The sequence below is a fragment of the Aggregatilinea sp. genome, from assembly GCF_036822615.1.
GTDB lineage: Bacteria > Chloroflexota > Anaerolineae > Aggregatilineales > Aggregatilineaceae > Aggregatilinea.
Map to the genome: position 1 here is coordinate 44135 of NZ_DAISHJ010000013.1, position 40696 is coordinate 84830.

General features: G+C 63.5%; 39 protein-coding genes and 2 tRNA genes. 29 read left to right on the forward strand and 12 right to left on the reverse strand.

Features of this window, described 5'->3' with window-relative positions; translation table 11 throughout:
- The first annotated feature begins 229 nt into the window (after positions 1 to 229).
- A tRNA-Arg gene (locus V7116_RS06630) sits at positions 230 to 302 on the forward strand.
- 79 nt (positions 303 to 381) lie between these two features.
- Here the strand turns inward: V7116_RS06630 and V7116_RS06635 are convergent.
- Entirely contained in the window at positions 382 to 1047 is a 666-nt protein-coding gene (locus V7116_RS06635) for a DUF47 domain-containing protein (protein WP_324391108.1), read from the reverse strand.
- A 230-nt stretch (positions 1048 to 1277) separates the two neighbouring features.
- Between V7116_RS06635 and V7116_RS06640 the strand changes: the two genes are divergently transcribed.
- The 8 genes from V7116_RS06640 to V7116_RS06675 all read left to right on the forward strand — a co-directional run bounded on the left by V7116_RS06640 (position 1278) and on the right by V7116_RS06675 (position 8485).
- Positions 1278 to 1964, forward strand: coding sequence for a hypothetical protein (locus V7116_RS06640; protein WP_324391109.1), 687 nt, complete (start codon positions 1278 to 1280; stop codon positions 1962 to 1964).
- Between the two features lie 18 nt (positions 1965 to 1982).
- On the forward strand, positions 1983 to 2273 hold the full coding sequence (locus V7116_RS06645; protein ID WP_324391110.1) for a hypothetical protein: 291 nt from the start codon (positions 1983 to 1985) through the stop codon (positions 2271 to 2273).
- 250 nt (positions 2274 to 2523) lie between these two features.
- Positions 2524 to 3591, forward strand: a complete 1068-nt coding sequence (locus V7116_RS06650; protein ID WP_324391111.1) for a bifunctional phosphoglucose/phosphomannose isomerase — start codon at positions 2524 to 2526, stop codon at positions 3589 to 3591.
- Positions 3592 to 3706: 115 nt separating this feature from the next.
- Positions 3707 to 4804, forward strand: coding sequence for a pyridoxal-phosphate-dependent aminotransferase family protein (locus V7116_RS06655; RefSeq protein WP_324391112.1), 1098 nt, complete (start codon positions 3707 to 3709; stop codon positions 4802 to 4804).
- Positions 4805 to 4811: 7 nt separating this feature from the next.
- Entirely contained in the window at positions 4812 to 5783 is a 972-nt protein-coding gene (locus V7116_RS06660) for a hydroxyacid dehydrogenase (RefSeq protein WP_324391113.1), read from the forward strand.
- Positions 5784 to 6097: 314 nt separating this feature from the next.
- Positions 6098 to 7315, forward strand: a complete 1218-nt coding sequence (locus tag V7116_RS06665; RefSeq protein WP_324391114.1) for an N-acetylmuramoyl-L-alanine amidase — start codon at positions 6098 to 6100, stop codon at positions 7313 to 7315.
- A 65-nt stretch (positions 7316 to 7380) separates the two neighbouring features.
- Positions 7381 to 7710 (forward strand): glutaredoxin family protein, encoded by a 330-nt coding sequence (locus tag V7116_RS06670; protein WP_324391115.1) that lies wholly within the window; start codon positions 7381 to 7383, stop codon positions 7708 to 7710.
- A gap of 25 nt (positions 7711 to 7735) precedes the next feature.
- Positions 7736 to 8485, forward strand: coding sequence for a M23 family metallopeptidase (locus V7116_RS06675; RefSeq protein WP_324391116.1), 750 nt, complete (start codon positions 7736 to 7738; stop codon positions 8483 to 8485).
- A gap of 135 nt (positions 8486 to 8620) precedes the next feature.
- On the opposite strand, the gene V7116_RS06680 is transcribed toward V7116_RS06675, so the two are convergent.
- Positions 8621 to 8899 (reverse strand): type II toxin-antitoxin system RelE family toxin, encoded by a 279-nt coding sequence (locus V7116_RS06680; protein WP_324391117.1) that lies wholly within the window; start codon positions 8897 to 8899, stop codon positions 8621 to 8623.
- Positions 8892 to 9179, reverse strand: a complete 288-nt coding sequence (locus V7116_RS06685) for a type II toxin-antitoxin system Phd/YefM family antitoxin (protein ID WP_324391118.1) — start codon at positions 9177 to 9179, stop codon at positions 8892 to 8894. The genes V7116_RS06680 and V7116_RS06685 overlap by 8 nt, the downstream gene beginning before the upstream one ends.
- 128 nt (positions 9180 to 9307) lie before the next feature.
- Between V7116_RS06685 and V7116_RS06690 the strand changes: the two genes are divergently transcribed.
- The 6 genes from V7116_RS06690 to holB all read left to right on the forward strand — a co-directional run bounded on the left by V7116_RS06690 (position 9308) and on the right by holB (position 15265).
- Positions 9308 to 9400, forward strand: a tRNA-Ser gene (locus tag V7116_RS06690).
- Between the two features lie 73 nt (positions 9401 to 9473).
- Positions 9474 to 10115 carry an HD domain-containing protein gene (locus V7116_RS06695; RefSeq protein WP_324391119.1) on the forward strand — a complete coding sequence of 214 codons (642 nt, stop codon included), beginning with the start codon at positions 9474 to 9476 and terminating at the stop codon, positions 10113 to 10115.
- 172 nt (positions 10116 to 10287) lie between these two features.
- Positions 10288 to 12732: a hypothetical protein gene (locus V7116_RS06700; RefSeq protein ID WP_324391120.1), complete on the forward strand. Its 2445-nt coding sequence runs from the start codon at positions 10288 to 10290 to the stop codon at positions 12730 to 12732.
- 14 nt (positions 12733 to 12746) lie between these two features.
- Positions 12747 to 12875, forward strand: coding sequence for a hypothetical protein (locus V7116_RS06705; protein WP_324391121.1), 129 nt, complete (start codon positions 12747 to 12749; stop codon positions 12873 to 12875).
- A gap of 43 nt (positions 12876 to 12918) precedes the next feature.
- A complete protein-coding gene (locus V7116_RS06710) occupies positions 12919 to 14256 on the forward strand; it encodes a M23 family metallopeptidase (RefSeq protein ID WP_324391122.1) in 1338 nt (445 codons plus the stop codon).
- Between the two features lies 1 nt (position 14257).
- Complete coding sequence (gene holB, locus V7116_RS06715; protein ID WP_324391123.1) at positions 14258 to 15265, forward strand: DNA polymerase III subunit delta'; 1008 nt, start codon at positions 14258 to 14260, stop codon at positions 15263 to 15265.
- Here holB and V7116_RS06720 read toward each other — a convergent pair.
- The 5 genes from V7116_RS06720 to V7116_RS06740 all read right to left on the reverse strand — a co-directional run bounded on the left by V7116_RS06720 (position 15262) and on the right by V7116_RS06740 (position 22224).
- Positions 15262 to 15774: a GNAT family N-acetyltransferase gene (locus tag V7116_RS06720; RefSeq protein ID WP_324391124.1), complete on the reverse strand. Its 513-nt coding sequence runs from the start codon at positions 15772 to 15774 to the stop codon at positions 15262 to 15264. The two genes, holB and V7116_RS06720, sit on opposite strands and share 4 nt — an antisense overlap.
- A gap of 1128 nt (positions 15775 to 16902) precedes the next feature.
- A complete protein-coding gene (gene dnaA, locus V7116_RS06725) occupies positions 16903 to 18483 on the reverse strand; it encodes a chromosomal replication initiator protein DnaA (protein ID WP_324391125.1) in 1581 nt (526 codons plus the stop codon).
- Between the two features lie 652 nt (positions 18484 to 19135).
- Positions 19136 to 19759, reverse strand: coding sequence for a hypothetical protein (locus V7116_RS06730; protein ID WP_324391126.1), 624 nt, complete (start codon positions 19757 to 19759; stop codon positions 19136 to 19138).
- A gap of 235 nt (positions 19760 to 19994) precedes the next feature.
- Positions 19995 to 21158: a pyridoxal phosphate-dependent aminotransferase gene (locus V7116_RS06735; protein WP_324391127.1), complete on the reverse strand. Its 1164-nt coding sequence runs from the start codon at positions 21156 to 21158 to the stop codon at positions 19995 to 19997.
- A gap of 472 nt (positions 21159 to 21630) precedes the next feature.
- Positions 21631 to 22224, reverse strand: a complete 594-nt coding sequence (locus V7116_RS06740) for a M48 family metallopeptidase (RefSeq protein WP_324391128.1) — start codon at positions 22222 to 22224, stop codon at positions 21631 to 21633.
- 151 nt (positions 22225 to 22375) lie between these two features.
- Here V7116_RS06740 and V7116_RS06745 point away from each other — a divergent pair, with 151 nt between their 5' ends.
- From V7116_RS06745 to V7116_RS06755, 3 genes are all read left to right on the forward strand, one after another.
- Positions 22376 to 22918 carry a PadR family transcriptional regulator gene (locus V7116_RS06745; protein ID WP_324391129.1) on the forward strand — a complete coding sequence of 181 codons (543 nt, stop codon included), beginning with the start codon at positions 22376 to 22378 and terminating at the stop codon, positions 22916 to 22918.
- Positions 22919 to 22921: 3 nt separating this feature from the next.
- On the forward strand, positions 22922 to 24193 hold the full coding sequence (gene modA, locus V7116_RS06750) for a molybdate ABC transporter substrate-binding protein (RefSeq protein ID WP_324391130.1): 1272 nt from the start codon (positions 22922 to 22924) through the stop codon (positions 24191 to 24193).
- A gap of 185 nt (positions 24194 to 24378) precedes the next feature.
- Complete coding sequence (locus V7116_RS06755) at positions 24379 to 25242, forward strand: ABC transporter permease (RefSeq protein ID WP_324391131.1); 864 nt, start codon at positions 24379 to 24381, stop codon at positions 25240 to 25242.
- A 162-nt stretch (positions 25243 to 25404) separates the two neighbouring features.
- Here V7116_RS06755 and V7116_RS06760 read toward each other — a convergent pair whose 3' ends face one another.
- The gene (locus V7116_RS06760; RefSeq protein ID WP_324391132.1) at positions 25405 to 26676 is read right to left on the reverse strand and encodes a bacterial transcriptional activator domain-containing protein; all 1272 of its coding nucleotides are present in this window, start codon (positions 26674 to 26676) and stop codon (positions 25405 to 25407) included.
- A 369-nt stretch (positions 26677 to 27045) separates the two neighbouring features.
- Between V7116_RS06760 and V7116_RS06765 the strand changes: the two genes are divergently transcribed.
- The 4 genes from V7116_RS06765 to V7116_RS06780 all read left to right on the forward strand — a co-directional run bounded on the left by V7116_RS06765 (position 27046) and on the right by V7116_RS06780 (position 31336).
- Positions 27046 to 27897, forward strand: coding sequence for a hypothetical protein (locus tag V7116_RS06765; protein WP_324391133.1), 852 nt, complete (start codon positions 27046 to 27048; stop codon positions 27895 to 27897).
- A 102-nt stretch (positions 27898 to 27999) separates the two neighbouring features.
- On the forward strand, positions 28000 to 29142 hold the full coding sequence (gene dnaN, locus V7116_RS06770; protein ID WP_324391134.1) for a DNA polymerase III subunit beta: 1143 nt from the start codon (positions 28000 to 28002) through the stop codon (positions 29140 to 29142).
- A gap of 77 nt (positions 29143 to 29219) precedes the next feature.
- Positions 29220 to 29834 carry a class I SAM-dependent methyltransferase gene (locus V7116_RS06775; RefSeq protein WP_324391135.1) on the forward strand — a complete coding sequence of 205 codons (615 nt, stop codon included), beginning with the start codon at positions 29220 to 29222 and terminating at the stop codon, positions 29832 to 29834.
- Between the two features lie 164 nt (positions 29835 to 29998).
- Positions 29999 to 31336, forward strand: coding sequence for an MFS transporter (locus V7116_RS06780; protein WP_324391136.1), 1338 nt, complete (start codon positions 29999 to 30001; stop codon positions 31334 to 31336).
- A gap of 112 nt (positions 31337 to 31448) precedes the next feature.
- On the opposite strand, the gene V7116_RS06785 is transcribed toward V7116_RS06780, so the two are convergent.
- Entirely contained in the window at positions 31449 to 31682 is a 234-nt protein-coding gene (locus V7116_RS06785) for a hypothetical protein (RefSeq protein WP_324391137.1), read from the reverse strand.
- Positions 31683 to 32025: 343 nt separating this feature from the next.
- Here V7116_RS06785 and metG point away from each other — a divergent pair, with 343 nt between their 5' ends.
- The 7 genes from metG (at position 32026) to V7116_RS06820 (ending at position 38553) form a co-directional block, all read left to right on the forward strand.
- Positions 32026 to 33825: a methionine--tRNA ligase gene (metG, locus tag V7116_RS06790; protein ID WP_324391138.1), complete on the forward strand. Its 1800-nt coding sequence runs from the start codon at positions 32026 to 32028 to the stop codon at positions 33823 to 33825.
- Between the two features lie 167 nt (positions 33826 to 33992).
- Positions 33993 to 35357 carry an ArnT family glycosyltransferase gene (locus V7116_RS06795; protein WP_324391139.1) on the forward strand — a complete coding sequence of 455 codons (1365 nt, stop codon included), beginning with the start codon at positions 33993 to 33995 and terminating at the stop codon, positions 35355 to 35357.
- A 23-nt stretch (positions 35358 to 35380) separates the two neighbouring features.
- On the forward strand, positions 35381 to 35758 hold the full coding sequence (locus V7116_RS06800; RefSeq protein WP_324391140.1) for a nuclear transport factor 2 family protein: 378 nt from the start codon (positions 35381 to 35383) through the stop codon (positions 35756 to 35758).
- 213 nt (positions 35759 to 35971) lie between these two features.
- Positions 35972 to 36202, forward strand: coding sequence for a hypothetical protein (locus tag V7116_RS06805; protein WP_324391141.1), 231 nt, complete (start codon positions 35972 to 35974; stop codon positions 36200 to 36202).
- Between the two features lies 1 nt (position 36203).
- Positions 36204 to 37988: a carbamoyltransferase family protein gene (locus tag V7116_RS06810; protein ID WP_324391142.1), complete on the forward strand. Its 1785-nt coding sequence runs from the start codon at positions 36204 to 36206 to the stop codon at positions 37986 to 37988.
- 15 nt (positions 37989 to 38003) lie between these two features.
- Positions 38004 to 38219 carry a DUF5989 family protein gene (locus V7116_RS06815; RefSeq protein WP_324391143.1) on the forward strand — a complete coding sequence of 72 codons (216 nt, stop codon included), beginning with the start codon at positions 38004 to 38006 and terminating at the stop codon, positions 38217 to 38219.
- A gap of 13 nt (positions 38220 to 38232) precedes the next feature.
- A complete protein-coding gene (locus V7116_RS06820) occupies positions 38233 to 38553 on the forward strand; it encodes a hypothetical protein (protein ID WP_324391144.1) in 321 nt (106 codons plus the stop codon).
- A gap of 82 nt (positions 38554 to 38635) precedes the next feature.
- Here the strand turns inward: V7116_RS06820 and V7116_RS06825 are convergent, their stop codons facing one another.
- Positions 38636 to 38980: a hypothetical protein gene (locus V7116_RS06825; RefSeq protein WP_324391145.1), complete on the reverse strand. Its 345-nt coding sequence runs from the start codon at positions 38978 to 38980 to the stop codon at positions 38636 to 38638.
- Positions 38981 to 39098: 118 nt separating this feature from the next.
- Positions 39099 to 40313: a M28 family peptidase gene (locus tag V7116_RS06830; RefSeq protein WP_324391146.1), complete on the reverse strand. Its 1215-nt coding sequence runs from the start codon at positions 40311 to 40313 to the stop codon at positions 39099 to 39101.
- Positions 40314 to 40696 lie beyond the last annotated feature (383 nt).

The following is a 40696-nucleotide window of genomic DNA, read 5'->3' on the forward strand; positions in this document are numbered from 1 at the left end:
TCAGTGTACGATAATTTATGGTTTCCGGCTTTTTCACCTCGCGTCGCTGGCGCTGCTGCGCGGCTCGCGCAAGGACGCCCTGCGCTACCGCCTGCAAGCCCTGCGCCACGATCCGGTCGTGACGCTGAAGCGCGGCGCGGGCAACCTGCTGCGCCGTATGGGGCTCCGGCAGTAACGGATCGGCGGATGCTGGAAAAGCCTCTGGGCGCGTGGTAAACTACCGTCACGCACCCCCGTAGCTCAGAGGATAGAGCGCAGGTTTCCTAAACCTGGCGTCGACGGTTCAAATCCGTCCGGGGGTACAGATCGAGTCAAAAAACGGCAGCGCGCGCTGCCGTTTTCGTTTGGTTAAAGGCGTTTAATGGGGAGACTCAACGCGCGCTAAAAGAATTTAACGACAATATCGTCCACGATGTTCGCCGCGTCCCCAATGCGCTCCGCCGCGTGGAACAGGTGGCGGTAGATCTCGCGCAGCTTGAGCATCGTTACCACGCTGTCGAGATCCTTGGGCTTCTTGAACAGATCGGCCAGCGCCGTCGCATAGAGCGTCTCCATGTCGTTGTTGACGCTGCGGGCGCGGATGGCGTGCGAGCTGGCGACGTTCGGGTGCTGCGTCAGGCGGTCGATCGCCAGTTTGATCTCCTCCGAGCCGCGACTGAGCAGCGACGCCATCTCGGTCAGGAAGCTGTTCGGCGTGACGTTCAGAATATCCATCTCGTTGATGGTAAACCACGTATCGTCCAAAATATCGTCGATGGCACGCGAGAGGGAATAGATGTCCTCGCGGTCGATGGGTGTCACGAACGTCCGGTTCAGTTCGTCCACCAGGATGCGCCGGATCTCGTCTGCGGCCTTTTCAAGCTGCTGCACCCGCTGCGCGTTCTTCTTGTTCGGCTTGTTCATGTAATCCATCAACGCCCCGGCAGCCTCGACATTCAGCACGCACTGCTCCTGAATGCGGACGATGAACCGGTCCGGGCTGCGCGTGAAACGCTCCCGTACGCGTTGGGGAAAACTGCGAACCGCCGTAAGTACGACGTTAATCATGCAAAGTTATCCTCTTTTGTATCAAACCGTCAGGCGGGTGGGCGGGAAGGTAAAATTATTTTAACCGATCTGGCAAAATTTGACTATCACCGTTCCGCCACCGCTTTTCCACCGGGGTTGATCCGCGCCGCGCGGCAGGATAAGCTCGTGCGGTGGAGTCGGGCGGCGCGGCCCGTGCGCGATCGATGGGGGAAGGTAAGCGTGATTCAATCCTTTAATGCGGTGATCCCATGTTCGTTTACGGCGTAATCGCGCTGCTGGTCGGGGCGGCGCTGCTGACCGGCGTCTTCGGGCTGGCCGTGCGGCTGCACCGCCGCCACGCGCTGCCGTACGCGCTGCTGTCGGTCGGCATCCTGACCGGGATGGGCGCGCTGATCGTGCAGACCGTGCTCATTCGCGGGCTGGATCGCGGGCTGATGGGCGTGCTGTCCATCGGCGCGCTGGCGATCGGCCTCAGCGTGGGCGTGACGCACGAGATCGCGCGGCTGTTCGGCTACCAGTACCTCGCGCGCAGCACGGTCACCAAACCGCAGGCGATGATGATCGGGCTGGGACACGGGCTGGTGCAGCCGGTCTACAACGGGCTGGTGGCGATCGGCATGGGGCTGTCGATGATCGGCGGCGGCGGCGACCGTCCCGACGACCCGGCGAGCCTGCTTTCCGGCGCGGGCGCGGACGCGCTCAACAGCTTTTTGCCGATCTTCATGCACATGGCGCTGGGCTGGATCGTGCTTCAGGTGTTTCTGCGCGGCGAGATCGGCTGGCTGTTCGCGGCGATCTTCCTGCACAGCGTGGTCGAGATGATGGCGGCGCTCATCGGAACGGACGCGAGCTGGCTGCTGGCGGCGTGGTGGCTGCTGGTGGCGCTGACCAGCGCAATCATTCTGGCCCGGCTGCGCCCGCCCGCGCCCGGTTAAGAACGAAGGAGAGAGGCCATGCCGCTGTTCATGCCGACCGAAGCGCAGTGGCGCACGCTGCACAAGCTCTACGACGCCGGGCTGCGCGGCATCCCCGGCAGCGCCTCCGGCTACCCCACCGCCGGGACGTGGAACGTGATCGAATCGCTGCGTGCGCTCGATCCGCCGCTGATCACGGAAGCGTACGACACGCGCAAAGGCTTCGGCAGCCGCCCGATCATCGTAATCACGCTGGCGGGCATCCGTTTCTACGAAAAACACCAGCGCCTGTACAACGCGCTCTACCCACCGGCCCGCAGCACCCCGTAACGTTCGAGCCACCGGAACGGCGGCTATCCCACACAGGCAAACGGGCCTATGCTCCCAGTTCGTGCAATTTATCACAATAGCATCCGCCGAATTAGGCAGATCGACTTCGGCCCGAGGTGCGAAAACGCGCCGGGAGGCCAACATCGTGCATTGTTTCCTGGCAGGATCGGCGGAATGCGTTAGGATTACCGTGGATTTGTGATGGGCGCACCGGCCTTACAGGGGCGCTATAAGCATTCGGATGGAAGCCATGAACCTCGATGATATGAACCTCCTCCGCGACATTGACAAAGACGATATGCTGTTTCACGTCAACAATTTTGCGAACCAGCTCGAACAGGCATGGACGCTGGCCGCGACACTACCGCTGCCTGAGTCGCACCGCCAGCCGCGCCAGATCGTCGTATGCGGAATGGGCGGATCGGCCATCGGTGGCGACCTGACCGCCGCGCTGATCGCCGGGACGAGCCCCGTGCCGTTTTCGGTCGTGCGCGGCTATGACCTGCCCGCGTACATCAACGGGCCGGAAACGCTCGTCATCGCCAGCAGCTTTTCGGGCGGGACGGAAGAAACGCTCGCGGCAGTCGAACAGGCCGTGGAACGCGGCGCGACGCTGCTCGCCATCACCACGGGCGGCAAGCTGGCTGCACACGCCGAAAAGCACGGCTATCCGCTGTGGCAGTTCGACTACAAGAGCCAGCCGCGCGCGGCGCTGGGCTGGAGCTTCGGCATGTTGATGGGCCTCGTGTACCGCCTGGGCTACGCGCCCACGCTGGACACGGACCTGCACGAAGGCATCGCCCTGCTGCGCGAGTTCCAGCCGGAATACGCGCCGGAAAATCCCGCCGCCACCAACCCGGCCAAGCGCGGCGCGGGGCAGTTGATGGGCCGCATCCCGATGTTCATCGGCAGCGGCGCGTTCGAGCCGGTCGCGCGGCGCTGGAAGGGACAGCTCAACGAAAACGCGAAGGTGTGGGGCTGTTGGGAACCCATGCCGGAAATGAACCACAATGCCGTGGTCGGCATCGAGCATCCCGACGACCTGATGCGCCACGTGTGCACGGTCTTCATCTCGTCGCCGCAGTTCGATCACCCGCGCGTGGCGCTGCGCAACCAGCTCACCTACACCCTGTTTTTGGAACACGGCATCATGACCGACCGCTTCCAGCCGCAGGGATCGTCGCTGCTGGCGCAGATGCTGCACGCGATCCAGTACGGCGACTACCTGAGCTACTACGCCGCGATCGGCACCAAAACCGACCCGACGACTATCGCGCCCATCGTCGAGCTGAAAAGCTTGATGGCCGAGCGCGCCTGATCCTGCACCTTAACACCGTTATCGTTCAGAAAAACACCGGCGGGAGCCAGCCTCCTGCCGGTTTTTGGGCGCTGCCTGTTCCTATCCGCCGCTGTTAGATGGAGGGCTATCCCGAATGTCCGAGAACCAACCCGATCACGTTCGTCTTTTTATTCCCGGCCCGGTCGAAGTTCGGAAAGAGATTCTCGAAGCGCAGTCGCAGTGGATGATCGGCCACCGCTCGACCGACTTCGCCGATCTCTACGCACGCATGCAGGGCAAACTCCAGCAGACGTTTTACACGCAGAATCCGGTCTATATTTACACCTCGTCGGGCAGCGGTATCTGGGAATCGGCATCACGCTGTACGGTGCGCGAGGGCGCGAAGATCCTGCACCTGACCTGCGGCGCGTTCAGCGAGCGCTGGGCAGACGTCAGCCGGACAAACGGCAAGGACGTGGACGTGATCGCGGTCGAGTGGGGCCAGGCGGTCAAGCCGGAGCAGCTTGAAGACGCGCTGAAGCACGGCCAGTACGATGCCGTGGCGTGCGTGATGAACGAGACCAGCACCGGTGTGCGCAATCCCGTCGAGGACTACGCGCGCATCATGGAAAATTACCCGGACACGCTGTTCCTGGTGGACGTGGTGAGCATTTACTGCGGCGCGAAAGTGGACGTGGACGCCTGGGGCATCGACGTCTGCCTGACCAGCACGCAAAAGGCGTTCGCGCTGCCGCCGGGCATGGCCTTCGGCGCGGTGTCGCCCGCCGTGCTGGAACGCGCGAAGGAAGTCAAGAACCGCGGCTATTACTTCGACGTGCTGGAAATCGACAAGCACCACCGCAAGAACAATACGCCCGCGACGCCGCCGGTTTCGCTGATGTTTGCCGCCGACAAGCAGCTTGACGACATCCTGGCCGAAGGGCTGGACGCGCGTTTCGCCCGCACCGCGCACATGGCCGAAATGACGCGCGACTGGGCCGCCCGCGCCGGGTTCGAGATGTACTCCGAAGACGGCTACCATTCACCGACCGTTTCCAACGTGGCAAACAACCGTGGGATCGACATCGCGGCGCTGAACAAGTTCCTGCGCTCGCGCGGGATGGCGATTTCGAACGGCTACGGCAAGCTCAAGGGTCAGGCGCTGCGCATCGCGCACATGGGTGACACGCAGCCCGCCGACCTCGAAGAACTTTTCGCCGCGATGGACGAGTATTTGCAACAACAAGGGTAGGCCGTCGATGACTCAGATCGTTCTCGTACCGGACAGTCTGGAAGACAAGGGACTGCAAGTTCTGTATAACACCGAGGGCGTCGAAGTCAACGCGCCGGGCAAAATGACCCGCGAGCAGACGTTGGCCGCCGTGCCGAACGCGAACGCCCTGATCGTGCGCAGCGATACGAAGGTCGATAGTGAACTGCTCGACCACGCGCCCAACCTGCGCTTCGTGGTGCGGGCGGGCGTCGGCGTGGACAACATCGACCTGGACGAATGCACGCGCCGCCGGGTCGTCGTCATGAACGCGCCGGACGGCAACACAATCAGCACCGCCGAACTGACCTTCGCGCTGATCCTGGCGCTGGCGCGGCACATCCCCGCCGCCGACGCGTCGATGCGCGCCGGGAAATGGGACCGCAAAAAGTTCATGGGCACGCAGCTCGCGGGCAAAACGCTGGGCATCATCGGCTTCGGGCGCGTGGGCCGCGCCGTGGCCGAGCGGGCGCAGGCGTTCGGCATGACCGAAGTTGCTTACGACCCGTTCGTGCCGGAGCGCGTCGCGCGGCACCTGGGCCTGTCGATCGTGCCGCGCCTGGATGACCTGTTCGCCGAGGCGGACATCATCACGCTGCACGCGCTGGTCACCGACGAGACGCGCGGCCTGATCAACGCCGAAAACATCGCCAAGATGAAAGACGGCGTGCGGATCATCAACGCGGCGCGCGGCAAGCTGATCAACGCGGCGGATCTGGCCGAGGCGCTCAAGAGCGGCAAGGTCGCGGGCGCGGCGCTGGACGTGTACGACACGGAACCGCCCACGGCGGATAACCCGCTGCTGGGCCTGCCGACCGTGATCTACACGCCGCACCTGGGAGCCAGCACGGTCGAGGCGCAGGAAGCCGTCGCAGAGCAGGCCGCGCAGCAGATCGTGAACGCGCTGTTCAACGATCGCTTCGACAACGTGCGCAACCGCGGCGTGTTCGATACGCTGTAGGACCGGCGGCGACAAACAACCGCGACCTCACCCCCGGCCCCTCTCCAACTTGATTGGAGAGGGGAGAAAAACATGTTTTCGACGGACTGTCGAGGGGCGATGCAAGCATCGCCCCTATTGGATCGGGCGAAAACAGGTCCATGCTTGCCACTGAAACGTTTATGGCAACTTCTAGCAAACCCTGTCTCACGCGAGAGACGGCAGAGGGCGGGTCGATGAGGCTCGCCCTTTTTCGTGCCAGTTTCCGTTTCCGTCCGAGTGCGGTAAGATGGACGCATCCCAATTCACTCAAGAAGCGGTGCAGCCGCACACCCATGAGCGACAACTTCGACCTGTTTCGCAACCCACCGGATGAGCCGGAAGAACCCAAGACGCCGCCCCGGCCACCGCGAGCCATCGCGCCCAGAGACGCTTACGACGAGGCAAAACCGCCGTCCGCGCGAGACGCCGCCCGCAACCGGCGCGCCATGCAGGCGGACGGGTTCCGCGTCCAGACGTTCAACAACGGTGAGCTGGTCCAGCCGGAAGCGCCGACCAGATCGGAGGAGCCGGTTGACCTCGATGACGAGGACGACGGCGACGAGATCGAGGTCTTCGACGACGATCCCGAACTGCTGGACGACGAAGACGACCTGGACGAGGATGAGGGCGAGGACGACGGCGACGAGATCGACGCGGCGCTGGCAGCGCGGCGCGGCGAGCGCTCGAAACGCCGCCGCCAGCCCGTGCTCAGCAGGCCGCGCATGATCATCAGCACGTTTAGCTCACTGCTGACGGTCGCGGTGGCCGCCGTGCTCGTCTCGACGCTGTTTTCGTTGTGGACCAGCCCCACGTTCTTTTCGGACGAGTTCCGCGCCGGGCTGAACCGGGTCCAGGCCACGCAGCGCCTGATCAACATCCAGCCCACGCCGCTGCCGACCAGCGCGCACGCCGTCAAGATCGGGATCGTGGCGGGGCACAGCGGCAAGCCCCAGGATCCCAGCCAGAACCTCGACCCCGGGGCGGTGTGTGACGACGGCCTGACCGAGCTGAGCGTCAACCAGGCGGTCGCGGGGCGAGTGCTGGCCGCGCTGCAGCGCGACGGTTATTCGGTCGAGCTGATGGGCGAGTTCGACGACAAGCTGGAAAATTACCGCGCCGACGTGCTGCTTTCGATTCACAGCAACGACTGCCAGGATTACGGCCCCGAAGCGACGGGCTACATCGTGGCGTCAGCGGCATCACGCGGGACGACGCGCGGCGAAGACGAGCGCTTGCTGAACTGCATGATCGAGCAGTACGGCGCGACGACCGGGCTGCCGCGTCACTTCGGCGTCACGGTGGACATGACCGAATATCACACCTTCAGCGAGGTGTCCGCCGATACGCCCGTGGCGATCATCGAACTGGGCTTTTTGCGCAACGACCGCGCTATGCTCACCCAGCAGCAGGATCTGCTGGCACAGGGCATCGCCAACGGCATTCGCTGCTTCTTGCGGCCCGACATTTACACGACGGTCACTGAAGTTACCCCCGACGCGCCCGCGCAGTAGCCGCGATCCGCGCCGTTCTTTACTGTGATTCCGGTACTCATTCGCAGGGTGGAGACGCCAACCAGATGGACTACGAGATCGTGATGTACAGCCGTTTTTCGCCGTGCCCCTACGTCCGCCGGGCCAAGCGGGTGTTCGAGCGCGAGAATATCCCCTACCGTGAAATGCTGATCGACCAGGATCCGGTCGCCAAGCAGCGCGTGCTGGACTGGACCGGCTTCCTGTCCGTGCCCACCATCATCGTGGCGCGCCCCGGCGAGGACCTGCCCTACGAAGATCCCGCGCCGCTGGCGGCGGGCGAAAGTCCGCGCAACGTGGATCGGGGCAGCATGATCACCGAACCGGGCGAGATCCCGCTGGAAAACTGGCTGCGCAAGCACGGGTTCCTGAAATAGCGCCGGGCGCACCCCAACCGCACTGATGCTGAAACGATTTCTGACCCGCCTGTGGCGGCTAGCCTGGTGGCAAAAAGGCATTCTGGCAGGACTTGGCGCGCTCGCGGTGCTGGCCACCGGATACGTGGCGCTGAAGCTCTACGGCAACACGCAGAGCAACAGCGGCGTGTACATCGGGGAATGGTTCAATAACCCCGGCGATCGCGCCCACCTGATCACGACGCGCGAGCAGTGCTCCGACGCGCCGTTCTTGCTGCCATCGGAGGGTTTCATCGGTCTGCTGTGGCGCGATCCCGACGGCCCCTACACCGTGCTGCACCGTCACAGCGGGATCGACATCTTCGGAGACGGCGACCTGGGCGAAGTCCCGGTGTATGCCGTGTACGAGGGGTATCTCACGCGCCTGCCGGAGTGGAAATCGACGGTGATCATCCGCCATGACGATCCGCTGCATCCCGGCGACACGATCTGGACCTACTACACGCACATGGCGTCAGAGGACGGCGAGACGTCGTTCGTGGACGAGGCCTTCCCGCCCGGCGCGAGCGAGGTTTGGGTCGAGCAGGGGACGCTGCTGGGATACCAGGGCGACTATTCGGGCAACGCGCTGGCCCCGGTCGGGCTGCACGTGCACCTGAGCATCGTCAAAAGCGAGCTGGACGGGTCGTTCATGAACGAGGCGGACGTGAACAACACGCTCGATCCGTCGCCGTACTTCGGCCTCCACCTGAGCATCGACGGCAAGCCGGATCGCCCGATTACGTGTGCGAAGTAGCGGCGCATCGGATCATCACCGCGACCTCACCCCCGGCCCCTCTCCAATCAAGTTGGAGAGGGGAGCAAACTCCCCCACACGATTTTGTAGAGGCGGGTTTCACATCTAGGTTTCTATAACGTCGCTACACCCTTCTCACAGGTTCCGATATGCCCCGCCGCGCGGCGCGACCTCCAACACCAAGACAACCAACTCGACGTCCTCGACTGCGTACGAGATGCGCCAGTCGCCTACGCGCACGCGGTACAGGTTGTCGTAGCCGGACAGTTTCTTGCAGCCGTCGGGCCGAGGGTCACGGGCCAGATCGCGGATCGCGGCCATCAGGCGTTGGAGCACGTCTTTCGGCAGCCGCCCCAGGACTTTTTCCGCCCGGCGATGAACGACGATCTGCCATTCTCGGTCCGGCTCACTCATCCAGCAGGCCCTTCGCACGCAGATCAGCTTCGATGTCTTCCAAAGGCCGCGCAGTGGACGGGTCGCGCCGCCATTCCTCGTAGAGCACCCCGGCCTGACGCGCAGCGCGCAGATCGTCAAGCTCGCCTTGCAGCGCCTCATAATCCTCGACGGGAATCAGCACGGCGACCGGCTGGCCGTTGCGCTCGATCACCACGTCGGCAGTCCGTGAAAACACTTTATCGAGCACGTCACGCCACTTGCTGCGCGCATCCCGGCTGCTGATCGTTTCGGTGGTCATCGTTCCGCCCTCCACTAACGGTACATTATGTACATAATGTACCACAATTTCCGGCATGATGGCATGCGGGATCGCTATTGACCCCCTCCCGCCGCGCCGCTATAATTGCGCCAACTTTATAGTCACCCGGAGAGGTAGCATAGTCTGGCCTAATGCGCGCGCCTGGAGAGCGCGTGAGCGGTAACTCCGCTCCGTGGGTTCAAATCCCACCCTCTCCGCCAGAATTCATCCGAAACGGCAGGCGATCATTCACGTCTGCCGTTTTTGGTTCCGTTCCCACCCTCAGGAGGCTCCATGATCACCGTCGAGTTTGCGCGTCCGCTCTACGAAGGCAGTGACCCGATCCACGACTTCGACCACGTGCTGCGCGTGCTGGCGCTGGCCCGCCGCATCGGGCAGGCGGAAGGCGCGGATCCGGACGTGGTGGAGACCGCCGTGCTGCTGCACGACATCCACCGCGCCGACGAGGATCAAGGCCACGCGGCAGGCGATGCCGAAGTGGGCGATCACGCGCTGCTGGCCGCCGACGCCGCCCGACAGATCCTCGCCCGGCAGGACCCGCCGCCCTCGGACGAGTTCATCGAAGCGGTGGCGCACTGCATCGCCGCGCACCGCTTCCGCAACAGCATCGATCCGCAGACGATCGAGGCCAAAACCGTGTTCGACGCGGACAAGCTGGACGCCATCGGCGCGATCGGCATCGCGCGCGCCTACGCCTACGGCGGTATGATGGGCCAAAAGCTGTGGGGCGAAGTGCCCGAAGGCTACGCCGGAAACGGGCCGGATCACACCGCGTACCACGAATTCGTCTATAAGCTCTCCAAAATTCAGGACCGCCTGACGACCGCCACCGGGCGCGCCATCGCGCAGGAACGCCACGCCATCATGGTGGAGTACTTCGACCGGCTGCGGGCCGAAATCGAGGGCCGGGCCTGATCACACCGACAGGAACAGGACAAACGCAGCGAAGCCGTTGACCATTCCCCGGCAAGATCGCGCATAATAGTAAGAGAAAGCACATTTTGCTGTGATGCGATCACGCCTTGCACCTGCCGCGCCGCCGGACCGGTCCGGCACAGCGCGCAGGCGGACACAATGAGGGGTAACGATGAAACGACTTCTAGGAGTCCTGATTCTGGCCGCAGCGTTGATGGCCGGGCCATTGAGCGCGCTGGCCGCGCCGCCCGTCCAGGCCGTCACACCGGCGATCACGGCGTTCACCACCACGGCGACCGACGTCAGCCGCGCCGCGCTCGAAGCGCGCACGGCGCGCGTGCCCATCGCCTGGGCGACCGAGGGCCGCACGCGGGTCGCTAACCTGGCCTTCGACCAGATCCTGCCCAACGGCGACGTGATCGATGCCGAGATCCCGCGCGAGACGCCGTGGGTTCCCGACAGCGGATCGGGCGTTGCCGCGCCGATCCTGCCCGCCGACGATGCGACCGAGATCACGCTGCGGATTCAACTGCGCAACGTGCTCACGGGCGAGGTCTACGACGAACAGACGATCGTGCTGCCGATCAGCGACACCGGCGACGCGGGCGGGGAAAATCTCGACCGTCCGGCGATCACGGCTTTCAACAGCTACGGCGTCGAGCCGACCCTGGAGAATTTGCAGGGCGGCGCGGCGCGCACGCCGATCGAGTGGTCCACGGCCAACCGCCCCGCGACGGCCAATCTCGTCTTCGAGCAGGTGCTGCCCAACGGCAGCGCGGTCAATATCGAGCTGCCGCGCGACGACCCCTGGCTGCCCGACAGCGGCTCCGGCGAGCTTGCGCCCATCGCGCCCGGCAGCGACGCAACCAGCTTCACGCTGCGCGCGCGGCTGGTCGATCTGGTGACGGGGCGCGTGTATGACCAGCGCGAGATCGTGTACGCGATCGGCACACCCGCCCCGCCCGAAATCACGGCGTTCACCACCACCGCGCCCGCCGTCAACGCCGACTCGCTGGCGAACCGCAGCGCGCGCGTCGCGGTCGCGTGGGACGTGTTCAGCCGTCCATCCAACAGCAACCTCCTGTTCGAACAGGTCATGCCGGACGGCGATACGGTCAACATCGAGCTGCCGCGCGGCGACCTGACCGTGCCGTCGTCGGGGACCGGCGTCGTCGCGCCGATCGCGCCCGGTGGCAACGCGCCGGAAATCACGCTGCGCCTGCGTCTGATCGATCTGGCGTCGGGCGAGACGTACACCCAGAAGGATCTCGTGATCCCGGTCACGGACGAGCCGCTGGGCGAGCCGCAGATCGTGTCGTTCACCGCGTCCGACGCGTCCGTGGACGCGAGCGAACTGCTCGACGGCACGGCGCGCGTGCAAGTGTACTGGCAGGTGGATAACCGGCCCGATGGCAGCAACCTCAAGTTCGAGCAGGTCATGGCGGACGGATCGACGGTGAACATCGAACTGCCGCGCGACAATCCCGACGTGCCCACGGCGGGCGCGGGACAGGTTGCGCCCGTCCTGCCAGAAGGCGACGCCACCGAGATCACGCTGCGCCTGAGCCTAATCGACACGGCCAGCGGCAGCGCCTATACCCAGAGCGACGTCACGGTTCCAGTCGATCAAAGCACGGTGCAACCGGTTGTGAGCCGCTTCGACACCAACGACCTGAGCGTGCAGCGCAGCCAGCTTGCCGACGGCACCGCACGCGTCGCCGTCGCGTGGCAGGTCGATCACCAGACCGAGGGGACCAACCTCGTCTTCGAACAGCTACTGCCGGACGGATCGGTGGCTAACATCGAACTGCCGCGCCCCGACCCGATCGTGCCGTCCAGCGGTCAGGGAACCGTCGCGCCGGTCGATCCCGGCAACGCGGACGTGATCACGCTGCGGATACGGCTGGTGAACCTGACCGACGACAGCACCCTGGCGGAGCGCCTGCTGTGGCTGCCGGTCGAGCCGCCAGTCACGGGCATCACGATTAACAGCTTCACCGCCGACCCGGCACAGGGGCAGCGCGGCGACAGCATCCGCCTGTCGTGGAACACGACTGCCGCCACAGCGTCGATCACCGAAATTCTGCCCTCGGGGCGCACCGGCCAGGTCTACGACGATCTGGCTCCCAGCAGCGAGCTGGACGTCACGCTGTCCGGCGGTCAGGGCGCGCGGTTCGTCCTGGCGACCTACGGCGACGGCAGCACCGGGCCGGTCAGCGCGGTCACGGTGAGCGCGCCGACGCGCGAAACCACGCCCGCAGCAACGAACACCATGGCCTTCCAGCCCTTCGAGCACGGCGTCATGGTCTGGCTGAGCGAGTCGCAGACGATCTACGTGCTCTACGAGGACGGCACGTACGGGATCTATCACGATAACTGGCAGGACGGCGACGCGGAAACCGTCACCGAGACCGCGCCGGACGGCCTCGTCGTGCCGCAGCGGGGCTTCGGGGCGATCTGGTCCGGGCAGGAGGGCGTCCGCGATCGCCTGGGCTGGGGCACCGCCGCCGAACAGGGCTACACGGCGGAGACGTCGACCGACGCGGACGGGCGGCTGATCCTGCCGATGCCGGATGGCAGCGCCGTCGTTCTGGGCGACGGCTGGAGCATGCAGTAACGATCACATGGTTTTTGGTGACACACACGCCCTGGCAGACGATCCGCCGGGGCGTGTTTTTGTGGTCCGAGGAACCGGGAGCCTGCGCCATGCCGACCCCGATTGCGCGATCCGTGCCGCTGCGGTACGATCCCGCGCGGTGAACTGGGGGGTATTGTTACGTACGGATGATGGAGCTACACAAAAATGATTGACGAACCCGAGATTTCGCTCGAGGATACCAATCCGCACGAGCCGGTAAATCTGGACGAGCGGTTACGAAACGAAGAGCCGCCCCTCAGCGAAGGGGATACCAGCCCGTCAAGGATCGTACGCCAGGAACCGCGCCGCAGCAGCCGCGCCCAGCAGATCATCGGGGCGCTGATGCTGCTGGGGGCGCTGGGGCTGACGATGGCCGCGACGGTGCTGTGGCTGACGGGCGGCGACGATACGACGCCTGTTGAGCCGACCGGGCAGCCGGTCGCGCAGGTGGCCGGGCCGACTGCGACGGACACTACCGCACCCACGCTGATACCGGACGCGCCGGAAGCAGACGCGACGGTCCCCGCCGCGCAAGCCGCCGCACCGCACATATTTCCCACCGCTGCCGCTGACGAGATCGCTGCCGCGCTGCTCACCCCCGCGCCGCAGCAGCCGGTCGCGTACATTCCCCGCGATAACGCGCCGTTCACCATCCAGTCGCAGCACGAGCGCTCGGAAGTGATCCAGTACACCGTGCAGCAGGGCGACACGCTGGAAAGCGTCGCGGCGAAGTTCGGCCTCAACGACTTCTACACGCTGATCTGGTCCAACACCCGCAACTCGATCAACCCGATGCGCCCCGGCGTGCAGATCAACATCATGCCGACGGACGGCGTGTATTACGAAGTCACCGAAAACATGACCATCGGCCAGCTGGCCGAAAAGTACAACGTCGATCCGTACCAGATCATCGATTCCGAGTACAACAACACGGACTCGTTCAGTCTGTTCGGATCGAGCGAGGACACGCTACTGACGCCGGGCATGAAGGTCGTGATCCCCGGCGCGAAGGGCGAGCAGATGAATCTGCTGGCGGCCAATACCAGCAACGCGGGCGCGGGCAGTTCGGGCAGCGTCAGCGGCTCGTACTCGCTGTGGGGCTGCACGGCCAACATCAGCGGCGGCACCCTGCCCGTAAGCAACCCGCTCAGCGGCGGCTATACCTGGATGCAGAGCTTCATCCCCGGCGTGCACGAAGGCGTGGACCTCTCGCCGTCGATGGGCACCGGGACGCCGGTCGGCGCGGCAGGCGCGGGCACGGTGGTGTATGCCGGGTGGAGCAGCTACGGCTACGGCAACGTGGTCGTGGTCGCGCACGGCATGGCCTTCACCGTCTACGCCCACCTGAACAGCTACAACGTGCGCTGCGGCCAGGACGTCGGCGCGGGGCAGCAGATCGGGCAGGTCGGCAGCACCGGGAACAGCAGCGGGCCGCACCTGCACTTCGAGGTCCGCGACGCGAACTTTAACCCGCGCAATCCGCAGGACTACGTAGGCTTCTAGCATGAGCGACTCAACCCTGGCTTCCGTGAGACAGCAGTGGCCGGTCATCGGGCACGAGTGGGCGATCGAGCATCTCGACCGCGCGCTGAAGCACAACCGGATGCGCCACGCCTACCTGATCACGGGGCCGGGGCATATCGGAAAAACGACGCTGGCGCGCTCCTTCGCCTCGGCGCTGGTGTGCACCGGAGAAAACGCGCCGTGCGGCGAGTGCCGTGCGTGCCGGTTGATCGCGCGGGGGAGCCATCCCGACCTGACGATCATCGACTCCGGCGAAAAGGGCAGCGTGTTGAAGATCGAGCAGGTCCGCGAGCTGCAGCAGGTGCTGTCTCTGAGGCCCTACGAGGCCCGCTACCGCGTCGCAATCCTGCGGCGCTTCCACGAGGCCAATCCCGCCGCCGCCAACGCCCTGCTGAAGACACTGGAGGAACCCACGCGCGACGTGGTGATCATCCTCACCGCCGATTCCGCCGACGCGCTGCTGCCCACGATCATCTCGCGCTGCCAGCCGATCCACCTGCGCCCGCTGCCGCTGCAAACCGTGCGCGACGCGCTGCTGGATCAGTACGGCGCGACGCCGGAACAGGCCGAGATGCTGGCGCGGCTCTCCGGCGGGCGCATCGGATGGGCGATCGCCGCGCTGCAAGACCCCGCCGAGATGGAAATGCGCCAGCAGGCCGTCGAGTGGCTGGAGCAGGCGCTCCAGGGCAAGCGTAGAGAACGCTTCAAGCTCGTCGAGGCCCTGCCGGGCGATAAAGGCGAGCTGCTGCCCCTGCTGGACGTGTGGCAGGGCTACTGGCGCGACGTGCTGCTGCTGGCGAACGGCAGCAGCGCCCCGATCACCAACTACGACCATGCCGAGCGGTTGAGCGTGCTGGCGAAGGCGGTTGGGCCGGACGCCGCGTATCAGGCACTGGACGCTACCTGCCACACCATCGTTGCGCTGGGGCAGAACGGCAATACGCGGCTGGCGCTCGAAGTGCTGATGCTGGACTACCCCACGCTCTAACCCCCGTCGATCCGTTTGCTCAGGCGCACGGCGGTCGTGCCGTCCGGCAGATCCTCCGGCTCGCCTATCACGACGTAGCCCATCCGCCCCCAGAAACGCAGCGCACCGGGATTGTTCACCTGCACGCCCAACTGTATTTCGCGGATCGCCGGATTCGCGCGGATTTCCGACTCCGCCGCGCCCAGCACGGCTTCCCCCAGGCCGCGCCCGCGATACGGTGAGCCAATCATCAACAGCTCGATGAACGCCACCGCCGGATCGCCCTCGAAGCCCGCCGGAATGACATCCAGCACGCCCGTGAGCCGCCCTTCCGCGTCATAGATGCCCCGGAACACGCCTCCGGCGTCGTGTGACAGGCGCAGGTCCTGTTCGACCATCGCGGCGGAAGCGTGCGGCTGCGGTCCGAGCGCGAGAAAATCTTCGCACTGCCGATACAGGGCTAACAGTGGTTCAAGCTGCGTTTCATCGACCGGAACCAATTCGAACGATGGGTGCTGTGGCGGATTCATCCTGACCTCGCTTTTTAAGGACCTGACTTTTCAGGTATCGCGCTGCGTTTTTGTTGTGCACAGGTATCCTGATTCTAAGAAGCTTTTTCTTGTGGATGAAAAGAAGAATAAATAGTAGTCGTAGTCGTAGAGCCTGTTCGTATGTCGATAAGCGAGCCGAAGATCTTTTGAGGCTCGATCTGCACGCCCACATCTGGCAGCACGAAAAGAGTCATACACCACATCTCTGCTCTATTTCCAGAATCACCCTGCCGGGGTTGTGATTCTGCCGTAGACACCGCCTGTTGATAACTGTGAACAGTTGTCCACAGTATGAACAGGCTCAAAATCGCGCAAAATTCCGCTCATTTGTTCGCGCCAACATCTGGTGCCGACCCGATGTTCTATCCTATTTGTGGTCCGGCCCGTTTTGGGTGTGCTGCCGCTGTGCACAGCTTTCGACACGTTGTGCACGCCCGGCTGCGACTGTGCACAGGCGGCGCGCACGGCGGATCTGATGATGGTAAATTGACGGGGAACGGGCGGCGTCGGTGGGCAGTCCTGGCCGCCAGATGTGGTTATTACGGCGCGTGGATGCTCCGCATGTGGCGGCGCAGTGGACATGGGCGCGCGAATGTTAAAACGAACGGCGGCGCGCAGCCTGTCGATAAGTGGTGGGTGGTTATCAACAAGGCGTGGAATCGCGGTGTTTGCGGGCATTGGGGCGCTGATCGTTGATCCGGTGGGGGCTGTGGATGAAGGGTCCGGTGCGGCAGGCGGTGAACGGGCGGCGTGTGTGGGGGGCGGGTGGAATAGTGCAGTTTTGCGAGACAGTCCCCCTGACCCAATGCAAGCGGAGGGAACGGGAACCGCGCAAAAGCCGGGCGGAGCAAGCCCCGCCCCTACGGATAGAGGGCGCTCGTCTCCCCTTTCCAATCTGGGGTGGTTGCGGGAGGGCGGGCAGTGCCCGATCGGGATTTGGAAGGGACGCAGCCTGTCCATTGGGAAAAGCCCGGCGGAGCAAGCCCCGCCCCTACGGTCATGGGATCTGGGGGGTGGTTCGGGAAAGGGTAGATGTGCAGCACAAAACTGCCGCTGCAGCGGCGCGGTGACTGGACGGGGAATCGGTTGGGAGGTGTGGGGTTGGGGCTACTGGTACAACTGGCGGCGGATGGCGCTCAGTTCGTGGCGCAGCGTATCGTCGAGCGCGATCTCGCTGGCGATCTTCTTGTAGCCGTGCAGGATGGTGCTGTGGTTGCGGCCCAGCGCCTCCCCGATCTGGGGCAGCGAGGCTTCGGTTTCTTCGCGGGCCAGATACATCGCCACCTGCCGCGCGCGGACCACTTCCTTGGAGCGGCCCTTGCCCAGCAGATCGTCGAGGGAAAGCTGGTGGAAGGTCGCGGTGGCGGCCAGCACCTGCTTGATGTCCGTGCCTTTGCGCTGCTGCGAGGGGTGCGACGGCTGGCGTACGGCCTGCGCTTTGCCCAGAACGCGATAGGCCAGCTCGGCGTTGAGCGGTTCCTTCGTGAGCTGCGTGCGGGCCAATACCTGCGTGAGCAGTCCTTCAAGCTCGCGCACGTTGGGCGTTTCCGGCTCGGCCAGGATTTGTGCCACATCGTCCGGCAGCGGCATGCCCTGGGCCGACGCTTTCGACTTGAGGATCGCCAGCCGGGTCGATTCTTCCGGCGGCTGGACATCGGCCAGCAGACCGCCCTCGAAGCGACTGCGCAGGCGCTCGTCCAGGGTGCTTAGCGTATGAGGGTGCACGCCGCACGTCACGACGATCTGGCTGTTCTGGCTGATCAGCGTGTTGAAGACGTGGTAGAACTCTTCTTCGGTGCTGGTCTTGCCCGCGATGAACTGGATATCGTCCACCAGCAGCACGTCCGCGCCGCGATACCGATCACGGAATTCGGCCATCGTATGCGAGCGGATGGAGGCCACCATATCGTTGGTGAACATTTCCGCCGTGACCATCACCACGCGCTTGCCTGAAGCCTCGCACGCCTGCCCGATGGCGTTGAGCAGGTGTGTCTTGCCCAGTCCGCTGCCGCCGTAGAGCGTGAGCGGATTATAGGCATCGCCCGGCGCATCCGCGACGGCTTTGGCCGCGGCCTGTGCAAACAGATTGCTCGGCCCGGTGACGAACGACTCGAACGTGCAGCGGCGGTTGAAAGGCAGCCGCGCGTTAAGGGACCGCTCGGCGGCGGGTTGGGGCGTCGTGTGGCGCTCGCGCGGGTCGTACTCGGCGGTGCGGGCAGGCCGGTGCGCTGAAGGCACGGGATCGGGGCGCGGCGCGGTGTGGAGGGCTGCGCGCGGCGCGAGGGCACTGTCGAGGGTATCCACTTCCGCGCTGCTGTCGCTGGCCGCTGTTGCGGCGACGGCGACCGCGGCTTTGGCCTGCGGCACGGCGGCGGCGCGATCTTCGTCGGGCAGGGATTCAAACAACGTCCCGGCTTTACGCTCGACGGTGGGCTTCGCCGCGGTGTAGACCACAAAGTTGACGCGGACCGGCTCCCCGATCAGATTGCTGAGAGTCTGGGAAATAAGGTGGTAAAGATGCTGCTCCAGCCAGTCCTTCGCGTAGGCGTGGCGCACGCGGATGGTCATCGTGCCGTCCTCGTAGGCCAGCAGCTCCGCGCCCTTGAGCCACGTATCAAACGTGGCCCGGTTGAGCTGAAGCTCTAGTTGGCCGAGTGTGGCATGCCAGGCGTCGCGTGGGCTAAGCATTTTACCGGACTGTCCTTAGATCCGCAGTTGAGACAAGGCGCGAGCTACCGTCCGGGGCAATAAGGCCCCGGCGGAACAAAATCAATCTGATCCTGGGTCGAGCTGATATCCAATTGCTGTTGGTAAAACGAGGTCAAGGGTTTCAACCATGGAGAGCCGAGCTGCTCCCGCTTCCCGTGGTCATTGAGGTCTTCTGTCCCCCTGACTGAAGTAAAATCATTTTAACAGACTCGGGGGGCAAAACTCAATGTGATTCAGGCTTCGAACCTTAAAAGGTTGAATTCTTTAAGGTTCAAAAAAAACGGGACATCGCATGTGAATCTCAATGGCTCGAAAGATGAGTCTCAAAAACTGAGTCTTAGCCGCTGTAATGGCCAGATACAGGTTGACTCATCTCATAATGCCACCAAATCTACGGATTTGGGCCGGAATCAGCGTTTGGAGCAGAATCTGAATCTTAAAATTTTTTGACCAATCCGAAATTTTAAGGTTGGCATTTAACATCCCCAAATGTGAATCACGCTGCGGTTGTTTGGGATTCTATGTGCGATTCACCCGTTTATCCCGCCTTCAAATGGGGCGAGTCAAAGAATGACGCCGGATCCGGTTGGGTCCGGCGTCATAAACCAGCATGGTGCGGTGGACTGGGCGCTTACAGTCCCTGGCGATCTTCGCCGGGCAGCCCGAACAGATAGGTGCGCTGTTTGGGGTCCATCGACGCGGCCAGCGTGGTTTCGGTGCGCTGCGTCCACGTCAGGAAGATGTCGCGCGAGAAACTGTAGAGCAGTTCCCCGGCCAGGGTGGTGAAGTCGGTGCTTTCGATATCCGCCTGCTGCTTGGGCCACCCGTATCCCCACGCGAACCACGAGCCATCTGCGAAAACGATGAAGTCGTAGAACGCGCGGGTGGTGGGCTCCTCCGTCAGAAAGACGCCGATACGCGCGCACAGATCCTTGAACTGCGCGCCGGGAATACGGGCCTGGTCAAGCGCGTTGGGCCGCGCATAGCCCGGCAGGGGTACGAAGATCACGCTCCAGTCTCCAATATAGATCTGAAGACCTTCCCGGCCTCCGCCCGCAGGATGGGCGAACCGGCGCGATTTCCCCATGCCTGGGATATCTCGCTGGCGGGCATCTTCGAGCACCGTTTCGATGGCACTGAACAACCGGTCGGTAAATTCAATGAGCTTTTCTTGCAGGCGGGCCTGAATCTGCATGCGTTCGGTGAGGATCTGGCCCATGCCCGTCAAAAATTCATCGTAACTCCTGGTATCCACTGACCTGCTCCCCTGACCCATGTTTTTGGCGTGTGATACCCTCGATTTTGTGCCCAACCGCGCCGTGACGCAAGCGCGCGAGAATATGCCATGCACTTACAGCCCGCATTCCCTGGCCGCTTCCTCCGCGTAACTCTGGAAAAGAGCCGGGCGGGTTACAAACCCGCCCCTACAGATTGCGGTCGGTGGGCAAGTGCGAAACGTATTCTCGCGCGCAAAAAGCGTATGAACGCTTCTAGCCGTGGCGCTCCATGAACCGGTGAATGCGCTCCAGTGCTTCTTCGATCTTGTCGTAAGACGTGGCGTAACACGCGCGCACGAAGCCCGCGCCGCTGGCCCCGAACGCCGAGCCGGGCACGACCGCGACCTTCTCTTCCATCAGCAGCGTTTCAGCGAATTCGTTCTCGTCCATGCCCGCCGCCGCGATGTTGGGGAAGGCGTAAAACGCGCCGCGCGGCTCGAAGCAGGTCAGGCCCAGCGAGTTGAAGCCGGAGACGATGAGCTTGCGCCGACGGTCGTATTCGACGCGCATTTCCTCGACGGCGTCTTCGGCGTTGGGCAGCATTTCCGCCACAGCGATCTGCGCGGTCGTCGGCGCGGACATGATCGTGTACTGGTGGATTTTGCGCATGGGGTCGATCAGCCAGGCCGGACCCACGGCATAGCCCAGCCGCCAGCCGGTCATGGCGTGGCTCTTGCTGAACCCGCCCAGCACGATGGTACGCTCGCGCATGTGGTCCAGCGTGGCGAAGTGCGTGTGCTCGAAGCCGCTGTAGATCAGCCGGTCGTAAATTTCGTCGGAGATCACGATCAGGTCGTGTTTTTCTGCGACGGCGGCGATCTCGGCCAGCGCCTCGCGGGACATAATCGCGCCGGTGGGATTATTGGGATAGCCGATCAGGATCGCCTTGGTGCGGGGCGTGATGGCCGCTTCGATTTCCGCCGCGGTGACCTGGAAGTCCCGCGCGGGGGACGTGTCGATGATCACCGGGACGCCGGTCGCAAACATGACCTCGGCGGTGTAGGCGGTAAAACACGGCTGGGGCACGATCACCTCGTCGCCGGGGTTGAGCAGGGCCGTCATAATCAGGTAGAGCGCTTCGCTCACGCCGACCGTGACCAGGATCTCGTTCGCCGGGTTGTACTCGATGCCGTACAGCCGCTTCAGGTAGTCCGAGATCGCCTGCCGCAGCTCGACCGTGCCGCTGTTGCTGGTGTAGTGCGTATCCCCGGCCTGCAAGGACGCGATCCCGGCCCGGACGATGGGCGCAGGCGTGACGAAATCCGGCTCGCCAATGCCCAGCGAAATCACGTCGTCCATGGTCGCGCTGATGTCGAAGAACCGCCGGATGCCCGACGGCGGGACGGAAAGAACACGATCCGCTATAAACTGTCGCATAACTGAACTCCTGGCTTACGCGCCGCTCTTGGCGTTCAGTATAACAGGCTTTCCCGGCACGCTGTAGAACCAACGGAACCATCATGCGGGCCGGGGTCAGGTCTTCCGCGCTGCGCGTCTATATATAAGGTCGTGGGAGTCCGGAGCAGCGGCGGGCGAAACAAGCCCCGCCCCTACGGATCGTGGGGGCAGGTTGCCATTCCTCTGGAGGGGCGGGTTTCATGCTCTTTAACTTTTAAATCCGGAAAACCAGGGCGGGTTAGAAACCCGCCCCTACAAAATCCCATTGGGCGCTGCCTGTCTCCCCTCTCCAACCCAGATTGGAGAGGGGCCGGGGGTGAGGTCGCGGTGATGACCGGATTATTTGATTGAACTGCATCAAACTCGCCCGGTAGGGGCGTATTGCAATACGCCCCTACACAACTCATCCGCCGGATCGTGTTTTGCCCTTCAATTCCCGCCTGGCGCACTGCTAGATCAGGCTGTCGGGATCGGCGCCCTCGCCATAGGCCACCCCTTCGATGAACCCCCGCGCCCGCTCCGTGTGGGGATAGCGGGCGAGATAGGCCCAAAAGTCGCTGCCGTGGTGCGGGTATTTGCGGTGGACCAGCTCGTGCGCGATCACGTAGTCGATCACGTAGTCCGGCCATGTGCGGATGCGCTCGCTGATGCGGATGTCGCCATCCGTCGCGCCGCCGGACGTGCAGCTTCCTAGCCGGTGCGTCATGTTGCTCACCCAGCGGATGGTGTGCCAGCACAATTCGCCGTCGAAGTAACGCTTGTTGATCGCCTGCGCGCGCGTGTCGAGATCATCGTCGTGCTGGCGGCGCGCCCGCGCCCGCTGTTTGAGCACCTGGGCGATGATGTCATCCAGCAGGCGATCGATCTGGTCGCGGCGGACCGAGGCCGGGACGCGCACCACGATCGTGTCGCCGCGCAGCGTCCAGCGCGCGGATGTGCGCAGCCGCCTGTCGCGCGTGAGGGTGACCGTAAGCTGGTAGGGTCCGTCCGGCACGCGGCGCACCACTTCGGTAAGGGGGTGATCTCCGTCTGGTTTCCTCGGCATAGTTCCCCTGTCATTGGCGTATTATGCGCTTCTACGGCAGCAGAATTATATGCGCCAACTCTTTTGGAAGCACATGCAGGATGAATGGCTCCGATAGGAGATGCCAATTTGCACCTTTGCCGACCCCCTATTCCAGAATAGAATAGGGGGTATGAACCAACCAACGCCTGAACCCGTCTTGCTTGGCCTGCTCGCCGTCCAGCCCTGTCACGGCTACCAACTGCTGGAAGTGTTTCACGATCCCGACGAATTGGGCCGCGTCTGGAACATGAGCACCAGCCAGCTTTACGCCGTGCTGAAACGCCTGGAGCAACAGGAGTTCATCACGGGGGTTCCGGTCCAGGTCCCGGACGCGCCGACCCGCACGGAGTATCACCTCACCGAAGCGGGGCGGGACGCGCTCGACCTGTGGCTGCACGACAGCCGTCCCTCGGCCAGCGTGCGGCGGGTGCGGATCGAGTTCCTCAGCCGTCTCTACATTGCCCGGCTGCTGAATATCCCGACGATCCCCATCGTACGCGCGCAAAAAGCCGCCTGCGAACACCAGCTTAAGATGCTCCAGGTGCAGGAAGAACAGGCCCTGCCGGGCGTGGGTTACCTGGCATTGGAGTTCATGATCGCCCAGCTTCATGCCGTCTTGCAGTGGATCGACCGCTGCGAAGTAGTGCCTTTGGTTCGCCCCGAAGAGGAGTAAAAGATGTTCAAGCGATGGATTCTGCCTGTTTTGCTCATTGCCGCCCTGCTGGTGACGCCCAGCATGGGCACTCACGTTCGCGCTCAGGACAGCCAGACGCTGACGGTCTTCGCCGCGTCGTCGCTGACCAACGCGTTTGAGGAAATTGCCACTGCCTTCGAAGCCGATCACGAGGGCGTCGATGTGGTCTTCAACTTTGCCGGATCGTCGGATCTGGCCGTGCAGCTTTCCGAAGGTGCACCCGCGGACGTGTTCGCCAGCGCGAACAACAAGCAGATGACCGTCGCCAAAGACGCAGGCCGCATCACGGCTCCCGTTCGCACCTTCGCCAAGAACCGGCTGGTGCTGATCGTGCCCGTCGATAACCCTGCCAACATCCAGTCCCTGCGCGATCTGGCGAATCCCGGCGTGCTGCTGGTGCTGGCCGCGCCGGACGTGCCCGTACGCGACTACACCGATACGATGCTGGAAAAGATGGTCGCCGATCCCGCCTATGGCGAGGAATACCGCAGCGCGGTGATGGCGAATCTCGTGTCTGAGGAAGACAACGTGCGCCAGGTGTCGGCGAAGGTCGCGCTGGGCGAAGCCGACGCGGGCACGGTCTATCTGACCGACGTCACGCCGGACATCAAGGATCAGGTCATCATCCTGCCGATCCCGGACGCGTACAATACCGTCGCCACCTACCCGATCGCCGTGACCGATAATCCCGCCGAGCCTGAACTGGCGCAGGCGTTCGTGGACTACGTGCTGGCAGCCGAGGGCGGCCAATCGATCCTGACCGGCTGGGGTTTCATTTCGAGCATCATCCCCGAACAGCCCGCGACGATCGCGCTGGCGACCGACGGCGCACTGCACGTCGAGGGTCAGGTGGTGAACCCGCTGACGCTGACCGCCGAGGATCTGCGCGCGGCCTACGGCGCGACGACCGCCGACGTGACGACCACGGACGCGGACGGCGCGGAAGTCAGCACGACGTACACGGGCGTGCTGCTGACCAGCCTGTTCAGCGACGCGCAGGTGAACTTCAACGCGGACGTGAAGAACGACAAGCTGAGCATGTACATCGTCGCTACCAGCGCGAGCGGCTATCAGGTCGTCGTGAGCTGGGGCGAGATCGATCCGGACTACGGCGCGCAGCCGGTCATGGTTGCTTACGACGCGGACGGCGCGGAAACCAGCCTGACGTTGGTCGTGCCGGGTGATGCGAGCGGCAGCCGGACCGTGACCGATCTGGTCAGCCTGAGCCTGCGCGACGCGCCGCCCGTCGGGTAGCGTTTCCCACCCCCATGCTCTGGGGGCGATCCCCCCTTCGCTCCCAGAGCATGCCTTTTATGATTCGGGCCTTGTTGGCCGATCCTTTTCCGGCTATTGTAAGAGGTTGTGCGTTTGGCTCGTTCCATGCCCGGGTAAAACCACCCCACGGCGGCATACAACGCAAGCGCAGTAAGGTTGATCCGGTGGCAGAAAAGGTTTATAAAGCCCCAGGCAGGCTTTCCCTCGTATCGTTCTGGCGCGATTTCGGCGCGGTCGTGTCCTGGACAGGGCGTGGGCTGACTCTGCTCATGAGCGCCTGCGCCGTGCTGCTGATCGCGCTGCCCATCGGGTCGTTGATCTGGCGCAGCATCGACGAGCGCGCCTGGGAGCTCGTCCCCGAAGGTTCCATCGTACAGGCCATTCAGCTCAGCCTCACGACCACGGCAGTCAGTATGCTGCTGACGCTGCTGCTGGGCACGCCGCTTGCCTACGCGATGGCGCGGCGCAAATTTTGGGGCAAGCGGCTGGTGGGCGTGCTGGTGCAGCTCCCGATCGTGCTGCCGCCGTCGGTGGCCGGGCTGGCGCTGCTGATCACGTTCGGACGGCGCGGCGTGATGGGGCCGGTGTTGCAAGACCTCGGCATTCAGCTCGTATTCACCAGCGCGGCGGTGGTCATCGCGCAGACGTTCGTCGCCATGCCGTTTTACATTCGCTCGGCGGAGGTCGGCTTCCGGCTGGTGGATATGGAAGTCGAGCAGGCGGCGATGGTGGACGGGGCGAGCAGTTGGACACGCTTCCTGTACGTCACGATCCCGCTGGCAAGCCGCTCGCTGATCACGGGCGCGCTGTTGAGTTGGGCGCGCGCGCTCGGCGAGTTCGGCGCGACGATCCTGTTTGCGGGCAATTTGCAGGGCCGCACGCAGACGATGCCGCTGCTCATTTACAACATCTTCGAGCGCAACATCGGCGCGGCGATCTGGACGGCGCTGATTCTGATCGCACTGGCGGCGCTGATCCTGACGGCGACGCTGTTCCTGGCGCGCGAGGACGAGCAGCGGGTGGCGTAGCGGGGCATGAATTAACCTCACCCCTGACCCTTCTCCAATCAAGTTGGAGAGGGGAGACAAGCCCGTCTCAACAGGTTTTGCAGGGGCGGATTTTGACGGAACAAAACAGCGCCGCTCTGGGTTCAGGGCGGCGCTGTGTGCTGTACTGCGACGAATCTCCGCTTAGACGGCGGTGATCACTTCGTAGAGGTTGCGCGTATCGCGCGACGGCTGGATGCCGAAGGCCTGCTGAAGCGTCCGGGTCAGCTGTTGGTACTGCGAGGCGGCCTCGTCGCGGCGGCCCTGTTGGTAGTAGATGAGCATCACGTCGCGGTGCACATCTTCCCAGTCGGGCTTTTCACGCAGCGCGCGCAGCAGGTAGCCCAGCGCCTGATCCAGCTCACCCAGACCGCGATGGTAGCGGCCCAGGCCGATTAATGCCTGCGCGTACTTGTGCTTCAGTTCGGCGCGGCGCGCTTCGGCCCACGACGTCTCAACGCCCGGCAGGTAGTCCGCGCGGTAGAGCTGCACGGCCTGATACCAGTTGGCGGAGGCGCTGCCCTCGTTGATGATCGCGTCTTGCACGGATTCCTCGAAGGTGCGCACGTCGTAGTGCACCGACAGGCGCGGCGAGTGGACGTAAAAACCGCCGGAGTAGTTGGTCAGCTCGTAGCCCAGGCGCTCGCTGATCTTACGCTTGGTCACGTGGAAGACGTTGGTCGCTTCTTTGACCGACATGTTCGGCCAGAAAATGCTGAAGATCTCGTCGCGGGTCACCATGGGATGATCGACGAAGTAGTAGAAGAGATGGCGGGGGAGTGAACCATCCCAACTGGTGACGGGCTGGCCGTCGATATAGACGTGGCCGCCGGACAGTGCAAAGACCTCAAGCTGGCCGCGACCGCCTTCTTCACCGTAGATGCCGCCGCCCAATGCTTCTTCGTTGCCCACGACAGCGGCCTGACCCTCGTTGATCAGGTCGTTCCAAGGCTGAAGATCCATAAGGCGCGCGCTGATGACAATCTGGACATTACCCGGCATGACGTCGGGCAGCGAACGGATGAACGGATCCATTGGGCCGGTCGAACCGAGCCGGTCGAATGCGTCCAATAGCAGTACGTAGCGTTCGGAGCGCAGACTACCCAGGTCGGCAGCGAATGCGACAGCCAATTCGTCCGGGTGCGCGCGCGAACTGATCGCGTTGAGCGTCTGGCTGTCGAACCCTTGGGGGAAGATATCACCGATGATATGCTTTAACCAGGTCTGGAGGGTGGTATCATCTTCGGAGAGGGTGTAGTAGACGATGTCCTGATTGTACTGCTGGAGCAGCAGCGCCACGAGGGCGTTGCGGCCACGGTGCCGAGGATAGAGAATGACGAGTGGTTTGTCGCGCAGTTTCGATTCGAAATCGCGCAGGGTCGTCTCTGCGACCTGTTCTACTATGGGTGTTGACATGCTGGCATCCTTTTATTTGCTACTCTACCGTGCTGTGATGAAGACACACAGACACATAAGCTTCTCAACGCGGACAGACTCTCTCGTCCCCGCCGCCGGATGCTCCAGCCCCATCTATTCCGCTTACCCACACTAGGAGAGTTGTATCGAGTGATACTGCTTATGTTCAGTTTGCTTCTTCTTCATTTAGCGACGTATTATCGCTATTCAAGGATATAATGTCAAACTTTGAAGGTAATTCTAATACAAAAGTCGTCGTAATACGCTTGCTTCAGGGTAGGATTTGTTGATCAGAGGTTATTTTTCTTTTCTGGTATTCATCTTTTCCTAATATCTGATCTGAAACTCGCGCCAACCTGGAGGCTCGACTTGAGTGTAACGCTTCGCCCCTACACACCAACACACCGCCGGAAGCGATGGCAGCCGGTGACGATCCTGCTTGGGGTAGTCCTATCCGGGCTGGCGGCCTGCCTGCCCGTGGAGGAGCCGCCGGTCCCAACCGTCGCCCAGATTGATACACTACCGACGGCGCTGTTTCTCACCCAGAATGCCCCGCCCGCCGGGTTTGGCGAGGTGAACTTCGATCCGATCGACGCAAATTTGACCGATCTTGAAGGGTGGGCCTATCGCATCACGGGCAGCTTCAGCGGCACGTTTGTCGAGTCTGGCGATCCGGCCAGCGGCGACTTCGAGATCGACGTGTGGTCGAACGAGCTGGGAGAGGCGCGGCGGGTCACGCTCCAGGTGCGTGGCGCGGCGCTCTCACCGGACGCGGCGGGCCGCCGCCTGGAAGGCGTGCGCCTGAGCAACGACTATTACACGGTCGATACCAACGGGGTCTGTACGGCGGGCGGCGACAGCGCGTCGATCATCGCGGACCTGTCGGCGGGGCAGATCATCGGCGGGGTGCGCGGCGCCGTGCCGAACGGCTTCCACCACGAGATTGCGGGCATCGAGTCGTGGAACTATACCTTTGCGCCGGAAGACGCCCGGCTGCCTGCCGTGCACCAGGAAGAGGGCAGCAGCGTCAGCATGACGCCGGACCTGTGGATCGCGCCGGACTACAACGCGGTGATGACGTACGACCTGCGGCTGGTGGTCGAAAACGTGCGGATTTTGTGGGCGGAAAAACCCGTTTCGGGCACGCTGAAGATGCGCTACGAACTGGACGCGGGCGCGCTGCAGGATCTGCCGAATATCTCGATTCCGAACGGCTGCTAGGGGACTTGGCCTCAAGCAAGGGGAACGGTATAATTACGCTCAATACCCACTTAAAAATTCACCTGCGTCTTCCACAGGGAGATCCTTCCACGGGAGAAGTGTATGCGCGTCTCCGTTTTGCAAGAGAACTTAGCCAAGGGCCTGAGCATCGTAGGGCGTGCCGTGCAATCGCGCCCGACGCTTCCCATTCTCGCCAACGTTATGATCAAGACCGAGGAAGCGCGGCTCCAGCTTTCCGCGACCAACCTTGAGTTAGGGATCACCTGCTGGATTGGGGCGAAGGTCGATACATCAGGCGAGGTGACCATTCCCGCGCGCACGCTGCAAGAACTGGTCGGCACGCTGCCGCCGGAGCGCGTGGACATGGACCTCGATCCGCGTTCGCTGACCCTGCACCTGGACTGCGCGGGCAAGACGGCCAACATCAAGGGCATGGAAGCGGGCGAGTTCCCGCTGATGCCCGATTTCGACACGGATCGCGCGCTGTCGGTCCCGGCGCAGGCGTTCAAGGAGATGATCGATCAGGTCGTCTTCGCCGCCGCGAAGGAAGACAACCGCCCGATCCTGACCGGTATTCTGGCGCGCTTTGAGGGCGAAACGCTCACGCTGGCCGCCGCCGACGGCTACCGGCTGGCAGTGCGTACCATCGAGCTGGAACTGGGCATCGGCGGGCGCAGCGTCGAGCCGATGATCATCCCGGCGCGCACGCTGCAAGAACTGAGCCGCATCATCACTGACGAGGACGAGGAAGTGCTGATCGCCTTCCCCGACGCGCGCGGGCAGGTGATGTTCAGCCTGGGCAGCGTCGTGCTGATCTCGCAGCTCATCGAAGGCAAGTTTCCCGACTACGAAGCGATCATCCCGCGCCGCTACGAAACCGCGACTCTCGCTTATACCAAAGAACTGCTGGCCGCGTGCCGCAGCTCTGAGGTATTCGCCAAAGATTCGGCCAATACGGCGCGCATCGTGGTCGAGCCGAGCGACTCGAACACACTGCCGGGCCGCGTGATCGTGGCCGGGCGGTCGCAGGAAAAAGGCGACGCCGAGGCCCCGGTCGATGCGTCGGTCGAGGGGCACGGCGTGGAAATCGCGTTCAACATCCGCTACCTGATCGACGTGCTGAGCGTGATCCGTGAGGAACAGGTCGTGCTGGAAACCAGCGGCCCGACCGCGCCGGGCGTGGTGCGTCCCGCCGGGCGCGATGACTTCATCCACGTGATCATGCCCATGTCCACGGGGCGCTAAACGCGCTCCGCGTGCACGGTGAGTTTGGTAAACGTCCGGCTTGAAACAGGCCGGACGTTTTTGATCGTGAGGGCAGGATGGACACGGACCGGTACCAAAAACTCTACGACCGTCTCGCGCCGTTTTATGCCCCGGCGATGCGGCTCTTTCCCATGTGGCGGCGGTATACCGAAGCGGTTCTGCCCTGGCTGCCCGCGTCGGGGATCGTGCTGGAGGTGGGGCCCGGTCCCGGCGTGCTGCTGACCGAGATCGCGGCGCGCGTGCCGCTGGCGGTGGGCCTGGACCTGTCGCCCGCCATGCTTCGCCGCGCTGCGGGGCGTCTCCGCCGTGCCAACCGGAGACCTTGCCTCGCGCGGGGCAACGTGCTGCGGCTCCCGTTCGCGGCGGAGACGGTGGACGGCGTCGTCCTGACGTTTGTGTTCAGCGCCGTGCCGGATGGTCAGGCCGCCATGAAAGAGATGGCGCGGATTTTGCGGCCCGGCGGAGTGCTTGCGCTGGTGGACGCGTGCGAGCCAGCCGATCGCAACCGGGCGGCGCTGTTCCTGGCGCGCATGTGGACCCGGTTCGGCGACGTGATGCGCGACGAGGCTGCGTTGATGCAGGCGGCGGGCCTTGAGGTGGTGGAGTGCAGGGAGTTCGGGGCGTTCCACAGCATCCGGCTGACCGTGGGCCGCAAGCCGGACGCGCGATAAGCGGTACGCCCGCCCGCACCTGCCATCTTGACCGCGCGGGCGGGTCTTCAATATACTGAACACACTGCCCTGTTTTTGTGAGGGTGCACGCCCGGCCTGCGCCGGGTTTTTTACGCCCTGGATCGCTGTAGCTTCACCGGTCCCTATCCAAGAGCCGCGCCGCCATGACCCGTCTGCGCACCTTTTACGTTCTGGTCGCCACGCAAATCTTCTCGCTGATCGGCAGCCGCATGACCGGCATAGCGGTCGGCTTCAAAGTGTTCGACGACACCGGCAACACCGCTCCGCTGCTGATCGCGGCATTCTTCGCGGAACTGCCGGGCATGGTCGGTGGCACGTTCACCGGGCTGCTGGCGGATCGCTGGGACCGGCGCTACGTGATCATGCTGGGCGACGCGGGGCAGGCCGCGGGGACGCTGCTGCTGTTGGTCACGTTCGTTACGGGGACGTTCGAGCTGTGGCATCTCTACGTCGCCATGTTGGTGCAGGGCGTCTTCGGCACGATTCAAGGCCCGGCCAGCAGCGCCGCGATCACCATGCTGGTGCCCGATGCGCTGCGCGACCGCGCGAACGGCCTGAACGAGATGGGCTTTCCGTTGGCGGGCGTCGTCGCGCCTGTGTTCGCCGGGCTGCTGTACAGCGTGGTGGGCGTCAGCGGCGTGATCGCGTTCGACCTGTTGACGTTCGTGACGGCGGTCGCGGTGGTGGCGCGGCTGCACATCCCGCGACCGGATCGCTCGGCGGAAAGCGACGATCTCGGCGGGAGCTTCTGGCGCGAGATGCTCGGCGGCTGGCGCTATCTGCTCTCGCGGCGTGCGCTGCTGGTCGCGGTGATCTACATCGCATTCATCGACTTCGTGATCAACGGGCCGCTGGAACTGGCGCTGCCGTATACCGTCAGCGTGACGGGCAGCGAATCCACGGCGGGCATGCTGCTGGGCGCAATGAGCTTCGGCGCGCTGGCCGGGGCGGGCACGATCGCGCTGGTGGGCAGCGTACGACAGCGGATGCGGATCATTTTGGCGGGCTACGTGGCGCTCGGCGGGGTGTTCCTGCTGCTGGGCGTGGTGCGGCATCCGGTTTTGCTGGGCGCGGCGCTGTTCCTGGTGCTGTTCCCGCTGCCGCTCAACGGCGCGCTGTTTTCGTCCGTGCTGCAAGCCAAGACGCCGCCCGATTTGCAGGGGCGCGTGTTCGCCGTGACGGGGCAGATGTTCATGTTGATGACGCCGTTCTCGTTTCTGATCACGGGGGCGCTGGTGGACGACGTGCTGACCCCGGCGGTAAGCCGCCCGGCGTGGGATGCGGTCGCGCCGCTGGTGGGTCGCGGCGAGGGTGCGGGCATGGGCCTGCTGCTGATCGGGGCCGGGCTGCTGATCCTGGCGGCGACGGCGCTGGTGCTGGTCTATGCGCCCGTGCGGCGGCTGGAAACGGATCTGCCGGATTATGTGGGGGCGGCGGCTGCGGCGGGGAGCATCGAAGCGGTTGAGGTGCCCGCCGTGTGAGGTCGTGTCCCGCGGGCTGTGGCGGAATGGCGTTCGTAGGGGCGGAGTGTGTATCGGTCTTTGGGAGCAAAGACGGGCGGAGCTTGCTCCGCCCCTACGAGAAAACAATCGCTCAGTCAATCCGCATATGTGAGCTGCAAAAGCCTACTAAAAAATCCATCACGTCTAGTACGTTATCTTCGTCTTCTTCACTCCTGCTAGCTGCTACCTGACGGAAAGCGTAAAGTTCTTTGAGCAGGGCCTCTTTTTCGATGCCTTGTGCGCGCAGATCAATCAGCATCTGTCGCAGTGCAGATACGGGGTCCTGTTCGTTCAAAGCTTGCCAGAATAGCTCTTGAAAATTCATTGTGCCGGACTCCTCATAAGTGACTTCAATCCGATGAATATTATACTTATACAATGTTATGACTGTCCGCCGTTGACACTGACCGCCCAACCCCTTATAGTTAACGGTATGAACGCGCTGTTTGATACCTCCGGGCGCACCCTGATGCGCATGCCGCGCTTGCCGTGGCCGGATTCTCTCCGGCGATGGCCTGCTGCGCTGCGCTAGCGGCCCGGCCATCCACTGCCACGGCAAGCCAACCGTCGAAGGATCTTCGGCGGTTTTTTATTTGGTACGCCTGACGCGCCCTTGCTACAATGTTTCGAGGTCCACGGGACCCTAGCAGTAACGGAAGAGGACACCCATGCCAGAGTTCATCCACGTTTCGCTTGCCTGGCCCTATGCCAACGGCGATATGCACGCCGGTCACTTCGCCGGGTGCTATCTGCCCGCCGACATCTTCGCGCGCTACCAGCGTATGAAGGGCAACACGGTGCTGGCCGTCAGCGGTTCGGACGCGCACGGCACGCCTATTACCGTCGAGGCGGACAAGCTCGGCATCACGCCGCGCGAAGTCTTCGAGTATTACCATCACCGCTTCCTCGAAACGCAGAAGCGGATGGGCATCAGCTACGACCTGTTCACGCATACCGACACGGAAAATCACTACCGCGTCGCGCAGGATATCTTCCTGCTGCTGCTGGAACGCGGCCACCTGCACCGCGAAACGCAGCGGATGCTCTACAGCGAGACGGAAAAACGCTTTTTGCCGGATCGCTACGTCGAGGGCAAGTGTCCGGTGTGCGGCTTCGAACCGGCACGCGGCGACCAGTGCGACAACTGCGGATCGCTGCTGGACGCGCTCGACCTGATCAACCCGCGCAGCAAGATCGACGGCAGCATCCCGGTCGTGCGCGAAACGGAACATTATTTCCTGGCGCTGAACGATTTCATCGACGCGCTGGAAACGTACCTCGGCAGCGGCAAGGAGCACTGGCGCGATAACGTGCTCAAGGTGTCGCAGAACAAGGCGAAGGATCTGCGCCCGCGCCCCATCACGCGCGACATCGAGTGGGGCATCCCCATCCCGCTGGAAGGCTGGGAAACCAAGCGCATGTACGTCTGGTTCGAGGCGGTCATGGGGTATCTCACGGCTAGCATCGAGTGGGCCAAAAACACCGGCCAGCCCGACGCCTGGAAGCAGTGGTGGTATAACCCGGACGCCAAGCTGTACAACTTCATCGGCAAGGACAACATCGAGTTCCACACGATCATCTGGCCTGCCGAACTGACCGGCATCGACGGGCTGTACGCGGACGAGGGCGACGGCCACATCAACCTGCCCTACGATGTGCCCGCCAACGAGTTCATGAACATCGAGGGTAAACAGTTCTCCAAGAGCCGCAACTGGGCGGTGTGGATGCCCGACATTCTGGAGCGCTACGCGCCGGACCAGATCCGCTACTACATCGCCACGACGCTGCCCGAAACCCGCGACTCCGACTGGAGCTGGGAAGGCTTCGTGATGCGCAACAATACGGAGCTGTTGGCCGCGTGGGGCAATCTGGTCAACCGCGTGCTGAGCTTCGCGGCCAAGCACTTCGACGGCACCGTGCCGGAGCCGGGCGAACTGCGCGACTTCGACCGCGAGATCATCGCCAAGACCGAAGCCGGGTTCGAGACGGTCGGCGCGCTGCTGGACGCGGTCAAGCTGCGCGACGCGCTGGCCGAAGCGATGGCCCTGGCACGCGAGGTGAACGCGTATCTCGATTACGCACCGTGGTTCAAGGTGGTCAAGCAGGACAAGCAGTCTGCTGCGACGACGATCTACACTGCGCTGCGCTGCATCGACAACCTGAAGACGCTGCTCGCGCCGTTCGTGCCGTTCAGCTCGCAGCGCGTGCACGAGTTCCTGGGCTACGACGGCCAGTTGTTCGGGGAACAGAAGATCGTCACGTGCGAGGAATCCGAGCGGTCGCACGAGGCGCTGATCATCGACAACTCGCAGGCCATCGGGCGCTGGGAACGCGGCGATCTGCCCGTTGGGCAGGCGCTGCGCAAGCCGGAGCCGCTGTTCCGTAAGCTGGAACCGGAAGTGGTCGAGCAGGAGCGGGCGCGCCTGGGCCAGCCGCGCGAGGTCGCGGGCCTGACCGGGAAGGCGTAGGCCATGCGGGGCGAGATGCGGGTACGAAAGAACAGGGCAGGTTATAAACCTGCCCCTACAGCGCGCAGACTGCCGGTAACCCAAAGCGCCCCGAAAAGTGGACATCGTAGGGGCGGGTTTCAAACCCGCCCCGTTTTTGATCTTCTACCCCGCCAGGAGATCGCCCCGTGATCAAACGTACCGAAGCTGCCGCCCTGTCCCTGATCGTGATGGCCTACCTCGTGCTGGCGGCGCTGTATGCGCTGCGCACCCCCGACTGGCAGGCTCCCGACGAACCCGCCCACTATAACTACGTCGCGCAGCTGGCAGACGGCGATCTGCCGGTGCTGGAAATGGGCGACTGGCAGCAGGACTACCTCGATGAGCTGCGCGCGACGGGCTTCGATCCCGCGCTGCTGGACCGGCTCGACACGCTGCAATACGAGGATCACCAGCCGCCGCTGGCCTACGCGCTCGACGTGCCGGTATATCTGGCGACGGACGGCGACCTGACCGCGATGCGGCTGTTTTCGGTGCTGATCGGCGCGGGCGTGATCGTCACGGCGTGGGCGACGCTGCGCCTGCTGCTCCCACACTGGCCGGTGGTCGCGCTGACCGGAGCGGGCTTCATGGCGTTTCTGCCGCAGCATCTGGCGATTCTGGGCAGCGTCAGCAACGACCCGGCGGCGGAATTGATCGTTGCGCTGATGCTGCTGGCCTGCGTGATTTACCTGGGCAACACCACCGATCCCGAGGCCGTCGAGCCGCCGAAACACATCAGCCCGCTGGTGCTGGGACTGCTGGCGGGCGCGGCGCTGTTCACCAAGACCACGATCTATTACGTCGCGGGGATCGCGGTGCTGGCGGTGCTGCTGCGCTGGTGGCGCGAGCGCTGGTCGCTGGGACGCGCGTCGGCGCATCTGGCCGCCGTGATCATGCCCGCGCTGCTGATCGGCGGGATCTGGTGGGGGCGCAACCTGAGCGTGTACGGCGGCACGGATTTCTTCGGGTTGGATCGCCACGACGAGGTGACGGTCGGGCAGCCGCGCACGGACGAGTACATCGACACGATGTACGGCGGCAGCACGCGCGTTTACCTCGAAAATTACGCCGAAACGACCTTCCACAGTTTTTGGGGCCAGTTCGGGTGGATGGCGCTGGTCATGCCGGACTGGGTGTACAGGGTCTTCCTGATCTTCACCCTCGCCGTGCTGGTGGGCGCGCTGCTGTTCACGATCTACGCGCGCTGGCCGCGCAACCTGGACGGGCCGCAGCGCGACGCGCTGGTTCTGTTCGCGGCGGCGGTCGCGCTGGTGCTGGCCGCGTACCTGCTCTACAACCTGGACTTCGTGCAGTTCCAGGGCCGCTACCTGTATCCCGCGCTGATCCCGCTGGCGCTGCTGGTCGGGATCGGGCTGTACGGCTGGGTCGCACCGCTGGCGGCTCGGATCCCGGCGTTGACACTCATCCCGCTGCTGGCGATCGCCGCGTTGGGGCTGTTCGCACTGTACGCGCTCGAAACGTACATCGTGCCGAACCTGCCCACGTGGTGAGAGCCTATCACAAGGAGGCTGCCATGAGCGAGCTTGCCCACCTCCAGATCGTCGAGGCGCTGTGGGACGCGTTCGATCGCTTCGACTTTGACGCCGCCGGAGCGCTGCTGCACGACGACTTCGTGTGCGAGTGGCCGCAGTCTGGCGAGCGTATTCGCGGGCGCGAGAATTTCGTCGCCGTCAACAAGCACTATCCGGGGCAGTGGCGCTGCACCATCCAGCGGATTCTCGTCTGCGCGGATGAAGTGGTGACCGAGACGCAGGTTAGAGACGGCGACGAGCAGTACACCGCGATCTCGTTTTTTACGCTGGCCGGTGGCAAAATCGTGCACGTGCGCGAATATTGGCCCGATCCATACCCCGCGCCGGAGTGGCGCGCGCAGTGGGTCGAGCGGATGTGAGCGCGGGCCGCTTTGATTTGGTAAAAATCGACAATAGTAAGGATCGTTTTCACGCTCGATCGTGCCGCTTGTGCCGCGCAGTATACGGTTTTGTAACCGCAATGGCTCTCAGGTCCCGCTTTAGTACCGTTGACAGTCCGTTGTCGCTCAGTATAATCCCCACAAATTTTGGTGTAGTCGAGCGCCGAAGTGAGGGACGAGGGGGGTATCCTTTTGTCTGAAATTCTACAAATCGCCCGGAAACGCTGGGACATCGTAGGCCAGGCCTACGCAGACTTCCAGGGGCGGCTCATCGCAGTACTTTTTTACTTCACCATCTTCGTCCCGTTTGCGCTTGCGGTGCGCTTGGCTAGCGATCCGCTGCACCTGCGTAAAGCTGATACCCGCTGGCTGGATCGCACGCCGGTGGGGACCACTCTCGACGATGCGCGGAGGCAGTTCTAGCATGGATATCCTGGGCATCTCCTGTTTTTACCACGATGCGGCGGCGGCGCTGCTGCGCGACGGGGATCTCGTCGCGGCCTCGATGGAGGAGCGCTTCACCCGCAAGAAGCACGACAACGGATTCCCCTCGGAAGCGATCCAGTTCTGCCTGAAGCGCGCGGGCATTCAGGGCGCGGACCTCGACTACGTGGTGTTCTACGAGAAACCCATGGTCAAGGTGGGGCGCATCCTGCAAACCTCGCTGAGCACCTTCCCCCGCTCGTGGGACTTCTGGCGCGAGGCCGTGACGGCCTATGTCAGCGAAAAGATGTGGATCAAGAGCCTGATCCAGCACGAGCTGAACATTTCGCCCGACAAGATCCTGTTCTGCGATCACCACATGTCGCACGCGGCCAGCGCGTTTTTCACCTCTCCGTTCGAGGACGCCGCCGTGCTGACGATCGACGGGGTGGGCGAATGGACCACGACCACGATGGGTTACGCGACGGCCAACTGGAACGGCCAGGGCCAGAACGCGATCAACCTGTTCTGGGAACAGAAGTTCCCGCACTCCATCGGCCTGTTCTACTCGGCGTTTACGGCCTTCTTGGGCTTTACGGTCAACAGCGGCGAGTATAAGGTGATGGGCATGGCGCCTTACGGGGAGCCAAAGTACGTCGACAGGGTCAAGAAGCTGATCACGATCAATTCTGACGGCAGCTTCTACCTGAACATGGACTACTTCGCCTATCACTATTCGGCCAACAACAGCTTCAACAGCAAGTTCACCGACCTGTTCGGTAAGCCGCGCGTCCACGACGAGGACTTCTTCACGGCCAAGAGCGCGCCGCATCGCGCGGGCGAAAAAGAGGCGATGGAGCGCAACCAGTATTACGCCGACATCGCGGCCAGCGTCCAGGCGGTCACCGAAGAAGCGATGCTGGCGATGGCGAACGCCGCCTACGAAAAAACCGGCTCCAAGCGGCTGGTGATGGCGGGCGGTGTGGCGCTGAACAGCGTGGCGAACTTCAAGGTGCTGGCGCAGACGCCGTTCGAGGACGTGTATATTCAGCCCGCCGCGGGCGACGATGGCGGCGCGCTGGGTGCGGCGCTGTGGGCCTATCACCTCGTGCTGAACCAGCCGCGCAAGCTCGTCATGACGAATGCTTACTACGGCGAAGAATACAGCGAGGGCGAGATCAAAGCCTTCCTCGACGCCGAGGGCATCCCCTACGAGTGCTTCGACAACGACGACCAACTGCTCGACCGCGTGGTGAACGAGATCCTCGACCAGCGCGTGATCGGTCTGTACCAGGGCCGGTTCGAGTGGGGGCCGCGCGCGCTGGGCAACCGCAGCATTATCGCGGACCCGCGCAGCGCCGAAATGAAGGACATCGTTAACACGAAGATCAAGTTCCGCGAGCCGTTCCGCCCGTTCGCGCCGGTTGTGCTGGCCGACCGCGCGCCGGAATTCTTCGATTATCCCAAGGTGGAGACGGATCCGCTGGCCCGTTTTATGCTGGCCGTCAGCCCGATCTTCGATGATAAGCTCGACGTGGCGAAGGCAACCACCCACGAAGGTGGCACCGGTCGCCTGCAAACCATCGACTATGAGACGAACCCGCGCTATTATGAATTAGTGCGGCGCTTCGGGGAGGCGACGGGCGTGCCCATTTTGATGAACACATCCTTTAACCTTCGCGGCGAACCAATCGTCAGCACACCCGCCAATGCCTGGTGGACCTTCAGCAACAGCGGCATCGACTGGCTGATGATGGGTCCGTTCCTGGTCGGCAAAAAGTTGTAACAGCGGAGAATGAGCATGTCCCAACAACCCTCGATCAACACGACTCAGCGTCCCGGCAAGCTCAGCGGCCTCAAGACCCGCCTGGGCATTGTGGGTGAACTGTTTGCTTTTCTGTGGGCCGCGAAGATGTGGTGGCTCATCCCGATGATCATTGCGCTGCTTGTGTTTGCAGTGTTGATTGCGCTTGGGACGGCAGGTGGCGGTGGCCCCCTGATCTACACGCTGTTCTAGGAGAGAAACAAGTATGGGAAACTGGCTACTGGCTCTGCTGTTCGGCGTGATGGTTGGATTGGCGTTGGGCGTCAAGATCGCCCAGGACTCCAATAAAAAGCAGCCGGTACGGGGCGGCGCAGTCGCCCAGACGTTTCACTACCTGGCCTGTGCGGCGATGATGAGCGTGCTGCCGTTTATCATTCTCGGGATAGTGCTGGGCCTGAAGTTCCTGGTTCTGTTCGGGACCGGGCTCGGGCTGCTGGCCCTGACGGGGCTGTGTTTGCTGTTGGAAGCTAGCATTGAGCGCGGGGCGGCGGCTCCGCCCCCGGATCGCCCGGTTCTGACCGACTGAGCACCCCATGCCGTTTAAACATCAGAGCCGGGCGCAGCAGTGCCCGGCTCTTTGTATTTTCGTTTTTTCGGCCAGCGCGCTTTTACAGATCGTCCAGACGCCCGTTGTCCAGCGCCATCTGGAAGGCGCGCCCGACCAGCAGCAGCTCGGTGATCCACTCTTCCAACACGTCGTTCAAATCGAGATCGGCCAGCGCGGCGGCCAGCTCTTGCGGGATGTCGTCGAGCACTTCGGTCGTCAGGCACTGCATCGCCTGCCAGACGGCATCGCGCGAGGTGGGCGGATCGCCTGCCATAATTTCTTCATACCACGCAGCAACAATCGGGTGAACCTGATCGCAGGCCGAGCCATCGACCAGTTCCTCATTCGCCAGATCCTCAAACTCGTCCAACCAGTCCGGCTCTTGCGGCGTCTTTTGATCGCTCATTGGTAACGTGTCTCCTGACCTGTGTGTCCGCGGAATTGCGACCCCCTGCAGGATGTTCCCAGAGTGTAACAGGTCACCGCTTTGGGGGCAATCCGGTTGGATGCCGGAGACGGGCGGCTTAGCGCGCCAGCGGCCAACTTTCCGCCTGATCGACCACCTGCGTGATGGTCCAGACCGTGTGCGCGGCGCGTTCGAGCGTGGCCGGATCGATCTCGTGGATGGTGTCGCTGTTCTGGCCCCACTGCGGCACGAAGCCGCTCACGCGTTCGTAGCCGGAAAGCGCAATGGCGCGCAGATCGCGGTCGCGCAGGATGGCGACTTCATCGAGCGTGATCATCGGCTTGCCCATCAGCCCCAGATCGGGGCGGGCATCGGCGGCGTGCTCCATGACCGCGACGGCTTCAGGTGCGGGGTAATAGTGTGCGTAGGGGCTGATGCCGTGCTGCGTGATCCAGCACAGCTCGCCCGCGCCGACATTGCTGACCACGACCCATAACGCGTCGGCCCATTCCTTGCCGTAGGCGGTTGCCAGCATATCCGCGCCGGTGGCGACGGCGGTCGCGGATGAGGTGAAGGCCAGCACGACTTCGGTCGCGTCGGCGGGATGCACTTGCAGGGCGGCGGCGAGTCCGAGCAGGGCGGAAACGCCGGACGCGTTGCCATTTGCCCCGGCGACAGTCGGGCCGAGTTCGTCCGCGATCGCCAGCGCCGCTTCCCCGAACGAGAGCGCCGCGAGCAGGGTGCGCAGGGTGCGCCAGCGCTGTTGGCGGCCCGCGAGCGCCGTCAGCACGCCGCCGACCAGGGCCGCCACCGTGACGCCGCCCAACGTGCGCGGCATATGGCGGACGAGTCGCGGATCGGCGGTGACGCGGTGATGCGCCGAATCCAGATGTGCGACGAACACGATCCGCCGCCGGACCGGACCGCGCGGCGGGATGCGCACGATGACGTTTTGCGATGCTCCGCGCGCCAGCCAGTCTTGCCAGGGCGCGGGCCGCAGCAGGAAAGCGTCCCGGCTGAGCACGCTGATCCCCACGGACGCCAGCCCGCCGATGACCTGATTGCGCCGCCGCTTGCTAAGTCCCCACACGAGGCTCAAGCCGTTGCCGAGCGCCAGCGGCAGGATGCGGTAGCGGAATCCGCTGATGGTGCGCACCGGCTGGTTGATCAGATCCCATTCCTTGCCCATCGATCGGATCGCGTCCTGCACGGCCTGCGCGGCGTCGCGCTCGGCCTGACTGCCGGGGCGTCTCGGACCGATTTTCACGCTCAGCGCGCGGATGGTGTCCATCAACATGTCCGCGCTCAGTTCCTTCGGTAAATTGGGGTCCATCATACCTGTCTCACCGTTGGGATATGCGTCACTCAGACCAGCACCGTACACGTCAAGTATGCCGCAGTTAGCGCAAAATGGCACAGAGAACAGTTGTCAGTCGTTAGTTTTCAGTGGTTAGTGAAGGCAAAAGCGGCGAGAGGCTGTGCTCTGCGTCCTTGAGAGCAAGCTGTTGAATCCAGTTATCGCCGTAATGGCCCCCCATCCCCTGGCCCCTTCCCCCACGCAAGCGGAGCTGAGGGGGCGACACTAGATTCTGCTGAGGGAAGAGATAGCTAACGAAGCGCGCGCTGTCTCTTCCGAATCTCGCAGTCTCTCGCTCAAGACATGCCCTAGAAGCATGTGCGACGCGCTGCGAAAAAGTTACTGTCGCCCCCTCAGCC

Excerpts from the sequence above, each read along its gene's own strand:
- holB (WP_324391123.1), top strand. The coding sequence starts at position 14,258 with ATGAGCGACTCAACCCTGGCTTCCGTGAGACAGCAGTGGCCGGTCATC.
- V7116_RS06680 (WP_324391117.1), bottom strand. The coding sequence starts at position 8,899 with ATGAGTGAGCCGGACCGAGAATGGCAGATCGTCGTTCATCGCCGGGCG.
- V7116_RS06825 (WP_324391145.1), bottom strand. The coding sequence starts at position 38,980 with ATGAGCGATCAAAAGACGCCGCAAGAGCCGGACTGGTTGGACGAGTTT.
- V7116_RS06760 (WP_324391132.1), bottom strand. The coding sequence starts at position 26,676 with ATGTCAACACCCATAGTAGAACAGGTCGCAGAGACGACCCTGCGCGAT.
- V7116_RS06735 (WP_324391127.1), bottom strand. The coding sequence starts at position 21,158 with ATGCGACAGTTTATAGCGGATCGTGTTCTTTCCGTCCCGCCGTCGGGC.
- V7116_RS06650 (WP_324391111.1), top strand. The coding sequence starts at position 2,524 with ATGAACCTCGATGATATGAACCTCCTCCGCGACATTGACAAAGACGAT.
- V7116_RS06775 (WP_324391135.1), top strand. The coding sequence starts at position 29,220 with ATGGACACGGACCGGTACCAAAAACTCTACGACCGTCTCGCGCCGTTT.
- V7116_RS06745 (WP_324391129.1), top strand. The coding sequence starts at position 22,376 with ATGAACCAACCAACGCCTGAACCCGTCTTGCTTGGCCTGCTCGCCGTC.
- V7116_RS06710 (WP_324391122.1), top strand. The coding sequence starts at position 12,919 with ATGATTGACGAACCCGAGATTTCGCTCGAGGATACCAATCCGCACGAG.
- V7116_RS06800 (WP_324391140.1), top strand. The coding sequence starts at position 35,381 with ATGAGCGAGCTTGCCCACCTCCAGATCGTCGAGGCGCTGTGGGACGCG.
- V7116_RS06695 (WP_324391119.1), top strand. The coding sequence starts at position 9,474 with ATGATCACCGTCGAGTTTGCGCGTCCGCTCTACGAAGGCAGTGACCCG.
- dnaN (WP_324391134.1), top strand. The coding sequence starts at position 28,000 with ATGCGCGTCTCCGTTTTGCAAGAGAACTTAGCCAAGGGCCTGAGCATC.
- V7116_RS06670 (WP_324391115.1), top strand. The coding sequence starts at position 7,381 with ATGGACTACGAGATCGTGATGTACAGCCGTTTTTCGCCGTGCCCCTAC.
- V7116_RS06665 (WP_324391114.1), top strand. The coding sequence starts at position 6,098 with ATGAGCGACAACTTCGACCTGTTTCGCAACCCACCGGATGAGCCGGAA.
- V7116_RS06815 (WP_324391143.1), top strand. The coding sequence starts at position 38,004 with ATGTCCCAACAACCCTCGATCAACACGACTCAGCGTCCCGGCAAGCTC.
- metG (WP_324391138.1), top strand. The coding sequence starts at position 32,026 with ATGCCAGAGTTCATCCACGTTTCGCTTGCCTGGCCCTATGCCAACGGC.
- dnaA (WP_324391125.1), bottom strand. The coding sequence starts at position 18,483 with ATGCTTAGCCCACGCGACGCCTGGCATGCCACACTCGGCCAACTAGAG.
- V7116_RS06820 (WP_324391144.1), top strand. The coding sequence starts at position 38,233 with ATGGGAAACTGGCTACTGGCTCTGCTGTTCGGCGTGATGGTTGGATTG.
- V7116_RS06830 (WP_324391146.1), bottom strand. The coding sequence starts at position 40,313 with ATGGACCCCAATTTACCGAAGGAACTGAGCGCGGACATGTTGATGGAC.
- V7116_RS06780 (WP_324391136.1), top strand. The coding sequence starts at position 29,999 with ATGACCCGTCTGCGCACCTTTTACGTTCTGGTCGCCACGCAAATCTTC.
- V7116_RS06685 (WP_324391118.1), bottom strand. The coding sequence starts at position 9,179 with ATGACCACCGAAACGATCAGCAGCCGGGATGCGCGCAGCAAGTGGCGT.
- V7116_RS06720 (WP_324391124.1), bottom strand. The coding sequence starts at position 15,774 with ATGAATCCGCCACAGCACCCATCGTTCGAATTGGTTCCGGTCGATGAA.
- V7116_RS06675 (WP_324391116.1), top strand. The coding sequence starts at position 7,736 with ATGCTGAAACGATTTCTGACCCGCCTGTGGCGGCTAGCCTGGTGGCAA.
- V7116_RS06740 (WP_324391128.1), bottom strand. The coding sequence starts at position 22,224 with ATGCCGAGGAAACCAGACGGAGATCACCCCCTTACCGAAGTGGTGCGC.
- V7116_RS06640 (WP_324391109.1), top strand. The coding sequence starts at position 1,278 with ATGTTCGTTTACGGCGTAATCGCGCTGCTGGTCGGGGCGGCGCTGCTG.
- V7116_RS06660 (WP_324391113.1), top strand. The coding sequence starts at position 4,812 with ATGACTCAGATCGTTCTCGTACCGGACAGTCTGGAAGACAAGGGACTG.
- V7116_RS06785 (WP_324391137.1), bottom strand. The coding sequence starts at position 31,682 with ATGAATTTTCAAGAGCTATTCTGGCAAGCTTTGAACGAACAGGACCCC.
- modA (WP_324391130.1), top strand. The coding sequence starts at position 22,922 with ATGTTCAAGCGATGGATTCTGCCTGTTTTGCTCATTGCCGCCCTGCTG.
- V7116_RS06645 (WP_324391110.1), top strand. The coding sequence starts at position 1,983 with ATGCCGCTGTTCATGCCGACCGAAGCGCAGTGGCGCACGCTGCACAAG.
- V7116_RS06655 (WP_324391112.1), top strand. The coding sequence starts at position 3,707 with ATGTCCGAGAACCAACCCGATCACGTTCGTCTTTTTATTCCCGGCCCG.
- V7116_RS06810 (WP_324391142.1), top strand. The coding sequence starts at position 36,204 with ATGGATATCCTGGGCATCTCCTGTTTTTACCACGATGCGGCGGCGGCG.
- V7116_RS06700 (WP_324391120.1), top strand. The coding sequence starts at position 10,288 with ATGAAACGACTTCTAGGAGTCCTGATTCTGGCCGCAGCGTTGATGGCC.
- V7116_RS06635 (WP_324391108.1), bottom strand. The coding sequence starts at position 1,047 with ATGATTAACGTCGTACTTACGGCGGTTCGCAGTTTTCCCCAACGCGTA.